This is a genomic window from Pandoraea terrigena, from assembly GCF_902459705.1.
GTDB lineage: Bacteria > Pseudomonadota > Gammaproteobacteria > Burkholderiales > Burkholderiaceae > Pandoraea > Pandoraea terrigena.
This window is the reverse complement of the sequence record NZ_CABPRU010000017.1, coordinates 1-57,311: the sequence shown is the minus strand read 5'-3', so window position 1 is coordinate 57,311 and position 57,311 is coordinate 1. Positions and strand designations below refer to the sequence as shown.

Genomic DNA, 57,311 nt, shown 5'->3' with positions numbered 1-57,311 from the left:
ATTACCCGCTAATTCGTGCCGATTCGGTTGCTACACTCGACGCACTTTTTTCGAGCGGGAGAGTTCATGGAAATCGGACAACTGGTGTTCAGCAACTACGGCACGCTTGTCTGTGCCACGGTGGTGTTGTTGCTGGGGCGCAAGCTGGTCGAATGGATTGCGCCGCTACGCACGTACAGCATTCCTGAACCCGTGGCGGCTGGATTGCTGGTGGCGCTGGGCGCGTTGGCGCTGCGTCAGTTTGGGCAGGTTGAGCTGAAGTTCGACACGTCGCTGCAAACGCCGCTCATGCTCGCTTTTTTCGCGACGATCGGGCTGTCGGCCAACCTGGCCAGCCTGAAGGCGGGCGGGCGCCGTCTCGTCTTGTTCGTTGGTGTGGTGGCTGGCATGCTGATCATGCAGAACGCGATCGGCGTGGGGCTTGCCTCGGTGATGGGGTTGGCGCCGGGCATCGGCCTGCTGGGCGGGTCGATTACCCTGGCGGGCGGACATGGCACGGGCGCAGCGTGGGGTGACATGCTGACCTCGCGCTACGGCGTGCAGTCGGCGCTGGAAATCGCGATGGCTTGCGCCACCTTCGGGCTGGTGATTGGCGGTCTGCTCGGCGGGCCGGTCGCGCGTTACCTGGTGGGGCGTCTGGGCGGCAACGTGCCGGGCGCAGAGGCATCGAAGCAGGCCACGCCGGAGGGCTTTGAGCAGCCGCATACGGTGCGATTGATCACCGCGCAGGCGCTCATCGAAACGGTGGCGATGATCGCGATCTGCTTGCTGGGCGGCGAGGTCGTCGCGCGTTGGCTGGCAGGCACGGCGTTCGAATTGCCGACGTTCGTGTGTGTGCTGTTTACGGGTGTCGTCGTTCGTAACTTGCTGTCGCTCGTGGGCTACGAGGTGTTCGAGCGCTCGCTGTCGGTGCTTGGCAACGTGAGTCTGTCGCTCTTTCTGGCGATGGCGCTCATGACCCTGCGCCTGTGGGATCTCTCGACACTGGCGTTGCCGATGATCGTGATTCTCGTCGTGCAGGCGGTGTCGATGGCCGCCTATGCAATCTTCGTCACGTTCCGCGTCATGGGGCGCAACTACGATGCGGCCGTGCTCGCGGCGGGCCACTGCGGTTTCGGGTTGGGGGCGACGCCGACGGCCATCGCCAACATGCAGGCGGTCACCGAGCGTTTCGGTCCGTCGCACATCGCGTTCCTGATCGTGCCGATGGTGGGGGCGTTCTTCATCGACATCCTCAACGCGCTCATCATCAAGGGGTTCCTGTCGCTGCCGCTGTTTTGATGCGCGGCGATCGACCCCGCGCATGATCCTGCGCGGGATCCGTCTCGCACCCATGAAAAATGCCATCCGGACGGGTGGCATTTTCGTTGGCGCTGGCGACGCCGAATCACCTGGCCAATGATCCGGCCAGGCGGCCTTACTTGGCGAGCTTTGCGCGGGCGGCCGCGATGGCGCGTTGCACCTGGGCGGGCGCGGTGCCGCCGATGTGGTTGCGGCTGGCGACCGAGCCCTCGAGTGTGAGGTAATCGAAGACGTCCTCACCGACCAGCGCCGAGAACTTCTGCAACTCGGCGAGCGAGAGGTCGGCCAGATCGATGTCGCGATCCGAGCAGATCTTCACGGCATGCGCCACGATCTCGTGGGCGTCGCGGAACGGCAGGCCCTTCTTGACGAGGTAGTCGGCCAGATCGGTGGCCGTCGAGAAGCCTTGCAGCGCGGCGTTGCGCATGTTGGCTTCTCGCACCTTGATGCCCGGCACCATGTCCGCGAAGATGCGCAGCGTGTCGATCACGGTGTCGACCGTGTCGAACAGCGGTTCCTTGTCTTCCTGGTTGTCTTTGTTGTACGCCAGCGGCTGGCCCTTCATCAGCGTGAGCAGCGCGATCAGGTGGCCGTTGACGCGACCGGTCTTGCCGCGCGCGAGTTCGGGCACGTCCGGGTTCTTCTTCTGCGGCATGATCGAGCTGCCGGTACAGAAGCGGTCGGCCAGGTCGATGAAGCCCACGCGCGGGCTCATCCACAGCACCAGTTCTTCCGAGAAGCGCGAGACGTGCGTCATCACGAGCGCTGCGGCGGCCGTGAATTCGATGGCGAAGTCGCGATCCGAGACGGCGTCGAGCGAATTCGCGCAGACGTCTTCGAAGCCAAGCGTCGCCGCGACACGTTCACGGTCGATCGGATAGCTCGTGCCGGCAAGCGCTGCGGCGCCCAGCGGCAGACGGTTCACGCGGCGGCGCAGGTCGTGCATGCGCTCGGCGTCGCGGCTGAACATCTCGAAGTAAGCCAGCAGGTGGTGACCGAACGTGACCGGCTGCGCGACTTGCAAGTGAGTGAAGCCCGGCAGGATCGTGGCGCTATGCTGATCGGCCAGGTCCAGCAGCGCACGGCGCAGGTCGCCGAGGTGATCGCCGATGCGATCGATTTCGCTGCGCAGCCACAGCCGGATGTCGGTCGCGACCTGATCGTTACGCGAGCGGCCGGTATGCAGACGCTTGCCCGCATCGCCGATGAGGGCGGTCAGACGCGCTTCGATGTTCAGGTGAACGTCTTCGAGGTCCAATTGCCACTCGAACTCGCCACGCTCGATCTCGCCGCGAATCTGCGTCATGCCACGCTGGATGTCGGCCAGATCCTGGGCACCGATGATGCCTTGCGCTGCCAGCATGTCGGCATGGGCGAGCGACCCTTCAATGTCGAACAGGGCGAGGCGCTTGTCGAAGAAGACCGACGCCGTGTAGCGCTTGACGAGTTCGGAAACGGGTTCGGAAAAGCGGGCCGACCAGGCTTCGCCTTTCTTGTGGAGTTGGGAGGTCATTGTCGTAGCTTGGCTGATCGAAGCCCATCGGGGCTGATGGAAGCGGACCGTGGCGGAGCACGGAAAACCGCAATTATACAACCCCGGCGTCTGCCCATCGACTCGACCGGCGACCGCAGCGGGAGGCTTCGCTCAGCGCCGCACCGACAGCGTCCAGATGCGGGGCGGCGCCGACAGGCACAGGCCCGAGGTCGCCTCGTCGAACGCCGCACGTTGCAGCGCTTCAAGCTTCGCTGCCTTGGCGATACGCTCGCGGGCCTGATGGATGCGCGCCATGCGTAACGGACCGTCAGGCAACGCGCACAGGCGTCCGAGATCGTGCATGAGCGAGGCGCCGAGCCGGTCGAGCGCCGGGCGCAGACGCGTGGCCAGATCGACCGGCTCCCCCGGGGCGCCGCCTTCGCGCTTCCAGCGGGCCAGCAAGGCCGTCTGCACCAGCTTGCCTGCCTCGATCTGCAGACGGAAGAACGTGCGCGCCTGCGCGGGCGTCAGGCCGTACTGCGCGGCCCGGTCGCCCATGCTGTCAAGCAACGCCTGCTCGCGCGGCGTGTCCTGCACGGGCTTGCCTGACGAGTATTTGGTCCGCGCGACCGCTTCGCTGATCGCCAGCCGCTCCAGAATGCCGCGCATCAGCGGGTCGAGCACCGGATCGACGACCGCCGGCGGCTTGGGTGGGTGCGGGGCGTCGGCGGCGTTGCGGGGCGTCGTCGCCAGCGTTTGCGAGACGAGGCGCACGGCCAGACCGCGCACGCCGTGCGGTGCGGCGGGGGCGAGCGTGTGGGTCGCTGACGAGGGTGCTGATGAGGAAAGGCCGGCGTTGGCGTCGTATCCCGACGTTTGGGCGGCGGGGCTCGCCTGCGCGCCTGCGCAAATCAGGCCAAGCGCGGTGGCCGTGAGGCCCGTGGCGACCCGTCGTAAGCGGGTACCGCGCGCGAATAATGCGTTGGAATCGGATTGCATGACGGATGGGCCCCCCGGCAGCCATCGGATCGAATTCCCGAAATATACCGCGCTATCGGTCGACTGTCGTTGGGGAGATTCTCAAGCCGTGCGTCGTTGGGCCGACGCGCCGTTGCCGGCCCGTCGGCCTCGTGCGCCGGCCCCGCGTGCTGCGGAGCCGGCGTGGGGTCAGCCCGTGTTGCGCAGACCGGCGGCAATGCCGTTGATGGACAGGTGGATGCCACGTCGTGCGCGCTCGTCCGACTCACCTGCACGATGCCGGCGCAACAACTCGACCTGCAAGTGATTGAGCGGATCGAGGTAGGGGAAGCGGTTCTTGATCGACCGGGCGAGCAACGGGTTGTCCGCCAGCCGCTCGTCGTGACCGGTGATGAGTGCGAGCGCCTGCGATGTGCTTTGCCACTCGGCGACGATGCGATTGAAAACGCGTTTGCGCAGTTTTTCGTCCGGTACCAGTTCGGCATAACGCGACGCCACGGCCAGGTCGGTCTTGGCGAGCACCATGTCCATGTTCGAGAGCAACGTTGCGAAGAACGGCCAGCGCTTGACCATCTGGCGCAACGTATCGAGGCGTTTCTCGCGACCGTCGGTGTCGGCTTTCCGCGTCTTCCCGCCTTCGTCGTGTCCCGCATCGAGAAACGCTTGCACTGCGCTCCCGAAGCCGTACCAGCCCGTGATGAGCAGACGGCATTGCCCCCACGAGAAGCCCCACGGAATCGCCCGCAGATCTTCGATGCGACGGTGCTTCGGATCCGAGAATTTGCGCGATGCCGGGCGCGACCCAATGTTCAGCTCGGCGATTTCCGCGATCGGGGTGGCCGCGAAGAAGTAGTCGGTGAAGCCCGGCGTCTCGTAGACGAGATCGCGATACGCGGCGAAGGCCGAGTCGGAGAGCGTCTGCATGACCTGCTCGTACGAGGCCAGACGCGGCGGCTGGTTGCGGCTCGGCAGCAGTGTGGCTTCGAGCGTGGCCGCCACGATGGTTTCCAGGTTGCGCCGCCCGATCTCCGGGTTGGCGAACTTGCTCGCGATGATCTCGCCCTGTTCGGTCAGGCGAATCTGCCCGTTGACCGTGCCCGGCGGCTGCGACAGGATGGCCCGGTAAGTCGGGCCACCGCCGCGGCCCACGGTGCCGCCGCGGCCGTGGAACAGGCGCAGGCGAACGCCTTTCTCCTCGAACAGGCGCACCAGCGCGAGTTCGGCCTTGTACAGCTCCCAGTTCGACGTGAGGAAGCCGCCGTCCTTGTTGCTGTCGGAGTAGCCAAGCATGACTTCCTGCTCGCCGCCTTGCGCCGTCACCACCTCGGACACGCCGGGGATGTCGAAGAACTCGCGCATGATGACCGGGGCGTTGCGCAAGTCGGCAATCGTCTCGAACAGCGGGATGACCATCGCGCCGACTTTGGGCTCGATGGCCTTCGTGCCGGGGCCGTCCAGTGCGCCCTGGAAGAGTCCCGTCTCCTTTTGCAAGAGCATGACTTCCACCAGGTCGCTCACGGTTTCCGTATGCGAGATGATGTAGTTGCGCACCGCGCGCGGCCCGAAACGGGCGCGGATGTCACGCGCCGCGGAGAACACCGCCAGCTCGTCGCGCGTGCGCTGCGAGTAATCGAGATAGGGTGAGAACAGCGGGCGCGGCTCGCGCAGTTCGCGCAGCAGCAGGGCGAGCTTCTGGGCTTCGTCGAGCTTCGCGTAATTCGCTTCGATACCTGCCTTGGCGAACAATTCGGCGATGACGGCTTCGTGAATGTCCGAACTCTGGCGCAGGTCGATGCTGGCCAGATGGAAGCCGAACACTTCCGCGGCGCGCACGAGTGGCCCGAGGCGCTGTGCGACCAGGGCGCCGCCGTGATGTGCCATGAGTGACGCGACCACCGTATTCAGGTCTGAGATGAATTCGCTCGCGTCGAGATACGGACTGGCTCGGCCGACCGCGCCGCGATGCGGCACATGGCCGACCCATTCGCGCGCCGTGGCGGACAGACGTGCGTACACGCCGATGAGGGCGCGTCGATAGGGTTCGTCGGTGCGGTGCGGCGAATCGTCGGGGGAGCGGCGCGCGAGGGTGAGCAGCGCGTCGCTGGAGCCGGCGAGCAGTTGCGAGACGGACAATTCCGCACCCAGCAAGTGCACCTGCTCGAGGTAGTGCGCGAAGATCTCGGTCGCCTGGCTCGTGATGGCAAGTTGCAGCGTTTGCGCCGTGACGTTCGGGTTGCCGTCGCGATCGCCACCGATCCAGCTACCCATTTGCAGGAAGCGGCCGAGGCCTTCGGACCGCACGGTGGGCACGGCGTCGTGCAGCTCGGCGCTCACGTCGTCGTACAGGGCGGGAATCTCGGAGAGGAACGTGCTGCGGTAATACGACAGCGCGTTCTCGATTTCGTCGGCCACCGTCAGGCGCGAACTGCGCAGCATGCGCGTCTGCCACAGCGTGGTGACGTAGGCACGCATCGATTCGGTGTTGCGCGACGATTCGCGCTCGGTGAGGGCGTCGTCGCGATGCGCGAGCAGACGGGCGATTTCGCGCTCGGCGTCGAGAATGCTCTTGCGCTGGACTTCGGTCGGGTGGGCGGTGAGCACCGGCACGATGAGCGCGCTCGCGAAGAACGCCTGGAGCGTGGCGGGATCAGCGCGGCCGGCGTCTTTCAGGCTTTGCAGCGCGGCGCGCAGGCTGCCCGGCTGGGCGCGGCTGCCCGCGAGCGCGTGCACGCGACGGCGGCGGTTGTGGTGGCGGTCCTCGGCGATATTGGCCAGGTGCGAGAAGTAGCTGAACGCGCGCACGACCTCGATGGCTTGCTCGTTGGTCAGGCCGTTGAGCAGTGTACCCAGCGCGCGGGCGGCGCTGCGGTCACCTTCGCGGTGGAAACGCACCGCATTCTGGCGAATGGTCTCGACCAGATCGAAGGCGTCGCTGCCTTGCTGCTCGCGCAGCACGTCGCCCAGGAGGCGGCCCAGGAAGCGGATGTCCTCGCGCAGCGGGGCGTCCTTGTCTTCACGCGAGCGGCGGGCCTTGGCCTTGACCGGTGCATCCAATGCGGGGCCGGAAGTGGATGGAACCGCGGCTGCTGCCTTTGCGGGGGAAGTCTTGCCGACCGACTTGGCGAGGCCCTCTTGCGGGGCTCTTACCTTTGCGCTGCTCTTCATGTCGCTCCTCTCACGACCCGCCGTTCGGGCCGGTCAAGCGTGTTACCATTTTTTCTTTTGGTCTTCACGCGGTTGCTGAATGAACTTCGCTGCTCCTGAAACCCTGGTGATCGCGTCGCGCGAGAGCCGGCTCGCCATGTGGCAAGCCGAACACGTGCGTGACGCGCTGCACAAATTATATCCGCAGTGCCGCGTGAGTATCCTCGGAATGACCACTCGCGGTGACCAAATTCTCGATCGCTCACTCGCGAAGGTCGGCGGCAAGGGGCTTTTCGTCAAGGAACTTGAACTTGCCCTGGCCGACGGACGCGCCGATCTCGCCGTCCATTCGCTCAAGGACGTGCCGATGCAACTGCCGGACGGTTTCACGCTGGCCGCTGTGCTCGAGCGCGAGGATCCGTGCGACGCCTTCGTGAGCAACGACTACGACAGTCTCGACGCGCTGCCCGCCGGGGCGGTGGTCGGCACGTCGAGCCTGCGCCGTGAAGTGAGCTTGCGCACCCGGTATCCGCATCTGACAGTCGCGCCGCTGCGGGGCAATCTCGATACCCGTCTGGGCAAGCTCGACCGGGGCGATTTCGCGGCGATCATTCTCGCGGCGGCGGGGCTCAAGCGCCTGGGACTGGGTGCTCGCATTCGCGCCACGCTCGCGCCAGAGGTCAGCCTGCCTGCCGCCGGGCAGGGCGCGCTGGGCATCGAAGTGCGCGCTGGACGTCCCGAAATCCTGCAATGGCTCCGTGGGCTGCACGACGCCCGCACCACGCTGGCCGTCAGCGCCGAGCGTGCCGTGTCGCGCGCACTGGGAGGCTCGTGCCAGGTGCCGCTGGGTGCGTTTGCGGAATTCACGCCGCAGGGCGAACTGACGCTGCGCGCATTCATCGCATCGACGGACGGCGCGACCGTGCTCCGCGCGCAGGGCGCGGTGAGTGTCGCCCAAGGCGATGTCGCCGGCGCCGAGGCGCTGGGGCAGCGGGTGGCGCAGGACCTGATCGATGCCGGAGGCTTGGCGCTGGTGCCGCCGCCCGAGCTCAAGGACCCACCCGCTTGAGCCCGCGCGCGCCGGACTTGTCGCCCGTCGCTGGCGTCGCGCTGGAGCACGCTGGCGCGGCGTCGCTCTGCGCGATCCTGACGCGCCCCGACGGGCAAGCGCATGCGCTCGTCCGCGCATTGCACGCCGAAGGCATCGACACGTTCGCGTTCCCGCTGTTGCACATTGCCGCGCAGACCGACCCGGATGCATTGGCGTCGCTCGACCGCGCATTGCGCTCGCTGGCATCGTACGCGCTGGCGGTGTTCGTCTCGCCCAACGCCGTGACGCATGGACTGGCGCGGCTGGTGCATCTGCAATCTCTCGATCCTCGAACGACTTCCGGCCTCGCCGCCGCGGATAACGCGGGTGATGTGGGTGACGGCGCCGGTGATTTCTGGCCCGCCGCGTTGCCGGTGGCCGTGGTCGGCCCGGGCAGCGTGCAGGCACTGGCCGATGCGGGCATTGCCGTGCCGCGGCATCGGGTGATCGTGCCGCCGGGCGGTCCGGCGGCGCGGTTCGACTCGGAAGCGCTGCTCGCGCAACTCGACCTCGCCTCGCTGGCGGGGCGTCGCGTGCTGCTCGTGCGCGGCGACGGCGGCCGCGAACTGCTGGCCGACACCCTGCGCGCCAGTGGCGCACAGGTGGACCTCGTCAGCGCCTACACGCGTCGTGCCCCGGCCCCGGATGCCGCCGCATGGGCTGCGCTGGAGGCCCGGCTGGCCTCGCCCGGGCGCTGCGCCTGGGTGCTCACCAGCTCCGAGGCCGTGCGTCACCTGGCCACGCTGCTCGCCGCGCGCTATGGCACGCGCGATGGCCGACACACGCCTGGCACCCCGCAGGTGCTGGCCCAAATCCTTGCCGCGCCGTGCTTTACGTCGCATACGCGCATCGCAGATGCCGCGCGGGCGGCGGGGTTTGATAGGATTACGCAATGCGCGCCCGGCGACGAGAACTTGTTGGCGGCACTCAAAACATGGGCGGATCCCATTCAAGTCAAGCATGACGACAGATAATCGCGTTCCCGAGTCTTCCCAGAACCCGTCGGCGTCGACCGGCCCGGCGGCGTCGAATTCCACCATGGCCGGCGGTGCCGCCTACGGTACGACGGGCAGCCCGCCCGCATGGCAACCGCCCGAACCGCCCCAGCGGCGTCGAGGCTCGGGGGCTGTGTTGCCGTGGCTGCTCTTCGTGCTGGTGTCGGCCGGGGCCGGCATCGGCGGCTGGTCGCTGAACCAGAAGCTCGACCGCGTGCAGCAGGAACTGGCCCGCCGTCAGCAGGCAGGCGATGCGCAGCTCATGCAGGCGCAGGTGCGAACCGCGCAGGCACTCGACAACCAGCGTGATCTGCAAAACCGGCTCACTGCGCTTGAAGGACGTGTGTCCGATTCGCGCGGCCAGCAGGCCGTGCTCGAACAGCTCTATCAGGAACTCGCACACAACCGCGACGAATGGGTGCTCGCCGAGACGGAGCAGATCGTCACGAGTGCGAATCAACAGTTGCAGCTCACCGGCAACGTACGTGGCGCGCTGGTTGCGCTGGAGGGCGCGGATGCGCGACTGGCGCGCTCCGGCGCCCCACAGCTCGCCGGCGTGCGGGATGCGCTGAAGAAGGATATCGACCGGCTCAAGGCGGTGCCGGCGGCCGATCTGCCACAACTGACCGGCAAGCTCGACCAGGCGATCGCCATGGTCGACACGTTGCCGCTGCAGGCCGAGGAGCGACGCGTCGAGTCGGCGGCGGGCGGCGGCGCGGGCAATGCAGGCGGCGCGAGCGAAGCGGGCTGGATCGCGACGTGGCACCGTCTGTCCTCCGAGATGCTCGGCAGCCTCAAGCAACTGGTGCAGGTCCGCCGGCTGGACGATCCGGACGTCATGCTCGTGGCACCGGAGCAGGACGCGTTCCTGCGGGCGAATCTCAAGCTGCGCCTGCTCAATGCGCGTCTGGCGCTGCTTGCGCGCAACGCGTCTGCGGTGCATAGCGACGTGGTGGTGGCGGAGGCCGCGCTCAACAAATATTTCGACGCCAAGTCGCGCCGCATTGCCGCGGTGAAGACATTGCTCGATCAGGTCGACGCGGGTTCGCGCACGATCGAACTGCCGACCCTTGACGCCAGCCTGACCGCCATCGGTCAGGTCAAGGACGTCAAGGACAAGCCGTAAGGAGCCGGGCATGCGAGGACTGATCTGGTTGACGCTCCTGTTCGCGGTGGCGGCCGGCTTTGCCGTGCTGGCCACGTTCAATCACGGGCAAGTGGTGATGCTGGTGCCGCCATACCGTGTGGACGTATCGCTGAACCTGTTTGTGCTGGCGTTGCTGGCCTTGTTCGTTGCGCTATACGTCATCATTCGTATCCTGCGCAACATCTACAAGATGCCGGAGCGCGTAGCCGCCTACCGCAATCGCCAACGCAGCCGTCGCGCGAACATCGCGTTGCGCGACGCCGTGGCGAATCTCTTTGCGGGCCGCTACACGCGGGCCGAGAAGGCGGCGCGCGAAGCCGCCGAGCAGGACGACAATCGCGGCGTGGCGGCGATCATTGGCGCCCGCGCGGCGCATCGCATGCGCGAGTTCGCGCGTCGCGACACCTGGCTGGCCGAGGCGCAAGGCGCGAACCTGGAAGAGGCGCGTCTGTTGCAGACGGCGGAGTTGCGCGTTGACGCCCGCGATGCGGAGGGCGCGCTCGAAGCCCTCACCGAGATGCGGGCGCAGGGCGCGCGCCGGATGCAGGCGCAGTTGGTTGCCCTGCGGGCACATCAACACCTGAAGCACTGGCCCGAGGTACTGGCGCTGCTCAAGGTGCTGGAAAAGCGTGAAGCGCTGCATCCGGCACTGGCGGCCAAGCTCAAGCAGACGGCCAGCGAGGGCATTCTGCGCGATCACCGCCACGATGCCGACGCGCTGCTCAAGTGCTGGAACGAATTGCCGGCTGATGTGCGCACGTCGGCGCGAATTGCCGATGTCGCGGCCGAGTTGCTGATCTCGCTCGACCGTCTGCGCGAGGCGCGCGATATCGTCGAGGCCGCGCTCGCCGAGCACTGGGATCCGCGATTGCTGCGCCGCTATGCGGAGTGTGCCGGCGGCGACGCCCTGCCGCTCATCCAGAAGGCCGAGGCGTGGCAGCAGCGTCATCCGAACGACCCCGATCTGCTCTTCGCGTTGGGCAAGCTGTGCCAGCACCAGCGATTGTGGGGCAAGGCGCAGACGTTCCTCGAAGGTGCGCTGCGTCATACTGACGACCGGCATCTGCAACAGCGCGTGCATCTGGCGCTGGCGCAACTCTTCGAGGGGCTCGAGCAGATGGAGCTGGCCAACCGTCACTATCGGGCCTGCGCGAGCGCATAAGCGGCTTGCGGCGAACACGGCACCCGTGCCACGCGGGTGCCGTTTGTCATGATGGGCGCGTCATGTGGCGGGCAGGCGAGCCGCCATGCCCGCATCGTCATTCGATGGCCGTTGCCTCGTTCCCCGAACTCTGGCGCAACGGCAATTCCGGCAAGCGACCGAGCGCGACGATGGCGAGCGCGGCGATGACGGCGCTGCCGCCAAAAAACGCGCCGAAGGCAAGTCGCAGATGATCTTCCATCCCGGCCGGCGCGCGGCCCGGGCGCAGGAAGTCGGTCAGTTCATGCGACGCGCCCCCGTCGCTTCCCGAGACCAGCAACCCGACGATGAGCGCGCCGAACATTGCGACGCCGATCATCCCGCCGAGCGCCCGGAAGAACGCGTGCGCGGCGGTCGCGATGCCGATGTCGCGCGGCGCCACGGCATTTTGCGTCGCCACGGTCATCACCGGCATGGCCGAGCCGAAGCCAATCCCTACGAGTCCGAGACACAGCCCGATAGCCACGAGCGGCAGCGATTGCACGCCGAGCGCAATCGTCGCCAATCCCAGCAACGCCACCGGCAAGCCGATCTGTGGCGGACGCTTGTAATGCCCCGTCTTGCGCATGTAGTGCCCCGAACCGAGCGCGCCCACCACGATGCCCAGCAGCGGCAGGATCAGCATCAGCCCCGAACGGCTTGCCGACTCGCCACGCTGCAATTGGAGGTACAGCGGCACGTAGATGCCGATGCTGATGTTGACCATCATCACGAGCACGGCCATCGTCGACGTCATCCGGAACACCGGATTGGCAAGCAACGCAAGCGGCAGCAACGGCTCGCGCACGGCACGCTGATGGCGCAGGAAGATCGCTCCCACGATCACGCTGGCGGCGAGCAGGCCGACAATGGGCAATGACGACCACGCGTAGCGATGTCCGCCCCACGTGAGCGCCAGCAACAGGCAGATGGTCGCGGCGATGAGCAGCGCCGACCCGAGAAAGTCGATGCTGGGCGTGCCTTCGCGACGGGGCAGGCGACGCAGTGCGCGGTCACTCAGGTAGATGGCGAGCAGACCGAGCGGGAGATTGATCCAGAAGATGAGCGTCCAGTTCAGGTACTGGGCGAACACCCCACCGGTGACGGGACCGGCCACGCCGGAGACCGCGAACATGCCGGAGATATACCCCTGATAGCGGCCGCGCTCGCGCGGCGAGACGATATCCGCGATCACCGTGTTGGACAGCGCGATGAGGCCGCCGCCGCCCAGCCCCTGCACGCCGCGCGCCACGATCAGCGCGAGCATGCTTGGCGCCAGCGCACACAGCACCGAGCCGACGAGGAAGACGGCAACGCTCACGGCGATGACGACGCGCCGTCCGAACAGATCGGAGAGTTTGCCGACGATGGGCGTGATGGCCGTGGACGAGAGCAGGTAGGCGGTGACGACCCACGAGACGGCGTCGAAGCTGCCGAGGTCTCGGGCGATGGTCGGCAGGGCGGGCGCGACGATGGTCTGGTCGAGCGAGCCGAGAAACATGATGAGCAGCAGGCCGGAGAGGATCGACTTGACCTCGGCGGGGGTGAGCGAGACGCCGGCCGGCGTCGTCTGGGGGTCATTGGCTGGCATGCGGATCTTTGAGGGCAAAAAACAGGCCGTCCCGGCAAGGACGGCCTCATTCGTGCCAAATATGCTACTCCCAACGCATACGCATGGTGGCGAGCCGGCCGGCGGTCCCGTGGCGCGACGGTCTCGGCCGCCGAGGCGCGGTTTCGTCAGCCGATCCGCGACAGTCGCACTTGGTCACTGATTGACGAGCCGCGCAGGCACGGCCAACGTGAGCAACCCGCCCAGGATCATGAAGGCCGTGAGCAGGAACATGCCGGTGTTGGTGCTGTGCGTGGTGTCCTTGAGAAAGCCGATCAGGTAGGGCCCCACGAAGCCGGCGAGATTGCCCAGTGAGTTGATCATCGCGATACCGGCGGCCGCGGCGGTGCCGCCCAGAAATGCCGTGGGCAGGCTCCAGAACAACGGCAGCACGACCATGATGCCCATCGTGGCGAGTGTCAGGGCGACCATGGCGAGCTGGGTGTTGTGGCTCCAGGTGGTTGACAGGAACAGGCCGATGGCGCCGGCGAAGGCGGGAATGGCAATGTGCCAGCGACGCTCGCCGCGCAAATCGGAGCGACGCCCGACCACGACCATCGCGATCACCGAGAAGAAATACGGGATCGCCGTGAGCAGGCCGATCTGCAGCGGATCGGTCACGCCGGTGCTCTTGATGATCGTCGGCAGCCAGAAGCCCACGCCGTACAGGCCGATCACGAACGAGAAGTAGATCAGGCTCATCATCCACACCCGCGGGCTGGAGAACACCTGGCGCAGCGGCAGGTCTTCCTTGCTGCGCACATCGCTGGCGATGTTGCGCTCGAGCATCGACTTCTCGGCATCGTTGAGCCATTTGGCGTCGCGAATGCGGTCGTCGAGCACGAACAGCACGACAAGGCCGATCACGATCGACGGAATCGCTTCGATCAGGAACATCCATTGCCAGCCGGCCAGGCCGTTCACACCGCTCATGTCCTTGAGAATCCAGCCGGAGAGCGGCCCGCCGATGAGGCCGGACAATGCCACCGCGGTCATGAACCAGGCGGTCATGCGTCCGCGCCGCGAGGCCGGGTACCAGTACGTGATGTACAGGATGATGCCGGGGAAGAAGCCCGCCTCGGCCACGCCGAGCAGGAATCGCATGATGTAGTACATCGCGGGCGAGGTGACGTACATCGTCGCGCCCGAGATGATGCCCCACGAGATCATGATGCGCGCGATCCACACGCGTGCGCCCACGCGGTGAAGGATCACGTTGCTCGGCACCTCGAAGAGGAAATAGCCCAGGAAGAAGATACCCGCGCCGAGACCGAACACGGTCTCGGAGAAGTGCAGGTCGCCGACCATCTGCAACTTGGCGAAGCCGACGTTGACGCGGTCGAGATACGCGACCACGTAGCACAGCAGCAGGAACGGAATCAGCCGCCAGCCGACCTTGCGGTAGGTGGCCGCTTCAAAGTCGGCCGACGGCACGTCGGCCATGGGCGAGGGGGGCGTGGGAACGCTGTTCATACGGAAGCTCCTCCGGATTGACGGGGTGTTGTCTGTCGTTATGGGGTGAGTGCGACAACTACGGGGACTACCGACTGCAAAAACGGTGGGTCGATCAGATGCAACGTCCGCCGTCGACCTCCAGGCACACGCCGGTGATGAACGCGGCGTCGTCGCTGGCCAGATAGAGGCAGGCGTTGGCAATGTCCTGCGGCGTGGAGAAGCGGCCGAGCGGAATCCCGGCGAGGAATTTGGCGCGGTTCTCGGGGGTGTTGGGCACGCCCATGAATTCGGCCGTCAGTCCCGTATCGCCGATGACGGGGTTGACGCAGTTCACGCGGATGTTCTTCGGGCCGAACTCGGCGGCCATGGCCTTGCTCGCGGTAATCACGGCGCCTTTGCTGCCGTTGTACCAGACAAGCCCCGGGCGCGGGCGCACCCCAGCCGTCGACGCGATGTTGATCATCACGCCGGCGCCGCGTTGCAGGAAGTGGGGGATGACCGCACGCGCACTCCAGAAAATGCTTTTGACGTTCACGGCGTAGACGCGATCGAACTCGGCTTCGGTGACTTCGAGCAGCGGCTTGTTGCGATGCGTGGTCCCCGCGTTGTTGACCACGATGTCGAGATCGCCGAAGCGCGTGACGGCCTCGTCGAGCAGGGTGACGTGATCGTCCTCGCGCGACACGTCGCCGTACACGAACGCGGCCCGTCCGCCGGCCTTGGCGATGTCCCCGGCCACGCGCTCGCCGGCCTCGCGATTCAGATCGTTGACGATGACGGCGGCGCCTTCGCGGGCAAAGGTCTTGGCGATGCCCTCGCCGAAGCCGGAACCGGCGCCTGTGACGATGGCCACTTTCTCTTGCAAACGCATGCCTTGTCTCCTGAGTTGCCTGGGGATGGCGAAGCGCCGGACGCAGGGTGTGCGCTCGCCACTTCGCCGTGATTGACTTCAGGGTGCGTGCTGCGGGTCCTGCCGGTCAACCGTGCTGGATGGCGACGGTCTTGAGGGTCGTGAAGCCATAGAGGGCTTCGAAGCCTTTTTCGCGCCCGTGCCCGGAGTGCTTCCGCCCGCCGAAGGGTAGCTCCACGCCGCCGCCCGCACCGTAGTTGTTGATGAAGACTTGTCCCGCGCGAATGTCGCGTGCCAGGCGCATCTGACGTGCGCCGTCGCGCGTCCATACGCCGGCGGCCAAACCGTAGGGCGTGCCGTTGGCCAGGCGCACGGCGTCGGCCTCGTCGGCAAACGGCATGGCGGCGAGCACCGGGCCGAACACTTCCTCGTGGGCGAGACGATGGGTGGCGGGGACGTCGCGCAGCAACGTGGGTGCCTGATAGAACCCCGTTTCCGGTGCACTGCCGACGACCTCGCCCTGCGACATCACCGCAATGCCATCGTGCTGCGCTTCGGACAGGAAGTCCCACACGCGGTGCTGCTGACGCGCGTTGATCAGCGGGCCCAGATCGAGATCGTCTTGCGAGCGTCCCACGCGCAGGTGCGCGAACGCCTCGGCCAGGCGCGCGAGCAGCGTCTCGTAGGCGTCGCGCTCGACGAGCAGCCGGCTGCCGGCGGAACAGGTTTGTCCGGCGTTCTGCACGATGGCGTTCACCACGACGGGAAGCACGGCGTCCATGTCGGCGTCGGCGAAAACGATCTGCGGCGATTTTCCGCCGAGTTCGAGCGTGACCGGCGTGTGGTTTTCCGCGGCCATCTGCGAGATTAGCGTGCCGGTCGCAGGCGAGCCGGTAAACGAGATGTGATCGATGCCCGGATGCCGCGCGAGTGACGCACCGGCCTCGGCGCCGTAACCGGTCACGATGTTGAGCGCTCCCGGCGGCAGCCCCGCCTCGATCGACAGCTCGGCGACGCGCAGCAGCGACAGGCAGGCGTCTTCGGCCGGCTTGACGACGCAGGCGTTGCCGGTCGCCAGGGCCGCGGCCACGCTGCGCCCGAAGATCTGCAGTGGGTAGTTCCACGGAATGATGTGACCGGTCACGCCGTGCGGTTCGCGCAAGGTGAAGACGGTAAAGCCTGGCTGGTAGGGAATCGTCTCGCCGTGCAGCTTGTCGGCGGCCCCGGCGTAGAACTCGAAATAGCGAACGATGGCGGCGGCGTCGGCGCGTGCCTGCTTGAGCGGCTTGCCGGTGTCGCGCGCTTCGAGCTGTGCCAGTGCCTCGTGATGTCTGGCGAGCACGTTCGCCATCGCGTAGAGCACGCGGCCGCGCTCGGCGGCGCTGGTGCGTCCCCAGTCGCCGTCGAAGGCCGCACGCGCCGCCTTCACGGCACGGTCGATGTCCTCGGCGTCGCCGCGGGCGATCTGGGTGAAGACTTGTCCGTCAGACGGATCAACGACGGGAATCGTAGGGCTCTTCGCGGGAGCGACCCATTGGTTGCCGATGAAGTGTGTAGCTTCGGGCATGACGACGTCACCTCGTGTGGGGGTGGCCCTCATTATCACTTAACTCGCGAGGGCGTTGACCGTCACATGCGTTACATCCGCATAAACACCTAAAACGAGTGCAATGCAATTAAAGAGATTTTATTGCAATTTTTTATCGCCTATCCTTGATCGCAATGAATCGCCAGACGGGCGTCTGACGGGGTCCTGCCGCACGCCGCACGTCGTGACCCGCACCGTGGCGACATCGTCGAAATGAAGTATTCAGGAGTCCGCAGGCAATGAACGACGCAGTCACGCGCGAAACACTGATTCCCCGGTTGCAAGACGCGCTCGGCGCCCACGCCGTGCTTGGCGACGCGCCCGATATCGTCGGTTACACGGAGGACTGGCGCGGACGATACCGGGGCGAGGCGCTGTGTGTCGTGCTGCCGTCGACCACCATACAGGTGAGCGATGTCGTCAGGCTGTGCGCCGCCGCGGGGGTGCCAATCCTGCCGCAGGGCGGCAACACGAGCCTGTGCGGCGGGGCGGTACCGCCTGCCGACGGCCCGGCGCCCGTCATTCTGAATCTGGCGCGCATGCGTCAGGTCCGGCAGGTCGATGCCGCCAACGGGTCGATGATCGTCGAGGCCGGGTGCATCCTGAAAACCGTGCAGGAGACGGCGGCCGGCGTCGGACGCTTGTATCCGGTGAGCCTCGGCGCCGAGGGGTCGTGTCAGATCGGGGGCACGCTCTCGACGAATGCCGGCGGTACGAGCGTGCTGCGCTATGGCAACACGCGCGAGAACGTGCTGGGGCTGGAAGTCGTGCTGGCCGACGGCACGATCTGGGACGGCCTGCGCGTGCTTCGCAAGGACAACACGGGCATCGATCTCAAGCATCTGTTCATCGGGGCGGAGGGCACGCTGGGCATCATCACGGCCGCCGCGCTCAAGCTGCATCCGTTGCCCACGCAGCATTCGCTCGCGTGGTTTGCGCCGCGCGATCCGGCCGCCGCGCAGCAGATACTCGGCAGGTTCCAGAACGCGTGCGGCTCGCGCCTGTCGGGCTTCGAGATCATGAATCGCCACCAGCTCGATCGGGTGCTGGCCAATGTGCCGAATCGCCGCAATCCGCTCGCAGACGCGCATGCGTGGCATGTGCTTGTCGAGTTGAGCGACACGCGCGACGCCGACGGGCTTGAGGCCGTGCTGACGCAGACGTTGGGCGAGGCCATCGAACAAGGGCTGATTGAAGACGCCGTCATCGCGGCGAACGACACACAGCGTGCCGATCTCTGGGAAGTGCGCCATAGCGTGAGTGAAGCCAACAAGAAGGCGGCTGTCGGGCTCACGACCGATTGCGCGGTGCCGGTGTCGAGCGTGCCCGAGTTCATCGACGCCGCCACACGCGCCGTGCACGCCGTCGTGCCGGGACTCGACATCGCGATCGTCGGCCACATGGGCGATGGCAACGTGCACTTCATCCCGATGTTCTCGTTTGCGGCGTGGGCGGCGCTCCCGGACAGCGGGTCGATGGGCGACATCCTGCGCGCCTGCGTGAACGACGTTGCCGCACGGCTGTCCGGCACGTTCAGCGCCGAGCATGGCGTTGGCCAGACGGGCTTGCCGCTCATGCAGCGTTACAAGTCGCGCGCGGAACTCGCGCTCATGCGCACCGTGAAGGCGGCCCTCGACCCCAACCAGTTGTTCAATCCGGGGCGTCTCGTTCCCTGAGTCATTTCACGTATTGCTGTTTGTTTTGCCATAACCGCGTGCGCGGCGGCCGTGCCGAAGTTGCGCGCCGTCGCCGCGCCCACCCTCCCCGTCAAGACCGGAGACCATGATGAAACGCAAGCCCTTCGCAAGCCCGCTTGATACCGCTGACACCCACGCCGGCGATGACGCCGTGTCGCTCGCACAGCCTGGCCGTCGCACCGCCATGAAGACGGCGCTCGCTGGCGCTGCCGCCGTGGCGTTCCCGTTCGTGTGGACGCCCGCGCGCGCCGCCACCAAACGCATCGTCGTGCGCGACGATGGCGGCATTTACACCAAGGCGTATGACGCTGTGTTCTACAAACCGTTCGCCAAGGCGAGTGGCATCGAGGTCGTGGGCGTGCAGGCCAACGCGGAGCCGACCGCGCAGATCAAGAGCATGGTCGAGGCGGGCAGCTACACGTGGGACATGGCCAAGATCAGCCAGCCTGCGATCCTGCTGCTCACGGGGGGAGGCAAGGAGTACCTGGAGCGGCACGGTCTCGAGTCGGACCCCATCATCGCGAAGATTCCGTCGCAATACATGTCGCCGTTCGGCGTGGGAACCAACATTTACTCGACGGTGCTCGCCTATCGCACCGATGCGTTCAAGGGCCGCAAGGCGCCGGCGTCGTGGGCCGATCTGTGGAACGTGAAGGATTTCCCGGGCCGTCGCGCCATCCGAAAGTACCCGTTCGACACCATCGAAGAAGCGCTGCTGGCCGATGGCGTGGCGCCCGGCTCGGTGTATCCGTGCGACTTCGATCGCGCCTTCAAGAGCCTGGACAGGATTGCCAAGCATGTGGACGTGTGGTGGACCACCGGCGCACAAGTCGAGCAGATGCTTGGGTCCGGCGAGGTCGACATGGTCGCCACGTGGGCCTCGCGCGCGCAGTCGGCGCAGGCCAACGGCGCGCCCGTGGAGATCGTGTGGAATCAGAACATCTGGGGTTGCGACAACTGGTCGATCCTCAAGGGCACGCCGAACGCCGGCGCTTGCCGCGAGTTCATCAAGTTCGCGAGCGATCCGAAGCGTCAGGCCGAGCTGACCAAGTTCTTCCCGGCCGGCATGACGCAACCCGAAGCGTTCAACTACGTCAAGCCTGATGTAGCAAAGCGCTGCCCGACGTTCCCCGAGAACATGAAGAGCGGCGTGCAAATCAACGCGAAGTTCTGGCAGCAGAACCAGAGCATCGCGCTCGAGCGTTTCAACCGTTGGATCCTTACCTGATCCTCACCTGCCGTTTCGTTTCAGGTTTTTTTGGGTGCTGATCTCATGACCGTTGCCAATCTCCAAGTCTCGGGCCTGTCCAAGCGCTACGGCGATTTCGTCGCGCTTGCCCCGACCGACCTCGATGTCGCCCAGGGCGAATTCCTGACCTTGCTCGGCCCAAGCGGCTCGGGCAAGACCACCTTGCTCTCGCTCATCGCGGGTCTGTCGCAGCCCGATGCGGGCGCCATTCGCATCAACGGGACCGATGTCACGTACGGCGCGCCGTACGAGCGCGATATCGGTATGGTGTTCCAGAACTACGCGCTGTTCCCGCACATGACCGTGGCGGAGAACATCGCATTCCCGTTGCAAATGCGTCGCACCGACGCACAGGCCGCTCGCAAGATGGTCATGAGCGCGCTGGAGATGGTGCATCTGCCGCACGTGGCGGAGCGCTATCCGCGCGAGCTCTCGGGGGGGCAACAGCAGCGCATCGCCCTCGCGCGCTGTATGGTCTACCGGCCGTCGATCATCCTGATGGACGAGCCGCTGGGCGCGCTCGACAAGAAGTTGCGCGATCACATGCAGCTCGAGATCAAACGCATTCACCGCGAACTCGGCACCACCATCGTGTACGTGACGCACGATCAGGAAGAAGCGATGACGATGTCCGATCGCATTTGCCTGATGAACGCCGGGGAAATCGCGCAACTGGGCACGCCGGACGATCTGTATTTCCGTCCGACGAGCGTTTTCGTGGCCGATTTCCTCGGTGAGTCCAACCTGCTCGATGCCACCGTGCTCGAGCGCGCGGGCGATCAGGTGCGCGTGGCGATGGCGGGCGTGGAAGGCGCGAGCGGCGCCGAGGCGATGGTCTACGACCCGCAGGTCGAGCGCGGCCGAGCGGTCAAGTTGTTGCTGCGCCCGCAGAACCTGCATATCCATGATGGCGGCGGCGTTGGCGACGGCGTGGCGACGATCTCGGCGAGGCTCACCGACATCATGGTCACGGGCGGTATGACGAAGCTGTACCTGCAATCGTCGGTGATGGGCGGCCAGGCGGGCGAGGTGGGCAAGTCGCTCGTGGCGTCGTTCCCGACACATCGTCGTGGCAACCGTTTCGAGATCGGGCAGACGCTCGGTCTCGCATGGCGTGCCGACGACGCTGTCGCGATCGCGGGGTAAGCGATGAGTGCATCCGCCGTGGTTCGTCCTTCGTCGTCCCGTCACGCGCAGCTGGCACCGCGCCGTGCCCGCTGGCGTGCGCGCCTGCGCCCGCTGCTCATGGCCGCGCCCATCGTCATTCTGCTGGCGGTGATGCTGATCTATCCGGTCGGTCAGTTGCTGCTGCTGAGCATTCGCGGCGAGAGCGGCTTCACGCTCGCCGAATATCAGCGCTTGTTCGCCTCGTCGGTGTACGTCGACGTGTTGCTCATCACGCTCAAGGTCTCGCTCTATACGACCTTCTTTGCCGTCCTCACGGGCTATCCGATTGCCTACCGGCTCTCGACGCTGAGCGGCGCGCGCAAGCAGCGGCTGCTGTTCTGGCTCCTGCTTTCGTTCTGGACGAGCTTCCTCGTGCGCACGTTCGCCTGGGTGGTGCTGCTTGGACGTAACGGCGTGATCAATCGAACGTTGCTCGATCTGGGCCTGATCGATGCACCGCTCTCGCTGCTCTATAGCTTCCCGGCGGTGTTGCTCGGCATGGTGCATGCGCTCATGCCGCTGGCGGTGCTCACGATGCTCTCCGTCATGGAGAACATCGACCGCCGTCTGCCGAGCGCGGCATCGACGCTGGGGGCACGCCCCGGCACGGTGTTCTGGCGGGTGTATTTCCCGTTGTCGCTGCCGGGTGTGGCCGCCGGAGCGCTGATGGTGTTCGTCACGTCGATCGGCTTTTTCATTACGCCGACGCTGTTGGGTGGGCGTCACGAAACGATGATCACGCAGCTCATCATCGACCAGGTCATGCAGGCGTTGAACTGGGGCTTCGCGGGTGCGATCTCCGTGCTGTTGCTCGCCGTGGTGCTGGTGGTGTTCTTCGTCTACGACCGCATGGTCGGGCTGTCGACGATGGCCGGCGGCACCGGCGACGCCAAGACGGGCAAGCGTCGCGGCGGGTGGAGCCGAGCGCTTGGCGAGACCGTCCTCACGGTGCTGGGCAACGTCACTGATCTGCTGTTGCGTGCGATGCCGCGTCACAAGGGCGAACCGGGCGACGGTCTCGTGCTGCGCGCGATCGTGATCCTGCTGGTGGTATTTCTCGCCGCACCGGCGCTGCTGATGATTCCGATGTCGTTCGACTCGGCCTCGGGCCTGGCCTGGCCGCCGAAGGGCTTCTCGCTGCAGTGGTATCAGCAGATCTGGGAGTCGCCGTTGTGGATGCAGGCGGTCACGCGTTCGATGCTCGTCGGCATCGGTGCGGGTCTGCTGTCGATGCTGATCGGCACGCCTGCCGCGTTCTTGCTGGTGCGCGGCGGCATGCGCGGCAAGTCGGCGATGCTTGCCTTCGTGCTTGCCCCCATCGTGGTGCCGCGCATGATCCTGGCCGTCGGCGTGTTCTATTTCTTCGCCAGGATCGGCCTGGTGGGCTCCAGCGTGGGGCTGACCCTCGCGCATACGGTCGTGGCCGTGCCGTACGTCGTCATCACGATGATGGCGGTGCTGCGCAACTACGACACGCGACTCGACCTGGCGGCCTACAGCCTGGGAGCGCGTCCGTGGGCGACGCTGCGCCGCGTGACGTTCCCGATTCTCGGTGCGGGCCTGCTGTCGTCGTTCCTGTTCGCGTTCGCCACCTCGTTCGACGAACTCACGATTGCGCTGTTCACGTCGGGCGGCCTGTCGACCACCCTGCCCAAGCAGTTCTGGGACGAGATCACGATGCAGATCTCGCCGGTGATCGCCGCCGTCTCAACGTGTCTTTTCCTTTTCATCGCCGCACTCATCTGGGTAGCCGAGCGCTTGCGTCGACGCAGCCTGACGACCTGATGCGGTATCCGATTTCACTGAACTCACGATTCACGGACGTTTAACTCATGCTTCGCTCTGCACAACTGACGGGCATTCTGCCGGCGATTCCCACGCCGGTGAATGCCGACGACACGATTCACACCGACGCGGCGCGCGCGCTGATGCGGTACCTGCTGGAGCAGGGCATCGACGGCGTTGTGCCGCTGGGCGGCACTGGCGAGTACGGGGCGCTCTCGCGCGCCGAGCGCGTGCGCATGGCCGAACTCACGGCACAGGAAGTGAAGGCCCACGGCCGCGACGTGCCGGTGATCGCCGGCGTGCTCGACCCGGGATACCACGACGCCATCGAAGCCGGCCGCGACTTCGCGGCCGCCGGTGCCGACGGCCTGCTCGTGCTCACGCCGTACTACACCAACCCCACGCAAACCGGTATCCGCGACTACTTTCTGCGCTATGCCGATGAGTCGCCGGTGCCCATCCTGATCTACGAGATTCCGTATCGCACGCGCATCGCGATTGCGCCCGAAGTGCTGCACGAACTGTCGCGCCACGAGAACATCGTGGGCATGAAGGCGTGCAACACCGACATGTGGCATTTCCTGCGCACGATCGCGGGCGTCGACGCGTCGTTCGCGGTGCTGAGCGGTGAGGACACCCTGTTCCCGTTGCATGTGGCGGCCGGGGCACGCGGCGGCATCGTGGTCACGGCATCGCTGTTGCCGAGCGCGTGGCAACGCATCTTCAAGCTCGCGTCGGAAGGCAGGACGGCCGACGCGCTCGACGTGCACCGCTCGCTCATTCCGCTGATGAGCCTGGCGTTTGCCGAGACGAACCCGGGGCCGATGAAGTCGGTGATGGACCTGATCGGCGTGCAGGCCCCGGCGATGCTCGCCCCGCTGGTGCCGCCCGCGCCGGCACTGTCGGCTGCACTGCGCGAGGAACTGACACGGCAACTGGCGATTTTCGAAGGGCGCTGAGGCCGAGGGCGGTTCGGACCTGCCGCCGCTCGAGGGGCTTAGCGGCGGAAGGTCGAGATGCGCGACTTCGAGATCGAGGTGGCGGCGACTTGAACGTGCGGTGCGAGTTCGGCCTCGACGCGCTCGCGCGTCCAGCGCGAGGTCGGCACCGAGATATTGATGGCGGCGACGGCGTGTCCGTCGTGATCGGTGATGGGGGCGGCGACCGAAATGTCTCCCATCACGGTTTCGCTCTCGACGATGGCATAGCCGCGTCGCGCGGCCGTCTGGATGCGTTCGAGGAGCTTTTTCTCGTCTGTCGTGGTGTATGGCGTCATCGGTTCGAGCGACGTGCTCGCGAGGATTTCCCGCACGCGCGCCTCGGGCAGGCGCGACAGCATCGCGATGCCGGAAGCGGTGAACATGGCCGGCAGGCGCGCCCCGACGACGATGCCGATATTCACGAGATGCTGACCGGGAAAGCGCGCGACGTACACGATCTCGTGGCCGTCCAGCTCCTGCAGGTTGGTCGTCTCGCCGACGCGACGGAAGATGTCGAGCAGATACGGTGCGGCTTTCTCGACAAGATCGTTCGCACGGATGTAGTTGTACGAGAACTGAAGCACCTTGGTGGTCAGGCCGTAGGTGCGGGTCTCGGGCACGCGAAACAGATAGCCGAGTACTTCGAGCGTGTGCACGAGCCGCTGTGTCGCGCTGCGATCGAGCCCGGCTGCCTTGGCGATGTCGCCGAGCGTCATGTAGCGCGCCGGGCCGTCGAAGGCGTGCAGGACTTGAAACGTCTTTTCGGTGGATCCGACGAAGAGTGACGAGCGTGGCGTCGAGGGGGCGGCGTCGGTCACACCGGAGGCGTTGGCTGGCGTGGTGGCCGGCGCGTCTTCGGTACGGCCGGACGACCGGGCGGGCAAGCGCGGCATGGAATGTACCAATATGTTCGGATTGTAACGATTGTGATTGTAATGCAATTGTTTATGCGCAAGTGGTGAATTGCCGTGAAGTTCGGTCGTGGGACAGGGCTTGAGACCGCGTGGCGCGCGCCACGGGGCGATCAGGGGATAGGGGGAGCAATGCACGCGTTTTCCTGCGTGGAGGATTACCGCCGGGCCGCCCGGCGGCGTCTGGCGAAGCTGGCGTTCGATTACCTGGAGGGTGGGGCGGAAGACGGCGACGCGTTGCGCCGCAACCGCGATGCGTTCGCGCAGTGGGGCTTCGCGCCGCGCGTGATGACCGATACGTCGCGATGTTCGAGCGCGACGACCTTCTGGGGGCGTGACGCCGCCGCGCCGATGGCGGTGGGGCCGACCGGACTCAACGGGCTGTTCTGGCCGCGCGCGGATGAGCGGCTCGCTCGCGCGGCGGCCGATGCCGGGCTGCCGTTCGTGCTGTCGACGGCGTCGACGTCGTTGCTCGAAGACGTTCGCGCGGCGGTGCCCGACGGCGAGATGTGGCTCCAGCTTTACGTGCAGCAGGACCGGCGCATCGCCGAGAGCATGATGCGCCGTGCGCGTGAGGCGGGTTTCCGCACGCTGCTGTTGACCGTCGACACGCCGGTGCACGGCAAGCGCGATCACGACACGCGCAACGGCTTCAAGCTGCCGTTGCGCATCACGCCGCGCCTCATTGCCGACTGCGTGCGGCATCCGCACTGGAGTTGGCAGATGCTGGCCCATGGCGCGCCGCAACTGCGCAACATCGCCAGGAGTGTGGGCGAGCGTGCCGATCTGGCGCGTCATGCGGCGGTGCTGAGCCGTCAGATGGATCTGTCGCTCGGTTGGGACGATCTGGCCTGGGTGCGCCGCCACTGGCCGGGCGAAGTGCTCGTCAAGGGCATCCAGACCGTGGACGACGCCCGGCTGGCGCAAGCGCACGGCGCGGACGGCATCGTCGTGTCCAATCACGGCGGGCGGCAACTGGGCAGCACGCTCGCGCCGCTCGAGGCGCTGCCGCCGATCGCCGAGGCGGTGAGCGCTCGTGGGCCCGCCATGGCGGTGTTTCTCGACGGTGGCGTGCGGCGCGGCGCCGATGTGGCCAAGGCCGTGGCGCTGGGAGCCAAGGGGGTGTTGCTCGGCCGTGCGCCGCTGTATGGCGTGGCGGCACGCGGTGGCGATGGCGTGGCGGGGGTGCTCGCGCTGCTGCTTGGGGAGTTGCACACGACGATGCAGTTGCTGGGCTGCGCGAGCGTGGGTGAACTGACGCCACAGCGGCTGGCTCGGCTGCGGGCAATACAGGGGAACCAGGCAAACCCGCTATAATGTTTGGCGCCCGATTGCCGTCGGGCGGCGTGGCATCCGGCAGGTTGGCGGGCGTGCATGCCGTGCGGCGGCGTGCCCCTTTTCATACACAGGAATGCCATCATGAGCTTCAACCACGTGCCTGCCGGCAAGGACATCCCCAACGATTTCAACGTCATCATCGAGATCCCGGCGCAAAGCGACCCGGTGAAGTACGAAGCCGACAAGGAACTGGGCCTGCTGGTGGTCGACCGTTTCATCGGCACGGGCATGCGCTACCCGGCCAACTACGGTTTCATTCCGCAAACGCTGTCGGGTGATGGCGACCCGGTCGACGCGCTGGTCGTTACCCCGTTCCCGCTGCTGGCTGGCTCGATCGTGCGCTGCCGCGCCCTGGGTCTGCTCAACATGACCGACGAGTCGGGCGTGGACGCCAAGCTGGTGGTCGTGCCGGTCGACAAGATCTGCCCGATGACGGCGCACATGAAGTCGATCGACGACGTGCCGGGTTACCTGAAGGATCAGATCAAGCACTTCTTCGAGAACTACAAGGCGCTCGAGAAGGGCAAGTGGGTCAAGATCGAAGGCTGGGAAGGCATCGAAGCCGCCCACAAGGAAATCGTCGACGGCGTGGCCAACGCCAAGAAGTAAGCGGATTTCGCCTACGGCGTCGCCGGTCGACGCCAGACAAGCCCGGCCCGCGTGCCGGGCTTTTTTGTTGCCCGCTGAACGCCTCGCCAAGTTCGGCGACAATGGCAGCCAGTTCGAGGGTTCAATGCCGGCGGCCGCGCAGTCGGCTCGCAGGTTCACAGACGAGGTGAGGGGTGAGCAGCGACGTAGTCATACGTGTAGTGCATATGATCGAAGACGTGCCGGCCGACGCGTGGAATGCGCTCGCGCGCGGCAACCCGTTCGTGCAGCACGCGTTCCTGCATGCCATGCATACGAGCGGATGCGCGTCGAAGCGCACCGGCTGGCAGCCGGCCTATCTGCTCATGCATGCCGGCGACAGCCTCGTGGGCGCCATGCCGCTCTATGTCAAATCGCATTCGCGTGGCGAGTATGTGTTCGATCACGCGTGGGCCGAGGCGTTTGCGCGTCATGGTCTGAACTACTACCCGAAGCTGCTGTGCGCCGTGCCGTTCTCGCCGGTGACGGGGCCGCGTCTGCTGGCGCGCACCCACGCCGAGCGGGTCGCGCTCGCTCGCGGCGCGATCGCCTTCGCAAAGCAGCTCGAGTTGTCGTCGATTCACGTGCTCTTCGCGCACGACGACGATCTGGCGGCACTCACCGAGGCGGGCTATGCGCTGCGCGAGGGCGTGCAGTTCCATTGGGAGAACCCGGGCGTCGCCTCGTTCGACGCGTTTCTTGCACAGATGAATCAGGAAAAGCGCAAGAAGCTCAAACAGGATCGCCGGCGCGTGCGTGACGCCGGGGTGACATACCGTTGGCTGCGCGGTGCCGATATTGACGAGGCCGCGCTCGACTTCTTCTATCAGTGCTACGACAACACGTATCGCGAGCATTGGAACGCGCCGTACCTGACGCGCGCCTTTTTTGGCCAGTGGCATGCGGCGATGCCCGACACGCTGCTGCTCGTCGTGGCCGAGCGCGAAGGCGAGCCGCTGGCATGCGCGCTCAATGTGGTGAGTGGCGACACGATGTACGGACGGTACTGGGGCACGACCGCATTCGTCTCCGGCATGCACTTCGAGACGTGCTACGCGCAGGGCATCGAGTATTGCATCGTGCATGGGCTGCGCAGCTTCGAGGGCGGGGCGCAAGGGGTGCACAAGATGTCGCGCGGTCTGCTGCCCACGCCCACTTGGTCAGCCCACTGGATTGCCGATGCGCGCTTCGCCGACGCCATTGCCGAATTTCTCGATGCGGAAACCTCGGCGATGGACGAGCATATCGGCGAACTGGAAGCCCATACGCCGTTCAAGCGCCCGGCGTCCTGACGGCTGCCGTGCCATGCGCTGGCGCCCGGCACGGCGGCGCCTCGCGTAATATACTGGCGATTCTCACGTCCGCCGCTTGCGCCGGGCGGGCGCCGGCCCACGGCGGCTCCGCCTGCCGGCGTAACGGCACACGGACGAAGCATGGTAGCCGCCCACGACATGACCCACCGATTTCTCAATCTCTACAATCACGATTTCGCGCGTGTGGCCGTCGGCGTGCCGCAATGCCGTGTTGCCGATCCCGCCTACAACGCGGCGCAGACGATTGCGCTCGCGAAGCAGGCCGACGCCGGTGGCGCCGTGCTCGTCGCCTTCCCCGAACTGGGCATTCCCGCCTATAGCTGCGAAGACCTGTTCCAGCAGCGCGCATTGCTCGACGCGTGCGACGCGGCGCTCGCCGACATCGTCGCTGCGAGCCGCGAACTGGGCACGGCGCTGATCGTCGGCATGCCGGTGCGCGTGCAGCAACGCCTCTTCAATTGCGCGGTGGTTGTTGCGCGCGGGCGCGTTCATGGCGTGGTCCCCAAAACGTACCTGCCGAACTACAGCGAGTTCTATGAAGCGCGTCAGTTCAACGCGGCCGATGACGCTGGCGTCGATACCGTGACGCTGCTCGGCGACGAGGTGCCATTCGGCGCGCTCGTCTTCGAGGCGGTCGACCAGCCGTTGCTGCGCTTTCACTGCGAGATTTGCGAGGACGTCTGGGTGCCCGTGCCGCCGTCGTCGTTCGCGGCGCTGGCCGGGGCGACCGTGCTCGTCAACCTGTCGGCCTCGAACGTGGTCGTCGGCAAGTCGGCCTACCGCCACCAACTGGTTGGGCAACAGTCGGCGCGATGCCTCGCCGCCTATCTGTACACGTCGGCTGGGCAGGGCGAATCGACGACCGATCTCGCCTGGGACGGCCAGGCGCTCATCTATGAAAACGGTGACCTGCTGGCCGAGTCGGCGCGCTTCGCCAGCGATTCCCATCTCATTTATGCGGACGTCGATCTGGAGCGGCTTGCGCGCGAGCGCATGCATCAGACGACGTTCGGCGTGTCGGTGCGCCGCCATGCCGACGAGGTGGCGCGCTTTCGCACGATCAAGGTCGATGTCACGATGCCGCGCGGCGTCGAGCTGCCGCTTGCGCGCGGCATCGAACGCTTTCCGTACGTGCCGTCCGACCCGCGCCGTCGTGACGAGCGTTGCCACGAGGTCTACAACATCCAGGTGCAGGCGCTGATGCAGCGCCTGGCCTCGTCGAAGATTCAGAAGGTCGTGATCGGCGTGTCCGGCGGCCTGGACTCGACACACGCGCTGCTCGTCTGCGCGAAGGTCATGGACCGGCTCGGACTGCCTCGCACGAACATCCTCGCGTACACCATGCCCGGCTTCGCCACGAGCGAGCGAACGCTGCGCCAGGCGCGCGAGCTGATGGCGGCGGTGGGCTGCACGGCGCATGAAATCGACATCCGCCCGAGCTGCACGCAGATGCTGGCAGACCTCGACCATCCGTTCTCGCGAGGGGAAGCAGTCTACGACGTCACGTTCGAGAACGTGCAGGCCGGCGAGCGCACCAATCATCTGTTCCGGCTGGCGAATCACCTGGGCGCGATCGTGATCGGCACCGGCGACCTGAGCGAGCTGGCGTTGGGCTGGTGCACGTACGGCGTGGGCGACCATATGTCGCACTACAACGTAAACGCCAGCGTACCCAAGACGCTCATCATGCACCTCGTGCGATGGGTCGCCGAGACGGGGCAGTTGGGCGGTGCGGCGTCGGCCAGGCCTGGCAAGCCCGGCAAGGATGCCGAACCGCGGCGCAATGTTCTCATCGACATTCTCGAGACGGAAATCAGCCCGGAACTCGTGCCGGGCAAGGCCAACGGTGCACCGGAGCAGCGCACCGAGCATTTCATCGGGCCGTACGAATTGCAGGACTTCAACCTCTACTACACGCTGCGCTTCGGCTACGCCCCGCGCAAGGTGGCGTTTCTCGCGTGGAGCGCCTGGCACGATGCGACGGCGGGGCGTTGGCCTGACGAAGGCCACATCGCGCGTCACGCGTACGATCTGGTCGCGATCAAGCGTAACCTGCGCATTTTCCTCGACCGGTTTTTCCGAACCAGTCAGTTCAAGCGGTCGTGCATTCCGAATGCGCCGAAGGTGGGCACGGGGGGCTCGCTTTCGCCACGCGGGGACTGGCGGGCGCCGAGCGACTCGGAGTCGGTGGTGTGGCTCGCCGACCTGGACACCGTGCCCGACGACCCGCGGGCCTGAGCCCGTTGTGGCGGGTGCGGCGCGCAGTCATCGGCGCACGGTGCCCGGACCGGTACAATAGCCCAGCGAATTTTCAGAACAATCCAACCAAGATATCGAGGCGACAATGAAACGCGTAACTGCCATCATCAAACCCTTCAAGCTCGACGAAGTCCGCGAAGCGCTGGCCGAAGTCGGCGTGACCGGCCTGACCGTGACGGAAGTGAAGGGTTTTGGCCGTCAAAAGGGTCACACGGAGCTGTATCGCGGCGCCGAGTACGTGGTCGACTTCCTGCCGAAGATCAAGATCGAGGTCGTCGTCGGCTCGGCACAGGCCGATCAGGTCATCGACGCAGTACTGGGCGCGGCGCGCACCGGCAAGATCGGTGACGGCAAGATTTTCGTGACCGATGTCGAGCGCGTGATCCGCATTCGTACGGGCGAAGAGGGCGAGCAAGCGGTCTGACGCCGGGGCGGGCGTGGCCTACCCGCGCGGCGTTCGCGTCTGCGCAGCCTGGAGCAGGACTATCAGCGCCCCGCTGCCGCCATCGCGTCCCTGCGCTTGCGCCCAGGCCAGCACCTGGTCCTTCTGCGCCAGCCAGCCCCGCACCTTGTCCTTGAGCACGGGTTCGCGGTTCACCGAACCGAGGCCCTTGCCGTGGATCACGCGCACGCAACGCAGGCCGCGCTTCACGGCGTCGTGCAGGAAGGCGGACAGTGCCTCGCGCGCTTCGTCGCGCCGCATGCCGTGCAGGTCGATCTGCGCTTGCACTACCCAGTCGCCGCGTTGCAGCTTGAGCAGGGCGTCGTGACTGATGCCGGGGCGGCGATAGGACAGGCGATCGTCGGTATCGAGCAGGGCTTCGGGATCGAACTCATCCGACAGCGATTCGTGCAGGACGGCCGCTTCATCCTGCTGCGTCAGGCGCGCCACCGGCTCGGGCGGCCGGCGCGGATGTTCGACGCGATCGGTCGCGCTCTTGCGAGCGATCGGGGCGATGTCGCCCACGCTGTCGCGGAACACGTTGGCGTCGCGCTTGGCTTGCGCGGCCCGTTTGGCGGCGGCCAGGCGCTCGGCTTCGCGCGCAGCCGACGCCTTGGCGATCGTGTCGCGCAGGCCGGCGAGGTCACCGAGACCGAGTTTGGGAGGCTTCTTGCTCATGGTCGTGCGAACAAGGACGGTGGAAGATCAAACGACAACGGCGCCCGGCGCATGTGAAATTTCACGCGGCGAGGGCGCCGTCGCAGGGCATGCGGCGATTACTGGTCGAGGTTCTCGAGGTAACGCTGGGCGTCGAGCGCGGCCATGCAGCCCGTGCCGGCGCTGGTCACGGCCTGACGATAGACGTGGTCTTGCACGTCGCCCGCCGCGAACACGCCCGGCACGCTGGTGGCCGTGGCGTTGCCGTTCAGGCCGCCGTGCGTGATGATGTAGCCATTCTTCATCTCGAGTTGACCTTCGAAGATATCGGTATTCGGTTTGTGGCCGATGGCGATGAACACGCCGTGCATCGCGATGGCTTCGCTGGCGCCGGTCTTCACGTTCTTGATGCGGATGCCGGTGACGCCCGAGTCGTCGCCGGTGACTTCGTCAAGCACGCTGTCGTACTTGAGTTCGACCGCGCCTTGCTTGGCCTTCTCCAGCAGGCGGTCGATCAGGATCGGCTCGGCGCGGAACTTGTCGCGGCGATGGATGACGGTGACCTTGCTGGCGATGTTGGACAGGTACAGCGCTTCCTCGACGGCCGTATTGCCGCCGCCGACCACGCAGACTTCCTTGCCCTTGTAGAAGAAACCGTCGCAGGTGGCGCAGGCCGACACGCCGCGGCCCGAGAAGGCGTCTTCGGAGGGCAGGCCGAGGTATTGCGCCGAGGCGCCGGTGGCGATGATCAGGGCGTCGGCGGTGTATTCGCCGGAATCGCCGATCAGGCGCAGCGGGCGCTCGTTCAGGTGCACCGTATGGATGTGATCGAAGATCATCTCGGTGTTGAAGTGCTCGGCGTGGGCCTGCATGCGGGCCATCAGCTCAGGACCTTGCACCCCGGTCGGGTCGCCGGGCCAATTCTCGACGTCCGTGGTGGTCATCAACTGACCGCCCTGGGCGATACCCGTGATCAGCACGGGCTTGAGGTTGGCGCGCGCGGCATAGACGGCGGCGCTGTAACCGGCAGGGCCGGAACCGAGAATCAGGACTTTGGCGTGCTTGGCAACGGACATGAACGAAGACTCACCGGAAAGGGATAGGGGCTGGCGCCCGATCCGATCCTGCACCGCGAGGGCGCGGCGCGGGGATTGGCGCAAACCGTCATTATAAGGGGCCGACGTCGTTTCGTTGATCGAGCCTTGCAATCGGCGCGATAGCCATCGGGACACCAACGCGCGCCGGACGCCCGCCAGGCCGTGGCCGTCCGACGGATGGCGCGGGGAGGCCCGGCGTTACTGCTTGTCACGTTTTCCTGCATTAAGCTGGGGAATAGTTGTTTACAATGGAGTCTTGCCGCGCGGCAGGCCGCCTGTCTGCCCGCCCAACCGCATCGCTTGATGACGACGAAATCTTCCTACTCTGCTGGTGCCGGATCGTCGTTACCCAACCGGGTGACGCACCTCTTCCATGAAATTCGCTGGATGGCGCAGGTTGCGCTGATGGTGTTCCTGTTGATGGCGTTGTTCTCCTACAGCCGTCTGGACCCCAGCTGGACGCATGCGGCACACGTGGAGCGCATCGCCAATTGGGCGGGCCGCGTGGGGGCCTGGGTGGCCGATATGCTGCTGCTCATGCTGGGGCTGTCCGCTTATTGGCTGGTGGTCTTCATCGGGCGGCGCGTGATTTCCGGGTACCGCCGGATCTCGGCCAAGCGCGAAGCACCCCCGCTGCGCGAGCGCCTCGCCAGCGGCGGATGGGTCGAGATCGTCTCGTTCCTGATGTTGCTGCTCTCCAGCGCCGGCATCGAATCGCTGCGTCTGTATCGTCTCAAAGTCCAATTGCCGCGTGCTTCGGGCGGCGTGATTGGCGAAACCGTCGGGGGCTTCTTCCAGCACGCGCTCGGGTTTACCGGCGGCACGCTGGCATTGCTGCTCATCTTTGCCTTCGGGCTGTCGTTGCTGTTCCATTTCTCGTGGCTGTCCCTGGCCGAACAGTTCGGCGCCCTGATTCTCGATGCCGGCACGGTGATCCGGCGTCGCCGCGAGGCGCGTCAGGACCGCCGGCTGGGCGAGGAGGCGGCGATCGCGCGCGAAGGGGCCATCGTGCAGAACCGCGTGCGTGCCGAAGTGCATGAGCCGGTGCAGATCGTGCCCCCGGTCAAGGTCGTCGCGAAGAGCGAGCGTGTCGAGAAGGAAAAGCAGGCGCCGCTCTTTGCCGATCTGCCCGATTCCATTCTCCCGCCGCTCGCGTTGCTCGACGCGGCCCCGGCCGCGCAAGAGACGGTCTCGGCGCAGACGCTGGAATTCACGTCGCGCCTCATCGAGAAGAAGCTCAAGGATTTCGGTGTCGATGTGAGCGTCGTGGCCGCCTATCCGGGGCCGGTCATCACACGCTACGAGATCGAACCGGCCACGGGGGTGAAGGGCAGCCAGATCGTCAACCTGGCGAAGGATCTGGCGCGTTCGCTCTCACTCGTATCGATCCGCGTGGTCGAGACCATCCCCGGCAAGAACTTCATGGGGCTGGAACTGCCGAATCCGCGTCGTCAGACGGTGCGCTTGACGGAGATTCTCGGCTCCGAGATCTACAACGATTCCGCGTCGCTGCTGACGCTCGCCCTGGGCAAGGACATCAGCGGCAAGCCGGTCGTGGCCGACCTGGCGAAGATGCCTCACCTGCTGGTGGCCGGTACGACCGGATCGGGCAAGTCGGTGGGGATCAACGCGATGATCCTGTCGTTGCTCTACAAGGCAACGGCGGAGCAGGTGCGGCTCATCCTGATCGATCCGAAGATGCTCGAAATGAGCATGTACGAAGGCATCCAGCATCTGCTGTGCCCGGTGGTGACCGACATGCGTCAGGCAGGCCATGCGCTGAACTGGGTCGTGGCCGAGATGGAGCGCCGCTACAAGCTCATGAGCAAGCTCGGCGTGCGCAACCTTGCCGGGTACAACAACAAGATAGACGACGCCGCGAAGCGCGAAGCGCACATCCCGAATCCGTTCTCGCTCACGCCCGACGCGCCGGAGCCGTTGCAGCGCCTGCCGTACATCGTCGTGGTGATCGACGAGTTGGCCGACCTGATGATGGTCGTCGGCAAGAAGGTCGAAGAGCTGATCGCGCGGATTGCGCAGAAGGCGCGTGCGGCGGGTATTCACCTGATTCTGGCGACGCAGCGTCCGTCGGTCGATGTCATTACGGGGCTGATCAAGGCGAACGTGCCGACGCGTGTGGCGTTCCAGGTGTCGTCGAAGATTGATTCGCGCACCATTCTCGATCAGCAGGGGGCCGAGACATTGCTGGGCATGGGCGACATGCTCTACATGCCGCCGGGCACCGGATTGCCTTTGCGCGTGCATGGGGCGTTCGTGGCCGACGACGAAGTGCATCGCGTGGTCGAGCGGCTCAGGGAGCAGGGCGAGGCGAATTACGTCGAGGGTATCCTGGACGGTGTGGTCGAAGGGGAAGACGGCGGCATCGACGGGGCAGCCGGTGGAACTGGAGAGGGTGGGGGCGAGTCCGACCCCCTGTACGACCAGGCCGTGGCCGTGGTGCTCAAGCAGCGTCGTGCGTCGATCTCGTTGGTACAGCGGCATTTGCGCATCGGCTATAACCGCGCGGCGCGACTGCTCGAACAGATGGAACAGTCCGGCGTCGTGTCGGCGATGGCGAGCAACGGCAACCGGGACATCCTGGTGCCGAATCGGGAAGGAGAGTAAGGAACATGTTGGGATTCAAGCGCGGCTTGCCGCTAATCGCGGGGGCTGTCGGCGTGACGCTGGCGGCGCTGGTCGCTCCGGCCTATGCCAGTGGTACGGCGCAGCTCAAGGCGTTCGCCGCGCAAGTGAAATCGGCGCGTGGCGAGTTCGAGCAAAAGCAGGTCAAGGGGCAGCAGGACGGTGCCGTGAAGGTGACGAACGCGGCCTCGGGAACTTTTGAGTTCTCGCGCCCGGGCCGTTTCATCTGGCGCTATGTCAAGCCTTACGATCAACTGCTGCAGGCCGATGGCGAAACGCTCTACATCTATGACAAGGACCTGAACCAGGTGACCGAGCGCAAGCTGGGCACCTCGTTGGGCGCGAGCCCGGCGGCGATCCTGTTCGGCAGCAACGACGTCGAAAAGAATTTCTCGCTCAAGGATGCTGGGGTAAAGAACGGCATCGACTGGGTGGAACTGAGGCCGAAGGCGAAGGGCACGCAGTTCCAGCGCGTGGGCATCGGGTTTCGCGACGGCAACCTGGCGGCAATGGAACTCTACGACGCGTTCGGCAACGTCACGTTGCTGACGTTCGACAAGATCCAGAAGAATCCGCCCATGCCGGCGGACAACTTCAAGTTCACGATGCCCAAGGGGGCGGACCTGATCAAGGGGTGAGCGCACTTCGCCCCTCGTCGTCGGTGATGCCCTCGTCGCTGCCGGTGCTCCTTGCCGGCGGGGCGGTGGCCGGGCTGGCATAATGGGGACATCTGACGATCCGAAAGCGGCCGGGGACTCCCCGGCCGCGCTGCTTGAGAACATGTCAAACGACGCCCCCCTGTCGGCTTCGGTGCCTTTGGCCGAGCGCCTGCGCCCCCATACCATCGACGACGTGATTGGCCAGCGCCACTTGCTGGGCAAGGGGAAGCCTTTGCGCGTGGCGTTCGAAGCGGGGCGTCCGCACTCGATGATCCTGTGGGGGCCGCCGGGCGTGGGCAAGACCACGCTGGCGCGCCTGATGGCTGACGCGTTCAAGGCGTATTTCATTGCGCTGTCGGCGGTGCTCTCGGGCGTCAAGGATATTCGCGACGCCGTCGAGGCCGCGCAGATCCAGCGTGCGCAGGGCAAGCAAACGGTGGTGTTTGTCGACGAGGTGCATCGCTTCAACAAGGCGCAGCAGGACGCATTCCTGCCGCACGTCGAATCGGGGCTTTTCATTTTCGTGGGCGCGACGACGGAGAACCCGTCGTTCGAGGTGAACGGCGCATTGCTCTCGCGCGCGGCCGTGTATGTGCTCAAGAGCCTGAGCGACGAGGAACTCGGCGAGATGGTCGTGCGAGCGGGGCATGAACTGGGCGATATCGGGTTCACGGACGAAGCGCGCCAGGGCCTGATCGACTCGGCGGACGGTGACGGCCGAAAGTTGCTCAACAACGTGGAAATCGTCGCGCAGGCGGCGATGATGCAGAACCTCACGACGATCGACGACGCGTTGCTCGCCAGCGTGCTTGCCGAGAATCTGCGGCGCTTCGACAAGGGCGGCGACGCGTTCTACGACCAGATCAGTGCGCTGCACAAGTCGGTGCGCGGCAGCTCGCCGGACGGCGCGCTGTACTGGTTCTGCCGCATGCTCGATGGTGGCGCCGACCCGCGTTATCTCGCGCGCCGCATTGTGCGCATGGCGTGGGAGGACATCGGCCTGGCGGATCCACGTGCAGCACGCATTGCGCTCGATGCGGCGGAGACTTACGAGCGTCTCGGCACGCCTGAGGGCGAACTTGCCCTTGCGCAGGCCATTTTGTATCTTGCCGCGGCGCCGAAGTCGAACGCGGGCTACAACGCATACAATCAGGCGCGGGCATTCGTCGGCAAGGACAAGTCGCGGGCGGTGCCGATTCATCTGCGCAACGCGCCGACGAAGTTGATGAAGGAGCTCGGCTACGGCCACGACTATCGCTATGCGCATGACGAGCCTGATGCCTACGCAGCGGGTGAGACATACTTCCCCGATGATCTGCGCGCCCAGACTTGGTATCGTCCGGTGCCGCGGGGCCTGGAAGGCAAGATCGGGGAGAAGCTCAATTGGCTGAAGTCGCTCGACACCGAGTGGCGGCGTGCGAACAGCAAGGGGCGTACAGCCGATGCCCCGGCGAAGCCGTCGGGCGCGGGGGCGTTGCCGTCTGGCAAGCCTGCGCCGGCCGAGCCTTCCGGGGATGAATCGACCTGACGCGGACGCGGCGGACAACGCAAACACGCCAAATGGCGAAATCGCGGTGTGCGTTTGGTAAAATCCCTGGTTTGATGCTGCCGCTGGTGCCTTGATGGGCGCGCGGGCAGCTGGAACGAATTTCCTGGCCCACCACGTTGGGCCACTAACGACAGACACCCCACCATGCTCGACATTCAACTTCTTCGCAAGGATCTCGACGGCGTTGCGGCGCGACTCAAGGCGCGCGGCTATACGCTGGACGTAGCGACGTTTGCCGCGCTCGAGGCGGAGCGCAAGCAGATCCAGACGCAAACCGAGGAGCTGCAAGCCCGCCGCAATGCGCTCTCGAAGCAGGTCGGCATGAAGAAGGGCAAGGGCGAAGACGCCTCGGCCGAGATCGCGGAAGTCGGCGGCATTGCCGACACGCTCAAGGCGTCGTCGGTGCGTCTTGAGGAGATTCAGGCGCGTTTGTCGGACCTGCTGCTGGGGGTGCCGAACCTGCCGCACGAGACGGTGCCTCTCGGTTCTGACGAGACACAGAACGTGGAAGTGCGCCGCTGGGGCACGCCGCGGGTGTTCGACTTCACGCCGCGCGACCACGTCGATCTGGGCGCGGCGCTGGGTCTGGACTTCGACGCGGCGGCGAAGCTTGCCGGTGCGCGCTTTTCGGTGATGAAGGGCGGCATTGCCCGTCTGCATCGTGCGTTGGCGCAGTTCATGCTCGATACGCACACGAGCGAGCATGGCTATACGGAAACGTATGTGCCGTACATCGTGAATGCGGCGTCGATGCGTGGCACGGGGCAGCTTCCGAAGTTTGAGGATGACCTGTTCAAGGTGCCGCGCAAGGTGGGTGGCGAGGATGGCGAGCGCATCGAGAACTTCTATCTGATTCCGACGGCGGAAGTGTCGCTCACGAATCTGGTGCGCGACGAATTGCTGGCGGGCGATGCATTGCCGCTGCGCATGGTGGCGCACACGCCGTGTTTCCGTTCGGAGGCCGGCAGCTATGGCAAGGACACGCGCGGCATGATTCGTCAGCATCAGTTCGACAAGGTCGAGTTGGTGCATGTGGTGCGTCCGGAGGCGTCATACGACACGCTGGAGATGCTGGTCGGGCATGCGGAAGCGATTTTGAAGAAGCTCGAGCTGCCCTTCCGTACGATAGTGCTGTGCACGGGCGACATGGGTTTCGGCAGCGCGAAGACGTACGACATGGAGGTGTGGATTCCGGCGCAGAACACATACCGGGAGATCTCGTCGTGTTCGAACATGGAGAGCTTCCAGGCACGTCGGATGCAGGCGCGTTTCCGTAATGCGCAGGGCAAGCCGGAGTTGGTGCATACGCTCAACGGTTCGGGTTTGGCCGTGGGACGTGCACTGGTCGCGGTGCTGGAAAACTATCAGAACGCCGACGGTTCGGTGACGGTGCCGGATGTGCTGCGTCCGTACATGGGCGGCATCGAGCGTCTCGCGCCGGCTGCGTAAAAAATTTCGGAAAAGGGGTTGGCGGCTGAAAAAATTCGGCTATAATCTCTTTCTCGCTGCCTGAGGCCACTCAGGTAGCGAGCCAAAGCAGAAAGAACGCTTGGAGAGGTGGCAGAGTGGTCGAATGCGCCGGACTCGAAATCCGGTGTACGGTTATACCGTACCGTGGGTTCGAATCCCACCCTCTCCGCCAAGCATCTGGCTTTGCAACGAAGTGCCCGCTAACACAGCGGGCATTTTTGTTTGTGCGGTGGGGACTTCTTGTCTGATCTTGTTCACCGCGCTTGCCAGCGAGTCGACGGCCAGGTGCGCAGACCGTTGCGTGCTGCGTGCATCCCGGTGCCCGAGGATGCGGCCAACCGTGAACAGGTCGACTCCAGCATTTACCAACGCACTCGTCGCACTATGCCGCAGGTCATGGAAGTGCAGATGCGGCATCTCCATTTCTCGTCGCGCTCGCTCGAATGCCCGTTGAGTTGTGATCTTGGGCGTTGCTTGCTTGAGACTTCGTGCGCAGGCCGCAATGCGAGGATGTATTGGCCCTAGACGCGGCATCCCGTTCTCGGTGTCCGCCAGCCAGAAAGCCTCGCCCCGTATCTCATCCCGAAGCGTCTCTCCAAGCCGCATTCCTGAATAGAACGCGATGCGTATCGCTTTGCGCGCTTCCGAGTGAGTGCAGGCCCTCGCGGGTCACAGGATCTGCTCTCAAGTGACGTAGTGTTGCCGTTCGTTCCCGACGCGTGGCATCACCACACGTGCCGACGGGTCTTCGTCCCCCATGTCGTGATGACGCCAAACGTAACGACATGTACTTGTCAGGTATCGGAGGCGGTTGCGAATGGTCGCAGGGGCCAAGCGGACTCTTTCTTCTGCATACCGACGGCAAACGTCTGCAAGGGTATCGATCGGTTTGCCGTTGTAATACTCGAACAGTACGGCAAGCTCCTGCGCCGTACCGCTTCCGCTCTTAAGTTCCGGAACGCGCTCGCCAGTGTAGATAGCCTGAATCGCCCCGGAATTGGACTGCCCCCCAGAGTTGGACGTTGCAGCGTTATTTTATTCCCGCTCGCATTCGATATTCCATGGGATTCAGCCTACTAAAGGCTGGCCGTCCACAGTGCCGGATCCCGTCCTTTCAAGGTACGGAACACATGTGAGATGTGAATTGACCTCGCGGTGCCCAAAACTATTCAATGTGTATCAAGAAAAAAGGTGGGGTTACCGTCTGAAGGAGACATCATGAAAAGCACGTTTCACCTGTCGGCAATGTTGAGGACCAGCACTGCAGTTGTCATGCTGGCAACCGTCGGTCTGGCTTCAGCGCAGACCATCAAGTTGGGTATGTCCATTCCGCTATCCGGGGCGGGGGCGAACTGGGGTAAAGGCTCGGAATGGCTCTGCGGCAAGGCAGCCGAGGAGATAAAAGATGCGGGCGGCGTGAACGTTCAGGGCAAGGTCTATAACTTCGAGTGCATCGGCTACGACAACAAGTACAACGCCGCTGATGGCGCCAAAGTCGCGCAGGCCCTTGTCGCACGTGACGGTGTGAAGTATGTGGCCGGGAGTATCGGCGTCGCTCCGGTGCGCGCACTGCAGTCGCTTACCGAGCGCAAGGATGTCCTGCTCTTCACTGCAGCCTGGGGCAACACCATCAAGGGACCGAAGTTCCCCCTCACGTTCTCGCAGATGAGTTCGCCGAACGAGATATCCGAGCCGATGGTGTCGTACATCAAGAAGCTTCATCCCAACATCAAGACGGTCGCGCTGCTCAATCCCAACGATGCTACCGGGCAGGAGGCGGAGAAGGTGGCCAAGGCGGCTTGGGAAAAGAATGGCGTGAAGGTGCTAATCAGCGACTGGTACGAACGAGGCACCAGCGAATTTCAGCCGGTTGCCGCTAAGATCAACGCAGCGAAAGCCGATGCGGTGGATCTCGTTTCCACACCGCCGGCCGATGCCGGCCTCGTTTTCAAGGAGTTGAAGTCGCTCGGATGGAGTGGCGTGAAGGTGGTGGAAGTGGGTACGGGAGCGGATGGCCTGTTGGCGACAGGCAAGGATGCTGTACAGGACACGTATCTTGGGGCCGCGGTCAGTCCGGAGGGCATGGATGCCCATCAGAAGGTGCTGAACGAGGGCGTCAAGAAGGCCACCGGCGAGACCATCAACGCTGTTCAGATCGGTTTCTATGACGCCGTGTGGGCCATCAAGGCCGCGATGGAGAGCGCACAGAGCATCGAGCCCGCGCAGGTGGCCAAGGTTATGCCGACGGTGAAATTCAAGTCTTTCTACGGCGAGACGGGTTTCGGTGGCAAGGCGATCTACGGTAGCGACCAGCAAATGCAGTTGCCCGTGATCATCACGAAGATCTCCGGCACGACGCTGCAAGAAGTCGGGCGCGTACGCAAATAAATCCGAATAGCGGATCCGGTATCAGCCGGGTCCGCAACGAGCCATCACCATGCAGGACAATCTACAACTGCTTTTCACCGCGCTGCAGATCAGCTCGGTCTATATCCTGTTTTCGTTGGGCCTCACGATCATCTTCGGCGTATTGAAGGTCGTGAACTTCGCCCACGGTCAGTTCTTCACCTTTGCCGCATTGGTGTTGTCACTGGCGCTGAATTGGCTGTCCCCGCGAATCGGCAACCCCTACGGCGTCTATCTGTTGGCGTCGGTAGCCGGGCTGGCGGCTTGTTTGATGGCGGGACTGGTGATCTACCAGTTCGGCTTCAAACGGCTTGAGCGCGACATGATCGGCTCGTTCATTCTGTCGTCCGGGCTGGTGCTGTTCGTCGAGGGCGTCATGCTCGAAGGCTTCGGCGGCGCCGTGCGTCCGGTGCCGGCACTGATCGACGGCGATGTCGAGATGCTGGGCCTTACGGTGTCGAGCCAGCGCCTCGTGCTGTTCATGTTCGCCATGGTGCTGACCGCCGTGATCATCACGCTGTTGAATCGCACCAAATTCGGCAAGGCACTCCGCGCGGTGTCGATCGATCACGAAGCCGCGATGCTGCAGGGCATTGCCTATCGCAAGATCGCGCTCTACGGCTTCCTGATTGCCACCGGCGTTGCCGCCGTCGCCGGGATGCTGATCGCGCCGATGGCCGCTGTTACGCCCACGCTTGGAGACTCCTATCTCGTTAAAGGGTTCATTGCCGTGGTGGTGGGCGGGATGGGCAGTATCGTCGGCGCCATCTTTGGCAGTGTACTGATCGCGCTCATCGAGTCGTTTATCGGCTTTTACTTCGATTCATCGGTAGCCAGCCTGACGATTTTCGTCATTGTGATGGTGGTGTTGCTGATCAAGCCACAGGGTTTTTTCGGAAATGACTAAGCACATGGATCTGGCAGGAATTCTGCTTAGTGCCGCCGTGCTGCTTTGCTGTACGGCGTTCGGCAGCGGCTACATGGGGAATCTGGCGGTGTGGATGAGCATTGCCGCCGTGATGGCGACCAGCCTGAGGTTCGTGCTGCTGATCGGCGAGTTGAACTTCGCCACGGCCGCGTTCTTCGGGCTCGGGGCGTATTTCACGGGATATGTCGTCACGCACACGGAGCTGCCATTCGTGGTGACGCTGTTGCTCGGTAGTCTGCTCGCGCTCGTGATAAGTGTGATATTCGGTTGCATCACCCTTCGAGTGCGCGGCCCGTACTTTCTGTTGGTGGGCTTCGCGTTCACCGAGGCGCTGCGCATTCTCTACACCCGCTCCGACGCACTGGGAGGCAATTCGGGAATGGTCGGCATTTTCCCGCCGGCCTGGCTCGATCCGTACTTCCCGTACTTTGCAACGGTTCTGTGTTTCGCACTGATCGTGGCGCTCCTTTTCATCGAACGCTCCCATCTCGGCAAAATATTTGTTGCTATCCGCGACAACGAGAATGTGGTGCGTAGTGTGGGCATCCGCGTCTTCGCGGCGAAAGTGCTGTGCTTTGCCATCGGCTCGGCTGTCGCTGGACTTGCCGGGGCGCTACATGCTTATGCCAACAACGTGATCAGTCCATTGGATTTCGGCTTCATGCTTTCCATATTCGCGTTGGCATACCTGAAGGTCGGCGGCGAAGACAGTCCGCTTGGGCCCATTGTCGGTGCCGTATTGCTCGTCGGCATTGCCAGCTACGCGCAAAGTCTGGGTGGCACCGAACACATCCTTTATGGCTTAGCGATCATCGTGTCGGTGCTGTTCATGCCCAAGGGGCTGGTGGGGCAGACGGCAATGGTCAAGAGGCCCTAAGGAGAGAGAGTCATGGACAATGAATCAACGCTGCTCACCGGGCAGCGTCTATCAAAGCAATTCAAAGGTCTGCTCGCGGTCTCGGGCGTAGATATCGAGATCGCCGAGGGCGAGATCGTGGGGCTGATCGGACCGAATGGTGCAGGTAAAAGCACCACGTTCAATTTGCTCTCCGGGTTTCTCAAGCCAACCGCAGGGCGCCTGACTATCCGCGGCGTGGACATGTCGGGTGCAGTGCCGGAGCAGGTCAGCAAACAGGGGCTGGTGCGCACCTTCCAGCACGGCAGCTATCTCCCTTCGATGACGGTTCACGACAACGTTCTGATCGGTTGTCTCGGCGGTATCCGCAGTGGTCGCGTCAAGACGGCCGATCGGCGCCGGAATATCGATGATGCCATTGGGCTGTTTGGCCTGGCCGGGCACGAGACAGACATCGCCAGGAATCTGCCTCACGGTCTGCAGCGACTGCTCAGTATGGCAATTGCCTTTGCTGCACGGCCGGCATTGATCTGCTTCGACGAGCCACTCACAGGTCTGAACCAGACCGAGGTGGCGGGCACACTCGATGTCTACCGGCAACTCACGTCCACTCACCGCATGTCCATCTTGCTGGTGGAGCACAACATGCGCGCGGTCATGAGCATTTGCGACCGGATCTACGTATTGCATCACGGCGAGATCATCTTTACCGGCACGCCTGACACCGTGAAGACGAGCGATGTCGTGTTGAAGGCCTATCTGGGGGAAGCCCATGACATCTGACAATTCGCTCGTCGTGCGCAATCTGTCGGTGCTCTACGGCGCGGTGCCGGCGATCACAGACGTCAGCCTTCAGATCGAGGAGGGCAGCATCGTGAGTCTCATCGGGGCCAACGGTGCGGGGAAGTCCACGCTGATCAAGGCGATTACTGGACTGGTCAAGGCCCGGGCGGGCGACATCGTCTATCGCTCGAAGGTGCTGACCAATCAGCAGCCCAACGACATTTTGGAGCATGGCATTGCGCTGGTACCCGAAGGCAGGCGGCTGTTCGGCAGCATGACTGTGCGCGAGAACCTCGAGATGGGGGCCTATCGGATCGACGACGCGAAAAAGAAGCGCGAGCTATTCGATAGGTGCCTTCACTATTTCCCGGATCTCGAAGTCAAGCTGCCCAGTCCGGCCAATTCGCTGAGTGGCGGGCAGCAACAAATGGTAGCGGTGGCGCGGGCGTTGATGAGCGCGCCGAGTGTGCTGTTGCTCGACGAGCCGACTATCGGTCTCGCGCCGGCTTTCGTGAATGTGATCAGCAGCGTTGTTCGTGACATCAACCGGCAGGGAGTGACCGTCCTTCTGGTCGAGCAAAATGCCGAAGTTGCGCTGCGCGTAAGTCGCTATAGCTACGTGCTCGAGTCGGGGGCAGTCGTCAAACACGGTCGTTCGGACATCTTTCTGCACGATCCGGACATCAAGAAGGCTTATCTGGGTTTGTGATGCCGCTGAACGACACCATGACCGTCACCGACGTGGATTCCACGGTCGATGGGCTGCAAAGCCTTCTACGGGCCGGCGATGCCCTCTGGTGGGGGCAGGCCACTGCAGAGCCGCTCACGTTGACCCGCACGTTGATCCGCCACCGTCGCACGTTGGCAAAGGGCGGCCGGCTGAAGGTATTCGTCGGCATTGGCGGCTCCGATACGCTGGAGCCGGCTCACGCTGATGTCATCGACTTCTTCGGCTATGCCGCGAGCGGTCCACATCGGGCACTGGCCAGTGCCGGCGTGCTTGACATCGTGCCGAGCCACTACTCGCACTTGCCGGGGCTGATACACACGGGCGTGCTTCCTGCCGACGTCGTGTTGTTGCAGGTGTCCCCTCCCGACGAAGCGGGGCGCTACAGTTTGGGGCTGGTCCACGAGTATCTGTGCGCTGCGCTGGAGAGCGCGCGAGTGGTGATTGGCGAGATCAATCCGCGGGTGCCTTGGACTCATGGAAGCGTGTCTCTGCGGGCTAGCGACTTCGATATGCTGATTGAGTCCAGACATGCCCCCCTGGACATCGAACATGCTGTACCCGGCCCCGTCGAAAAGGCCATCGCCAGCAACATTGCCGTACTGGTGCAAGACGGAGCGACACTCCAGGTCGGCATCGGCAAGATTCCAGAAGCAGTGCTCTCTGCGCTGTACGACCGGCGTGATCTGGGGCTCCATAGCGGCGCTGCGAGCGACGGCATTGCGCGGTTGGCCGAGGCCGGCGTGCTGACCAACTTGTGCAAGGGCCGCGATGTGGGGGTGGGTATCGCCGGCATCTTGTTGGGCGGGGAGCACCTGCGCCGGTGGGCGCATTGCAACCCGGCTCTGGCGTTGCGCGGCACGGACTACACTCACAGCCCGGAAGTGCTCGCTAGCCTGAATCAGCTCGTCGCGATCAACTCGGCCGTCGAAGTGGATCTGACGGGGCAGATCAATGCCGAGGTGGCGGGAGGCGTCTATATGGGCGCAGTGGGCGGTGCCGTCGATTTTCTGCGAGGCGCCGCGCGCAGCAAGGGCGGCTTGCCCATTGTGGCGTTACCCGCCGTGGCCAAGGGGGCGACGCGGATCGTTGCGCAATTGTCAGGGCCCGTCAGCACGCCACGAAGTGACGCCGGGCTGATCGTGACCGAATACGGGGTGGCGGACTTACGCGGTCAGCCGCTATCGCACCGAGTGCGACGAATGCTGGACATTGCGGCACCGTCGCATCGCGCTGATCTCGAGCGACAGGCACATGAGATGCTGCGCCACTGCGGCGCGATGATGGTCTGAGGGTATGACGGTATCCATCGCTACCGGGAGCGGGAGGAAAGGGGATCGCACCATTACCATTCGATCTGGCACCCCTCCCAGCCCAGATCATTTGCCGTTATAGGCAGTAACTGGAGTTCGCTAGTTGCGCCTGAAGGCGTTCGGCAGTCTCCGTGAGCGCAGGCGCGATATGTTCCCGAACGGACTTCAGATCCAGATCGACATCCGCTTTGCCACAGCTCATCGCCATGAGTGTTCTATTTTGGCCGAGACATACGGGCAGTGAAACGCCGTAGGTGTTGCGCTGAAATCCCGCGAGAACAGCACACGTTCCAGTAGTTTCCAATTCGCGGAACGATGCATGAATGGCACTCTCCAGCGCTTCCGCCTGCGGACCGGCCAGACGCTTGTGCTCCTCGATTAGCGATAGCTGCTCAGGTTCGGGCAATCCCCAAAGATAAGCGCGCCCGATCGATGTCGTACTCATGGGCAGCACCGACCCCACGCCGAGACGCAGGGTTGCCACCTTGCGGCTGACTCGGTAATCGACGTAGAGCATTTCGACCCCGTCCTGTATCCCGAGGGCCACGGAAACATCGAGGCGGTCGGCCAATTCCTGTAGCAGCGGTCTTGCCTCATTCAACAGATCGTTGGTGGCGAGGTACGCGTGACCGATACCCAGCGCGCCCGTCGACAATTCGAATCCTCGCTTGCCGGGTACCAACCTGAGAAACCCCGCTTGTACCAGTGTCGACGTTAGCCGGGAGACCGTCGCCTTGGGAAGCCCGGTGCGCAATACTAGTTCGGCGTTCGTCAGTGGCGCTCGATTCGAACGGAAGGCGCGTAGCACCTTCAGGCCGCGCTCTACGGTCATCAGGGTGGAGATGTCGCGGTCGCAATCGTTGGACGAGATCATGACAGGGCTCTCGAGTGTTGAATGTCCTGTGCCATACGCACCAGCGCCGGTCCGAGTTCATGCAAGCTGCGCTCGCGGCCGATGAGCATGGACGGTGCCATACAGCTCACGGCAAGCGGCGCTTCGCCGGGCAGTTGGATCGGCGCCGCCACCATGGTCATCGGTTGCCCGGACTTGCCGAGCGCGACACAGAATCCGCCGTGGCGAACCTGCCCGATGGCCTCGTACGAGCGATGCCGAAGATGTCCCCACGTCTCGCTCCATTCGCCCTCTGGTTGCTGCTCCGCACTTTGCAGCAGATAGTCGCGCTCTTCGTCGGGGAGACTGGCCAGAAGCGCCCAGCCGGCAGCGGAAGATGCGAGTGCCAGCCGCGTACCAATGGCGGGCTGAAGCGATTCGGGGATCGTGCTAGTGCAGCAACTGTCGATGACGACCAGGTCCAGACGATTGCGCGCGCAGAGATGAACATGTACGTGGTGACAATCTGCAAACGACCGCATGCGTTGATGCGCTGAATTACCGATCTCGCGAAGCTCGATTTGCGCTGCGGCGCGGTAGCCCAACGCCAACGCGGAAGACCCCAGCCGGAACCTGCGCTTGCTCGCATCGCAGCGCAGATACCCCAGTGCGACCAGCGTGCGCGTGAGGCGCGTCACGGTCGACGCGGGCAGGTGCGCCCTCGCGGCGAGATCACCGTTGCAAAGCCAGCGATCATCGGGCGTGAAGGCATTCAGGATGTCCAGCGCGCGGGCGAACGGCGTGACCACCGGCCGATCGGCGGCCGCCTTCACGCGGGGCGGGGTACCATCAAAGGGAGAAAATGAACGATGCATACCGTCACCTTAACGAAACACTTTCACCAAACCGACGTTCATTAGAGTGCAAAACGTCTGTCAGAGTCGATTGTGGTTTACGCGTTTCCTGTCAGGCCGGAACCGTCGCCACACGAAGCCGCTTCGCCTTTGAATCGACCGCTACTCCGGCGCCTGCGTGGCCGTAGCGGTCTTGGCCCTGCCGCGAAACGGCGATACGCCAGACTGCGGTGCGGGCCTATTTCGCCTCGCGAATCATGTTCCGGGCGATGACCAACTGTTGAATCTGCGTCGTGCCCTCGTAGATCCGGAAAAGGCGTACATCACGGTAAAAGCGTTCGATGCTGTACTCGGCCATGTAACCCGCCCCGCCGAAGATCTGTACCGCCCGGTCGGCGACACGGCCGCACATCTCAGAGGCGAAAAGCTTGGCGCACGAGGCCTCGGTACTCACGGGGAGCTTGGCGTCGCGCCTGCGGGCAGCGTCCAGCACCATGCTGCGCGCCGCGTAGATCTCGGCTTTGCTGTCGGCGAGCATGGCCTGTACGAGCTGGAACTCCGCGATGGACTTGCCGAACTGCTTGCGCTCCATGGCGTAGGACAGCGCCATCGACAGCATGCGTTCTGCGACCGCCACGCAAACGGCCGCGATGTGTATACGACCCTTGTCCAACACCTTCATCGCGGTCTTGAAGCCCTGCCCCTCTTTGCCGCCAATGAGGTTGGCTGCGGGCACTCGTACATTTTCAAAGATCACGTCGCACGTATGCGCCCCTTTCTGTCCCATTTTCTGATCGCGCTTTCCGAAGCTGATGCCGGGGGTTTGAGCGTCGACGATGAAGGCCGAGATGCCGCTTGCGCTCTTGTCCTCCGGATCGGTGCGGGCCATGAGCGTGAAGACGCTCGCATGCGGCGCATTGGTGATGAAGCGCTTGGTACCGTTGACGACATAGTCGTCACCCTCGCGGATCGCGGTCGTGCGCAACGAGGACGCATCGGAGCCTGCTTCGGGCTCGGTCAAGGCAAACGACGCGGTGAGTTCCCCAGTGGCCAGACGTGGGAGATACTTTTCCTGCTGTTCGGGAGTGCCGTCGAACAGAATGCCCTGCGAGCCAATGCCGACCGTGGTGCCAACCATCGAGCGAAATACGGGCGAGGCGCGGCACAGCTCGAACACCACGAGAACCTCCTCCTCCATGGTCAATTCCAGCCCGCCAAACGCCTCGGGAATGGTGAGGCCGAACAGCCCCATGGCTTTCATGTCGGCCACGATGTCATCGGGAATTTCATCGGTTTCCGCGACCTGTTCCTCATTGGGGATGAGGCGCTCACCTACGAAGCGTGCAATGGTGTCGAGTAGGCCGTTGAGGATTTCTTGATCGCGAATCATGTCGGTGTGCCGGGAAGCAAATGAGGATGCAGTGATCCTGCGCTGCGTGCCAACGCGAAGCAAACGGTTTGCACGGATTGTTCCGAATGTTGGAAATGGGATATCCAGCCCGGGATTTGTGGCGGGCTGCCCAACGGCGTACAGGCCTTTGCCAACGTACGGAACGACGCCCGCATATCCGTTGACGCGAAACCCCGCCGGTTTCATCGTGAGGGCTCGATTCAACCGCCGTCATTCTGGCCATGGCCATCAACCCGACCCACTTGTTAGCCCGTCAGTTCCCCCGCCTCGATCATGCGTATTCTCAGCGCGACACGCAGCTTTATGCGCTCGGTCTGGGGCTGGGAGAAGACCCGCTCGATCCGGCGCAGTTGCGTTACGTCTACGAGGGCAGAGACGGTGAGTCGCTGCGTGCCATGCCGACGATGGCGAACGTGATGGCGTATCCGGGCTTCTGGGCGCGCGAACCCGATACCGGCATCACGTGGCAGAAGATCGTGCATGCCGAGCAGGAAATTCGCCTCAACGCACCGCTTCCGGTCAGCGGCACGGTCACTGGGGCAACTCGCATTACCGGCCTCTGGGACAGGGGGCATGACAAAGGCGCCTTTTTGCAGCAGACCCGGGAAATCACCGATGCCGGTACTGGCCGGCCATTGGCGACGGTCGTGCAACTGAGCTTGTTGCGTGGTGACGGCGGTTTCGGCGACGGCGGCAGCGATGGTGTGCCACCGGCGCCTCACGCCATGCCCGACGGCGAGCCCGATCATGTGTGCGAGCTCTCGACGCCGGCACAACTGGCGCTGATCTACCGACTAAGCGGTGATCTGAACCCGTTGCATGCCGATCCGGCGGTGGCTGCCGCGGCAGGATTCGCGCGTCCCATCCTGCATGGTATGGCTCTGATGGGCGTGGCGGCACATGCGGTGCTTCGCGCCGTGATCGATTACGACGACTCGCGCTTTGCTGGCATGCGTGTGCGATTCACCGGGCCAGTGTGGCCCGGCGATACGCTACGCACGCAGATGTGGGTGCGCGGCGCGGAAGTGTCGCTGCGGGTGACGGCGGTGGAGCGCAACGTCGTCGTACTGAATCACGCGCGGGTAGATCTGCGCTGACACCGAATTTTTTCAGGAGACACCGATGGATCTGGGTTTGACTGGCAAGGTCGCGATTGTGACCGGCTCGGCGCGCGGGCTTGGCGCAGCGACGGCGCGACGGCTCGCGCAGGAGGGCGCGAAGGTCGTGATCACCGATATCAATGCCGACATGGCGCAGGCCACCACTGCCGCGTTGCAGCGCGAAGGCCTGAGCGCACATTGCATCGCGGGGGATATTACCCGAGCGGCCGATGTGCAACGCCTCGTCGACGAGACCGTGGCGCACTTCGGCGGCGTACATATTCTGGTGAACAACGCCGGCGCGCCCCGCGATAAGTATCTGGTGAAAATGAGCGAGGACGACTGGGACTTTGTCATCACTGTCATGCTCAAGGGGGCGTTTCTGGCGGCAAAATCTGTTATGCCGCACTTCATCGATCAGGGGTGGGGCCGATTGATCAACATCAGCTCGCGCGCCTATCTGGGCAATCCCACCCAGGCTAACTATTCGGCGGCGAAGGCGGGGCTGATTGGCATGGCCCGCGCGTTGTCGATGGAGGAGGGGCGTTACGGTGTCACTGCGAATTGTGTTGCCCCCGGCTTCATGGAAACGGAAATGGTACAGGCGCTGCCGGCCTACGAAACTATCAAGGAACGTGCGGTCGCCGCGCAGCCTATCAAGCGCGCGGGCCGTCCGGACGATATCGCCGACGCTGTCGCATTCCTCGCCAGCGAACGTGCTGGCTTCATCAGTGGCGAAGTGCTGCATGTGACAGGGGGCCGCTACGGCTGACATAACTTCTACGTGACAAGATGGGAGTTGCCCGCGCCAGGGGGCTGGCGATGGCAGCAGATTTGCTATGAAGATCAAAAGGTCATGGAAATGAAACGAGCAGCCATCGTATCTGCGTTACGCACCCCTGTGGGGGCTTTCGGTGGAGCATTGAGGGGCGTTCCCGTCGAGGAACTTGGCGCGACCGTAGCGCGGGCCATCGTCGCGCGTACCGGACTGGACCCGGCGCTCATCGATGATGTGGTCTTCGCCCAGAGTTACGCGAGCGGGGAGACGCCTTGCACCGGGCGCTGGGTTGCGCTGCAGGCGGGGTTTCCGATCGAGGTCGCGGGCATGCAACTCGATCGTCGCTGCGGCAGTGGTGTGCAGGCCGTTGCGACCGCAGCGATGATGGTGCAGACCGGCGCCGCAGACGTGGTGATGGCCGGTGGCGTCGAGAGCATGAGCAATGTCGAGTACTACACGACCGATATGCGCTGGGGCAAGCGGGCCGGTTCAGTCACCTTCCACGACCGGCTCGACCGTGGCCGGGAGCGCTCACAGCCGGAGAGTCGCTTCGGCCGCATAAGCGGCATGATCGAGACTGCCGAAACGTTGGCCCGCGAGTACGATATTTCGCGTGATGCTTCCGATCGCTTTGCGGCACGCAGCCAGCAACGCGCGGCGTCGGCGCAGCGCGCCGGACACTTCGATGCCGAAATCGTGCCGGTAAGCGTTGCGCAGCGCAAGGGCGATGCGCTGATTGTCATGCAGGACGAAGGTGTGCGCGGTGAGACAACGCCGGAGAGCCTGGCCCGGTTGCGTGCGCTGACGAACGGTGGCGTGGTGACGGCGGGCAATGCGTGTCAGCAGAACGACGCGGCCGCCGGCTGCTTGGTCGTGGCGGAGGACAAGCTCGACGAGCTGGGGTTGGAGCCTATGGGCTGGCTGGTGGGATGGGCGGCCGCCGGCTGCGATCCGGCGCGCATGGGTATCGGTCCCGTGCCTGCGGTGCAGAAGCTGTTCGCGCGCACAGGCCTGACATTCGATCAGATGGATCTGATCGAGCTCAATGAAGCCTTCGCATGCCAGGCGCTTGCCTGTGTCAAGGGCTGGGGCAGTTCGATGGAAGCGCTGGAGGACCGGCTCAACGTGAATGGCTCGGGCATTTCGCTGGGGCACCCGGTGGGGGCAACCGGTGTGCGCATCATGAGCACATTGTTGCATGAGATGCAGCGTCGCCGTGTTCGTTACGGCCTCGAGACCATGTGTATTGGCGGCGGACAGGGTATCGCCATGATTCTGGAGCGCGCGTAAGGCGAAAGAAAGACTATGAGTCATCCTGAATTCAACACCGTGTGGCAGCCCGGCGCACGAGAATTGCAAAACTCCGGCGTCGAGAAATTGGTGCGTGCGCTGGATGTGCCCTCGTATGAGGCACTACTGTATGTGTCGATCACCGAGCCTGAACGTTACTGGAATGTCGTGATGCGCGAGTGCGCGTTCGTCTGGGACGAACCGCCCCGGGACTACGTGGATTTGACGCGCGGCCCACAGTTTCCGAGCTGGTTTCCCGGCGGCCGGCTGAACTGGGTCAACACCATTTATGCGTGGGGAAAGCATCCGGCTACGGCGCAACAGAAGGCTGTGGTGGGCGAGAGCGAGGACGGGAGTGTCGACACGCTCACATATACCGAGTTGGCGCAACGTGTGCATGCCTTCGCGGCTGGCCTGGCGCAGCACGGACTCAGGCAGGGCGACCGTATCGGTCTGTTGATGGAGAACGGTGTCGGCGCCACAATTTCGCTGCTGGCGATCGTCCATCTGGGGGCTGTGGTCGTACCGTTGTTCAGCGGCTTCGGCGTCGATGCTATCGTCGCGCGCTTGTCGGCGGCACAGGCACGAATGGTCATTGCCTCCACGGGGTTTTTGCGCCGCGCCAAGCGCGTGAACGTGCAGGGCGCAGTGCGAGATGCGTGGGTGCAATTGCCGCTGTTGGAACACGTCATCTGGAAGCGCAGCGAAGCGGACACTTCTCAGGATGCCAGAGACCTTGACTGGCAGGCCGTTGCCACGTCGGGTGAGGGACGAGTCATTGCGCCCGTCTCGGTCACACCCGACACCCCGTTCATGGTGATTTACACCTCGGGAACCACGGGAACGCCCAAGGGTGTTGTCCACACGCATGGCAGTTTTCCCATCAAGATTGCGCACGATTCATTGATCCATTTCGACGTGCAACCCGGCGACGTCTATTGCTGGCCGGCCGATATGGGCTGGATCGCAGGCACACTGGTGTTGGGGTGCGCATTGTTGCGCGGCGCAACACTGGTGTGCTACGACGGAGCCCCGGATTATCCCGACTGGTCGCGCATGTCGCGCGTGGTCGAACGTCACAGGATCACGCACTTCGGCTCGGCGCCCACGCTCATTCGAGGTATGGCGGGCCATGAAGACCTTGCGCTGGCCGGCAACCGATCGACCGTTCGCCTGCTCATCACCGCAGGTGAGGGTATCGCACCCGAACACTTCAACTGGTTCCACCATCGCTTCGGTGGTGGCACTGCGCCCGTCATCAATTACACGGGCGGCACCGAGGTATCGGGCGCGTTGCTGTCGAGCGTGCCTATCCGGCCGATACCGCCCAGCGGCTTCAATACGGTATCGCCCGGTGTGGCCGTCGACGTGGTTGATCCGTCGGGCAACAGCGTGACCGGCGAGGTGGGCGAACTGGCGATACGCGCCCCCTTCGTTGGGATGACGCACTCATTTTGGCGTGACGACGAGCGTTATCTCGAAACGTACTGGCAGACCATTCCCGGCATCTGGGTGCATGGCGATCTGGCGTTGCGCACGATCGACGGCAATTACTTCATGATGGGACGCTCCGACGATACCCTCAAGGTCGCCGGCAAGCGGCTGGGGCCGGCGGAGGTCGAAGAGGTCGTGCTGGAACTCGCCGAGGTGGCCGAAGCGGCAGCTATCGGTGTGGCAGATGCCGACAAAGGTCAAAAGCTTGTGGTGTTCGTCGTGCGCACGTCGAACCCTGTTCTGACCATTCCCGAACTGGAAGCGGCCGTGTTGGCGCACGTGGACAAACGTCTCGGCCGTCCGTTCCGGCCGGGTCGTGTTCATGTCGTCGGCCAACTGCCGAAGACGCGCAGTTCCAAGATCATGCGGCGGGTGATCCGCAACGTGTATTGCGGTCAACCGCCGGGGGACCTGTCGGCACTGGACAATCCCGCCGCGCTCGACGAAGTTCGCGCCGCTGCACCGATTGCCTGAGCCCACTCGGCCATGACGACCTCTCGCGCCGACATCAACGCCCCCGTCGAGAGGCCGCATGCGTTGCTCAAACGGGGGTTGGCGGTTGTCTCACCGGTCGAGCGCGCGCTCGTACTGCTTTCCGCTTTCTCGCCGCAAGAGCGCTGGTTTGGCAATGGCCAACTAGCACTGCGCACCGGGCTGCCGCCGTCGACCGTGGCGCGCATCGCTCAGTCGCTCGTCCACCTGGGCTACCTGATTCGCGACAGCGTGGAGCGCAAGTACCGGCTCTCGCCGGCGGTACTCGGTCTGGGCTACGCCGCCATCGCCCATTCGGCGCTCCAGTCGTTGGCGGGGGAGCGAATGGCCGCCTTCGCGCACCAGCAAAGGGTGCATGTGGGACTGGCCATGCGTGATCGTCTGGATCTCGTGGTGCTGGAATGCCGGCGGGGCCTTGAGTCGCGGGTGGCGTTGCCGTTGCACGTTGGGATGCGGGTGGGCATTGTGCAGTCACCTATGGGGTGGTCGCTGCTGGCAGCCTTACCAGAGCTGGAGCGTAGTTATCTGCTGGAGAACGTGCAGCGGCATATGACGCGAGATTGGGCGCCCCTACGCCGCCGGCTATTGGAGGGGATCGCCCAGATTGGCGAGAAGGGATATTGCACGGCCATTGGCGAATGGGAGCCGGAACTCGGCGTAATCGCCGCCCCCGTGCGACTTGAGGGCAACGCGCCCTTCGTGTTGACCTGCATTGGCGGTAGTCAGGCGATGAGCCGGGCGCGCGTGGAGCGCGAGCTGGGGCCCAGTCTGCTGGTCATGGCGCAAGAACTGCAATCGGAATTCAACACAATCGGTACCTGACGCGATGTCGGATCGATGCAAAAGTGAAAGAGAAAATGAGAGTACTCGAAGGCATCAAGGTGCTTGATTTCGGACGTTTCATCGCCGGGCCTTTCTGTTCGGCGTTGCTGGCCGATTACGGTGCAGACGTCATTCGCATCGACCGCACTGGCGGTGGCGAAGACCGCCACATCATGCCGGTGACGGCGCAGGGCGAGGGGGCGCTGTTCTTGCAGGTCAATCGCAACAAGCGCTCGATGACGCTGGATCTGGACTCACCCGAGGGCCGTGACATCGTACGCAAGCTCGTGGCCGGAGCCGACGTTGTGATCGCCAATGTGCCCCCGCGTACGTTGAGGAATCTCGGACTGGACTACGACAGCCTGTGCAGCATCAAACCGGACATCATCCTTGTGGCGTCCAGCGCGTTCGGCAGCAGCGAGTCGGTGCGGGATCGCGTGGGGTTCGACGGTGTCGGGCAGGCGTTGAGCGGTGCTGTCCATATCGCGGGAACGCCGGATCATCCACAAAAGGCGATGGTGCCTGTGGTTGATTTTGGCACGGCCCTCTCCTGTGCCCTGGGGGTCATGCTTGCCCTTTACGAACGCCAGCGCAGCGGTATGGGGCAGGAGGTCAGTGCTTCGCTGCTGTGCACCGGATTGAACATGGCCAGCGGCGCGCTCATCGAGGAGGCGCTGCTCGGACTTGATCGGGAGGCGATGCGCAACCGTGCGCCGACGTACGCGCCCTCAGACATCTTCAAGGCGCGCAATGGGTGGTTCATCACGCAGGTGATCGGCCGCCCGATGTTCAAGCGCTGGACCGACCTGGTGGGCCGCCCCGAACTGCTGGACGATCCCCGTTTTGCCGACGATACCTTGAGAGGAGAGAATGGCGCCTTTCTGAGTGAGGTCATGAGCCAATGGTGCGCGGACAAGACGCTGGCCGAAGCGCAGGATTTCCTGGAGAAGGCGCGCATCCCTGCAGGTCCAGTCAATTCGCCTCGTCAGGCGCTGCAGGATGAAATCATCAAGACGGCCGACGTGATTCATTGGATCGATTACCCGGGGGCGCCGACGAAGGTGCCGCTCATTGCCGCGCCCGTGTCGCTATCGCGCACGCCGCCGGAGATTCACACCAGGCCGCCGCTCACCGGAGAGCATACCGACGAAATTCTGGCGGGCATCGGCCTCGACGCGAAGGCCATTACCGATCTGAGGGCCCGGAAAATCATCTAGTTGAATCCGAGTGCGTCGAACCTCGCACCCTTTCCGGACGCCGCCGATTACGCCGACATCGAACCCACTGACTGGACTGAGTTTATGAGCACTTCAATTTTTTCTGCTCCCGACCAATATCAGGAAATCCGCGACGCCGTTCGCGCCCTGTGCCACACCTTTCCTGCCGAGTACCATCGAAAGATCGATGAAACCCGCGGCTACCCTGAAGAATTCGTCAACGCGTTGACCAAGGCTGGTTGGCTGGCTGCGCTGATTCCACAGGAATATGGCGGGCCGGGCCTCTCGATGGCGGAAGCCTCCGTCATCATGGAGGAGATCAATCGCTCCGGGGGAAACTCGGGCGCCTGCCATGGCCAGATGTACGTGATGAACACCATTGTGTTCAGTGGTACCGAGGCGCAGAAGCAACGCTATCTTCCCCGCATTGCGGCAGGCGAATTGCGCGTGCAGTCGATGGGGGTGACCGAGCCGACGACAGGCAGCGATACGACGAAGCTCAAGACCACGGCGGTGAAGAAGGGCGGGCGATGGGTCGTCAACGGCCAGAAAGTCTGGATTTCGCGCGTGCAGCACAGCGACCTGCTGATCCTGCTGGCGCGTACCACGCCGATAGATCAGGTGCAGAAGAAGAGTGACGGTCTTTCGTGCTTCATCGTCGAATTGGACAAGGCCATCGGTCGTGGCCTGACGGTACGTCCCATTCTCAACATGGTCAATCATGAGACGAACGAGCTGTTCTTCGACAACGTCGAACTGCCGGAGGACGCGCTGTTGGGCGCCGAAGGAAAGGGGCTGAAGGTGATCTTCGACGGCCTGATCGCCGAGCGAACGCTGATTGCGGCCGAGTGCATCGGGGATGGCTACTGGTTCCTCGAGAAAGCGCGCGACTATGCCAACGAGCGCAAAGTCTTCGGTCGCCCGATCGGTCAGAACCAGGGGATTCAGTTTCCGCTCGCCGAGTGCTTCATCGAACTGGAAGCCGCGAATCTCATGCGCTGGCGCGCCTGCGAGAGGATCGATGCGCGACAGAACGCCGGAGTGGAAGCCAACATGGCCAAGTACCTTGCCGCCAAAGCCAGTTGGCAAGCCGCCAATACCTGTCTGCAAACGCATGGTGGGTTTGGCTTTGCCTGCGAATACGACATCGAGCGCAAGTTCCGCGAGACGCGTCTGTATCAAGTCGCGCCTATTTCGACCAACATGGTTCTGGGACATGTCGCTGAGCACGTGCTGCAGTTGCCCCGATCCTATTGATTCCTGAAGGATGTCCTGACATGAAGATCCTGGTACCGGTCAAACGGGTAGTGGATTACAACGTAAAGGTTCGCGTGAAGAGCGACGGCAGTGGCG

General features: G+C 64.3%; 46 protein-coding genes, 1 tRNA gene and 1 pseudogene. 34 read left to right on the top strand and 14 right to left on the bottom strand.

All coding sequences use genetic code 11. The features are described from left to right. Window positions 1–66 precede the first annotated feature (66 nt). The gene (gene gltS, locus PTE31013_RS23485) at window positions 67–1,281 is read left to right on the top strand and encodes a sodium/glutamate symporter (RefSeq protein WP_150615055.1); all 1,215 of its coding nucleotides are present in this window, start codon (window positions 67–69) and stop codon (window positions 1,279–1,281) included. A 136-nt stretch (window positions 1,282–1,417) separates the two neighbouring features. On the opposite strand, the gene argH is transcribed toward gltS, so the two are convergent. The 3 genes from argH to ppc form a co-directional block, all read right to left on the bottom strand. Then, window positions 1,418–2,815, bottom strand: a complete 1,398-nt coding sequence (argH, locus tag PTE31013_RS23480) for an argininosuccinate lyase (protein ID WP_150615054.1) — start codon at window positions 2,813–2,815, stop codon at window positions 1,418–1,420. 132 nt (window positions 2,816–2,947) lie between these two features. Continuing rightward, window positions 2,948–3,775: a gamma subclass chorismate mutase AroQ gene (gene aroQ / locus PTE31013_RS23475; RefSeq protein ID WP_150615053.1), complete on the bottom strand. Its 828-nt coding sequence runs from the start codon at window positions 3,773–3,775 to the stop codon at window positions 2,948–2,950. Between the two features lie 168 nt (window positions 3,776–3,943). Beyond that, window positions 3,944–6,919, bottom strand: a complete 2,976-nt coding sequence (gene ppc / locus PTE31013_RS23470) for a phosphoenolpyruvate carboxylase (RefSeq protein ID WP_174978701.1) — start codon at window positions 6,917–6,919, stop codon at window positions 3,944–3,946. 79 nt (window positions 6,920–6,998) lie between these two features. Between ppc and hemC the strand changes: the two genes are divergently transcribed. From hemC to PTE31013_RS23450, 4 genes are read left to right on the top strand one after another with little or no spacing between them, the layout of a single operon-like run. Next, a complete protein-coding gene (hemC, locus tag PTE31013_RS23465) occupies window positions 6,999–7,967 on the top strand; it encodes a hydroxymethylbilane synthase (protein WP_150615052.1) in 969 nt (322 codons plus the stop codon). Then, on the top strand, window positions 7,964–8,962 hold the full coding sequence (locus tag PTE31013_RS23460) for a uroporphyrinogen-III synthase (protein ID WP_174978700.1): 999 nt from the start codon (window positions 7,964–7,966) through the stop codon (window positions 8,960–8,962). The genes hemC and PTE31013_RS23460 overlap by 4 nt, the downstream gene beginning before the upstream one ends. Further along, complete coding sequence (locus PTE31013_RS23455) at window positions 8,949–10,109, top strand: uroporphyrinogen-III C-methyltransferase (RefSeq protein WP_174978699.1); 1,161 nt, start codon at window positions 8,949–8,951, stop codon at window positions 10,107–10,109. The genes PTE31013_RS23460 and PTE31013_RS23455 overlap by 14 nt, the downstream gene beginning before the upstream one ends. Before the next feature lie 10 nt (window positions 10,110–10,119). After that, window positions 10,120–11,292, top strand: a complete 1,173-nt coding sequence (locus PTE31013_RS23450) for a heme biosynthesis protein HemY (RefSeq protein ID WP_150615049.1) — start codon at window positions 10,120–10,122, stop codon at window positions 11,290–11,292. A gap of 97 nt (window positions 11,293–11,389) precedes the next feature. Here the strand turns inward: PTE31013_RS23450 and PTE31013_RS23445 are convergent, their stop codons facing one another. From PTE31013_RS23445 to PTE31013_RS23430, 4 genes are all read right to left on the bottom strand, one after another. Next, complete coding sequence (locus PTE31013_RS23445; RefSeq protein WP_150615048.1) at window positions 11,390–13,051, bottom strand: MDR family MFS transporter; 1,662 nt, start codon at window positions 13,049–13,051, stop codon at window positions 11,390–11,392. A gap of 24 nt (window positions 13,052–13,075) precedes the next feature. Continuing rightward, window positions 13,076–14,392 (bottom strand): MFS transporter, encoded by a 1,317-nt coding sequence (locus PTE31013_RS23440; RefSeq protein WP_246174883.1) that lies wholly within the window; start codon window positions 14,390–14,392, stop codon window positions 13,076–13,078. 94 nt (window positions 14,393–14,486) lie between these two features. Then, window positions 14,487–15,245: an SDR family oxidoreductase gene (locus PTE31013_RS23435; protein WP_150615047.1), complete on the bottom strand. Its 759-nt coding sequence runs from the start codon at window positions 15,243–15,245 to the stop codon at window positions 14,487–14,489. A gap of 106 nt (window positions 15,246–15,351) precedes the next feature. Continuing rightward, a complete protein-coding gene (locus tag PTE31013_RS23430) occupies window positions 15,352–16,791 on the bottom strand; it encodes an aldehyde dehydrogenase family protein (RefSeq protein ID WP_150615046.1) in 1,440 nt (479 codons plus the stop codon). Between the two features lie 260 nt (window positions 16,792–17,051). Between PTE31013_RS23430 and PTE31013_RS23425 the strand changes: the two genes are divergently transcribed. The 5 genes from PTE31013_RS23425 (at window position 17,052) to PTE31013_RS23405 (ending at window position 23,669) form a co-directional block, all read left to right on the top strand. After that, a complete protein-coding gene (locus PTE31013_RS23425) occupies window positions 17,052–18,488 on the top strand; it encodes an FAD-binding oxidoreductase (RefSeq protein WP_150615045.1) in 1,437 nt (478 codons plus the stop codon). A gap of 205 nt (window positions 18,489–18,693) precedes the next feature. Continuing rightward, the gene (locus tag PTE31013_RS23420) at window positions 18,694–19,737 is read left to right on the top strand and encodes an ABC transporter substrate-binding protein (RefSeq protein ID WP_150615087.1); all 1,044 of its coding nucleotides are present in this window, start codon (window positions 18,694–18,696) and stop codon (window positions 19,735–19,737) included. A gap of 45 nt (window positions 19,738–19,782) precedes the next feature. After that, the gene (locus PTE31013_RS23415) at window positions 19,783–20,904 is read left to right on the top strand and encodes an ABC transporter ATP-binding protein (RefSeq protein WP_150615044.1); all 1,122 of its coding nucleotides are present in this window, start codon (window positions 19,783–19,785) and stop codon (window positions 20,902–20,904) included. 99 nt (window positions 20,905–21,003) lie between these two features. Beyond that, on the top strand, window positions 21,004–22,710 hold the full coding sequence (locus tag PTE31013_RS23410; RefSeq protein WP_150615086.1) for an ABC transporter permease subunit: 1,707 nt from the start codon (window positions 21,004–21,006) through the stop codon (window positions 22,708–22,710). Window positions 22,711–22,757: 47 nt separating this feature from the next. Continuing rightward, entirely contained in the window at window positions 22,758–23,669 is a 912-nt protein-coding gene (locus PTE31013_RS23405) for a dihydrodipicolinate synthase family protein (RefSeq protein ID WP_150615043.1), read from the top strand. Between the two features lie 38 nt (window positions 23,670–23,707). Here PTE31013_RS23405 and PTE31013_RS23400 read toward each other — a convergent pair whose 3' ends face one another. Continuing rightward, window positions 23,708–24,583 (bottom strand): IclR family transcriptional regulator, encoded by an 876-nt coding sequence (locus PTE31013_RS23400; RefSeq protein ID WP_150615042.1) that lies wholly within the window; start codon window positions 24,581–24,583, stop codon window positions 23,708–23,710. A 150-nt stretch (window positions 24,584–24,733) separates the two neighbouring features. Between PTE31013_RS23400 and PTE31013_RS23395 the strand changes: the two genes are divergently transcribed. From PTE31013_RS23395 to PTE31013_RS23375, 5 genes are all read left to right on the top strand, one after another. After that, complete coding sequence (locus PTE31013_RS23395) at window positions 24,734–25,918, top strand: alpha-hydroxy acid oxidase (RefSeq protein WP_150615041.1); 1,185 nt, start codon at window positions 24,734–24,736, stop codon at window positions 25,916–25,918. A 102-nt stretch (window positions 25,919–26,020) separates the two neighbouring features. Then, the gene (gene ppa / locus PTE31013_RS23390) at window positions 26,021–26,548 is read left to right on the top strand and encodes an inorganic diphosphatase (protein ID WP_017235373.1); all 528 of its coding nucleotides are present in this window, start codon (window positions 26,021–26,023) and stop codon (window positions 26,546–26,548) included. 173 nt (window positions 26,549–26,721) lie between these two features. Then, window positions 26,722–27,858, top strand: coding sequence for a GNAT family N-acetyltransferase (locus PTE31013_RS23385; protein WP_425495592.1), 1,137 nt, complete (start codon window positions 26,722–26,724; stop codon window positions 27,856–27,858). A gap of 159 nt (window positions 27,859–28,017) precedes the next feature. Further along, window positions 28,018–30,117: an NAD(+) synthase gene (locus PTE31013_RS23380; RefSeq protein WP_150615085.1), complete on the top strand. Its 2,100-nt coding sequence runs from the start codon at window positions 28,018–28,020 to the stop codon at window positions 30,115–30,117. Between the two features lie 106 nt (window positions 30,118–30,223). Next, window positions 30,224–30,562, top strand: a complete 339-nt coding sequence (locus PTE31013_RS23375; RefSeq protein ID WP_017235376.1) for a P-II family nitrogen regulator — start codon at window positions 30,224–30,226, stop codon at window positions 30,560–30,562. A gap of 18 nt (window positions 30,563–30,580) precedes the next feature. Here PTE31013_RS23375 and PTE31013_RS23370 read toward each other — a convergent pair whose 3' ends face one another. Continuing rightward, window positions 30,581–31,258: a Smr/MutS family protein gene (locus PTE31013_RS23370; protein WP_150615039.1), complete on the bottom strand. Its 678-nt coding sequence runs from the start codon at window positions 31,256–31,258 to the stop codon at window positions 30,581–30,583. 98 nt (window positions 31,259–31,356) lie between these two features. After that, the gene (trxB, locus tag PTE31013_RS23365; RefSeq protein WP_150615038.1) at window positions 31,357–32,313 is read right to left on the bottom strand and encodes a thioredoxin-disulfide reductase; all 957 of its coding nucleotides are present in this window, start codon (window positions 32,311–32,313) and stop codon (window positions 31,357–31,359) included. A 324-nt stretch (window positions 32,314–32,637) separates the two neighbouring features. On the opposite strand from trxB, the gene PTE31013_RS23360 reads away from it, so the two are divergent. The 5 genes from PTE31013_RS23360 (at window position 32,638) to PTE31013_RS23340 (ending at window position 38,827) form a co-directional block, all read left to right on the top strand. Continuing rightward, window positions 32,638–34,959 (top strand): DNA translocase FtsK, encoded by a 2,322-nt coding sequence (locus tag PTE31013_RS23360; protein WP_150615037.1) that lies wholly within the window; start codon window positions 32,638–32,640, stop codon window positions 34,957–34,959. 5 nt (window positions 34,960–34,964) lie between these two features. Next, on the top strand, window positions 34,965–35,615 hold the full coding sequence (gene lolA, locus PTE31013_RS23355) for an outer membrane lipoprotein chaperone LolA (RefSeq protein ID WP_150615036.1): 651 nt from the start codon (window positions 34,965–34,967) through the stop codon (window positions 35,613–35,615). Window positions 35,616–35,757: 142 nt separating this feature from the next. After that, on the top strand, window positions 35,758–37,164 hold the full coding sequence (locus PTE31013_RS23350) for a replication-associated recombination protein A (RefSeq protein ID WP_150615035.1): 1,407 nt from the start codon (window positions 35,758–35,760) through the stop codon (window positions 37,162–37,164). A 165-nt stretch (window positions 37,165–37,329) separates the two neighbouring features. Then, window positions 37,330–38,634 (top strand): serine--tRNA ligase, encoded by a 1,305-nt coding sequence (serS, locus tag PTE31013_RS23345; RefSeq protein ID WP_150615034.1) that lies wholly within the window; start codon window positions 37,330–37,332, stop codon window positions 38,632–38,634. A gap of 102 nt (window positions 38,635–38,736) precedes the next feature. After that, window positions 38,737–38,827: transfer RNA gene (locus PTE31013_RS23340), tRNA-Ser, on the top strand. Here PTE31013_RS23340 and PTE31013_RS23335 read toward each other — a convergent pair. Further along, window positions 38,788–39,189, bottom strand: a complete 402-nt coding sequence (locus PTE31013_RS23335; RefSeq protein WP_174978697.1) for a tyrosine-type recombinase/integrase — start codon at window positions 39,187–39,189, stop codon at window positions 38,788–38,790. The genes PTE31013_RS23340 and PTE31013_RS23335 overlap by 40 nt on opposite strands. 684 nt (window positions 39,190–39,873) lie before the next feature. Here PTE31013_RS23335 and PTE31013_RS23330 point away from each other — a divergent pair. The 6 genes from PTE31013_RS23330 to PTE31013_RS23305 are packed head-to-tail and all read left to right on the top strand — an operon-like array spanning window position 39,874 to window position 45,647. Next, on the top strand, window positions 39,874–41,043 hold the full coding sequence (locus tag PTE31013_RS23330; RefSeq protein WP_150615032.1) for an ABC transporter substrate-binding protein: 1,170 nt from the start codon (window positions 39,874–39,876) through the stop codon (window positions 41,041–41,043). A 49-nt stretch (window positions 41,044–41,092) separates the two neighbouring features. Continuing rightward, on the top strand, window positions 41,093–41,968 hold the full coding sequence (locus PTE31013_RS23325) for a branched-chain amino acid ABC transporter permease (protein ID WP_150615031.1): 876 nt from the start codon (window positions 41,093–41,095) through the stop codon (window positions 41,966–41,968). Window positions 41,969–41,972: 4 nt separating this feature from the next. Next, the gene (locus PTE31013_RS23320) at window positions 41,973–42,866 is read left to right on the top strand and encodes a branched-chain amino acid ABC transporter permease (RefSeq protein WP_246174876.1); all 894 of its coding nucleotides are present in this window, start codon (window positions 41,973–41,975) and stop codon (window positions 42,864–42,866) included. A 12-nt stretch (window positions 42,867–42,878) separates the two neighbouring features. Further along, window positions 42,879–43,628 (top strand): ABC transporter ATP-binding protein, encoded by a 750-nt coding sequence (locus PTE31013_RS23315; protein WP_150615029.1) that lies wholly within the window; start codon window positions 42,879–42,881, stop codon window positions 43,626–43,628. Beyond that, window positions 43,618–44,337: an ABC transporter ATP-binding protein gene (locus tag PTE31013_RS23310; RefSeq protein WP_150615028.1), complete on the top strand. Its 720-nt coding sequence runs from the start codon at window positions 43,618–43,620 to the stop codon at window positions 44,335–44,337. The genes PTE31013_RS23315 and PTE31013_RS23310 overlap by 11 nt, the downstream gene beginning before the upstream one ends. 17 nt (window positions 44,338–44,354) lie before the next feature. After that, a complete protein-coding gene (locus PTE31013_RS23305; RefSeq protein ID WP_150615027.1) occupies window positions 44,355–45,647 on the top strand; it encodes an acetyl-CoA hydrolase/transferase family protein in 1,293 nt (430 codons plus the stop codon). A 97-nt stretch (window positions 45,648–45,744) separates the two neighbouring features. On the opposite strand, the gene PTE31013_RS23300 is transcribed toward PTE31013_RS23305, so the two are convergent. The 3 genes from PTE31013_RS23300 to PTE31013_RS23290 all read right to left on the bottom strand — a co-directional run bounded on the left by PTE31013_RS23300 (window position 45,745) and on the right by PTE31013_RS23290 (window position 48,744). Further along, window positions 45,745–46,542: an IclR family transcriptional regulator gene (locus PTE31013_RS23300; protein ID WP_150615026.1), complete on the bottom strand. Its 798-nt coding sequence runs from the start codon at window positions 46,540–46,542 to the stop codon at window positions 45,745–45,747. Next, window positions 46,539–47,375, bottom strand: coding sequence for an IclR family transcriptional regulator (locus tag PTE31013_RS23295; protein WP_150615025.1), 837 nt, complete (start codon window positions 47,373–47,375; stop codon window positions 46,539–46,541). The genes PTE31013_RS23300 and PTE31013_RS23295 overlap by 4 nt, the downstream gene beginning before the upstream one ends. 217 nt (window positions 47,376–47,592) lie before the next feature. After that, complete coding sequence (locus PTE31013_RS23290) at window positions 47,593–48,744, bottom strand: acyl-CoA dehydrogenase family protein (RefSeq protein WP_150615084.1); 1,152 nt, start codon at window positions 48,742–48,744, stop codon at window positions 47,593–47,595. Window positions 48,745–48,986: 242 nt separating this feature from the next. On the opposite strand from PTE31013_RS23290, the gene PTE31013_RS23285 reads away from it, so the two are divergent. The 8 genes and pseudogenes from PTE31013_RS23285 to PTE31013_RS23250 all read left to right on the top strand — a co-directional run. Then, window positions 48,987–49,862 carry a MaoC family dehydratase gene (locus PTE31013_RS23285; protein WP_150615024.1) on the top strand — a complete coding sequence of 292 codons (876 nt, stop codon included), beginning with the start codon at window positions 48,987–48,989 and terminating at the stop codon, window positions 49,860–49,862. A 25-nt stretch (window positions 49,863–49,887) separates the two neighbouring features. Further along, complete coding sequence (locus tag PTE31013_RS23280) at window positions 49,888–50,637, top strand: SDR family NAD(P)-dependent oxidoreductase (RefSeq protein ID WP_150615023.1); 750 nt, start codon at window positions 49,888–49,890, stop codon at window positions 50,635–50,637. A gap of 90 nt (window positions 50,638–50,727) precedes the next feature. Then, a complete protein-coding gene (locus tag PTE31013_RS23275) occupies window positions 50,728–51,933 on the top strand; it encodes an acetyl-CoA C-acetyltransferase (protein WP_150615083.1) in 1,206 nt (401 codons plus the stop codon). A 15-nt stretch (window positions 51,934–51,948) separates the two neighbouring features. Further along, entirely contained in the window at window positions 51,949–53,901 is a 1,953-nt protein-coding gene (locus PTE31013_RS23270; RefSeq protein ID WP_150615022.1) for an AMP-binding protein, read from the top strand. A gap of 12 nt (window positions 53,902–53,913) precedes the next feature. Beyond that, complete coding sequence (locus PTE31013_RS23265) at window positions 53,914–54,741, top strand: IclR family transcriptional regulator (RefSeq protein ID WP_150615021.1); 828 nt, start codon at window positions 53,914–53,916, stop codon at window positions 54,739–54,741. 35 nt (window positions 54,742–54,776) lie between these two features. Next, the gene (locus PTE31013_RS23260; RefSeq protein ID WP_150615020.1) at window positions 54,777–55,958 is read left to right on the top strand and encodes a CaiB/BaiF CoA transferase family protein; all 1,182 of its coding nucleotides are present in this window, start codon (window positions 54,777–54,779) and stop codon (window positions 55,956–55,958) included. A gap of 84 nt (window positions 55,959–56,042) precedes the next feature. Continuing rightward, on the top strand, window positions 56,043–57,215 hold the full coding sequence (locus tag PTE31013_RS23255) for an acyl-CoA dehydrogenase family protein (RefSeq protein ID WP_150615019.1): 1,173 nt from the start codon (window positions 56,043–56,045) through the stop codon (window positions 57,213–57,215). Window positions 57,216–57,235: 20 nt separating this feature from the next. Further along, window positions 57,236–57,311: pseudogene (locus PTE31013_RS23250) on the top strand (electron transfer flavoprotein subunit beta/FixA family protein); the annotation flags it as partial.

What these genes read in the sequence shown, in the direction of transcription:
- gltS (WP_150615055.1), top strand. Translation starts at nt 67, where the DNA reads ATGGAAATCGGACAACTGGTGTTCAGCAACTACGGCACGCTTGTCTGT.
- argH (WP_150615054.1), bottom strand. Translation starts at nt 2,815, where the DNA reads ATGACCTCCCAACTCCACAAGAAAGGCGAAGCCTGGTCGGCCCGCTTT.
- aroQ (WP_150615053.1), bottom strand. Translation starts at nt 3,775, where the DNA reads ATGCAATCCGATTCCAACGCATTATTCGCGCGCGGTACCCGCTTACGA.
- ppc (WP_174978701.1), bottom strand. Translation starts at nt 6,919, where the DNA reads ATGAAGAGCAGCGCAAAGGTAAGAGCCCCGCAAGAGGGCCTCGCCAAG.
- hemC (WP_150615052.1), top strand. Translation starts at nt 6,999, where the DNA reads ATGAACTTCGCTGCTCCTGAAACCCTGGTGATCGCGTCGCGCGAGAGC.
- PTE31013_RS23455 (WP_174978699.1), top strand. Translation starts at nt 8,949, where the DNA reads ATGACGACAGATAATCGCGTTCCCGAGTCTTCCCAGAACCCGTCGGCG.
- PTE31013_RS23450 (WP_150615049.1), top strand. Translation starts at nt 10,120, where the DNA reads ATGCGAGGACTGATCTGGTTGACGCTCCTGTTCGCGGTGGCGGCCGGC.
- PTE31013_RS23440 (WP_246174883.1), bottom strand. Translation starts at nt 14,392, where the DNA reads ATGAACAGCGTTCCCACGCCCCCCTCGCCCATGGCCGACGTGCCGTCG.
- PTE31013_RS23435 (WP_150615047.1), bottom strand. Translation starts at nt 15,245, where the DNA reads ATGCGTTTGCAAGAGAAAGTGGCCATCGTCACAGGCGCCGGTTCCGGC.
- PTE31013_RS23430 (WP_150615046.1), bottom strand. Translation starts at nt 16,791, where the DNA reads ATGCCCGAAGCTACACACTTCATCGGCAACCAATGGGTCGCTCCCGCG.
- PTE31013_RS23425 (WP_150615045.1), top strand. Translation starts at nt 17,052, where the DNA reads ATGAACGACGCAGTCACGCGCGAAACACTGATTCCCCGGTTGCAAGAC.
- PTE31013_RS23420 (WP_150615087.1), top strand. Translation starts at nt 18,694, where the DNA reads ATGAAGACGGCGCTCGCTGGCGCTGCCGCCGTGGCGTTCCCGTTCGTG.
- PTE31013_RS23415 (WP_150615044.1), top strand. Translation starts at nt 19,783, where the DNA reads ATGACCGTTGCCAATCTCCAAGTCTCGGGCCTGTCCAAGCGCTACGGC.
- PTE31013_RS23410 (WP_150615086.1), top strand. Translation starts at nt 21,004, where the DNA reads ATGGCCGCGCCCATCGTCATTCTGCTGGCGGTGATGCTGATCTATCCG.
- PTE31013_RS23405 (WP_150615043.1), top strand. Translation starts at nt 22,758, where the DNA reads ATGCTTCGCTCTGCACAACTGACGGGCATTCTGCCGGCGATTCCCACG.
- PTE31013_RS23400 (WP_150615042.1), bottom strand. Translation starts at nt 24,583, where the DNA reads ATGCCGCGCTTGCCCGCCCGGTCGTCCGGCCGTACCGAAGACGCGCCG.
- PTE31013_RS23395 (WP_150615041.1), top strand. Translation starts at nt 24,734, where the DNA reads ATGCACGCGTTTTCCTGCGTGGAGGATTACCGCCGGGCCGCCCGGCGG.
- ppa (WP_017235373.1), top strand. Translation starts at nt 26,021, where the DNA reads ATGAGCTTCAACCACGTGCCTGCCGGCAAGGACATCCCCAACGATTTC.
- PTE31013_RS23380 (WP_150615085.1), top strand. Translation starts at nt 28,018, where the DNA reads ATGACCCACCGATTTCTCAATCTCTACAATCACGATTTCGCGCGTGTG.
- PTE31013_RS23375 (WP_017235376.1), top strand. Translation starts at nt 30,224, where the DNA reads ATGAAACGCGTAACTGCCATCATCAAACCCTTCAAGCTCGACGAAGTC.
- PTE31013_RS23370 (WP_150615039.1), bottom strand. Translation starts at nt 31,258, where the DNA reads ATGAGCAAGAAGCCTCCCAAACTCGGTCTCGGTGACCTCGCCGGCCTG.
- trxB (WP_150615038.1), bottom strand. Translation starts at nt 32,313, where the DNA reads ATGTCCGTTGCCAAGCACGCCAAAGTCCTGATTCTCGGTTCCGGCCCT.
- PTE31013_RS23360 (WP_150615037.1), top strand. Translation starts at nt 32,638, where the DNA reads ATGACGACGAAATCTTCCTACTCTGCTGGTGCCGGATCGTCGTTACCC.
- lolA (WP_150615036.1), top strand. Translation starts at nt 34,965, where the DNA reads ATGTTGGGATTCAAGCGCGGCTTGCCGCTAATCGCGGGGGCTGTCGGC.
- PTE31013_RS23350 (WP_150615035.1), top strand. Translation starts at nt 35,758, where the DNA reads ATGTCAAACGACGCCCCCCTGTCGGCTTCGGTGCCTTTGGCCGAGCGC.
- serS (WP_150615034.1), top strand. Translation starts at nt 37,330, where the DNA reads ATGCTCGACATTCAACTTCTTCGCAAGGATCTCGACGGCGTTGCGGCG.
- PTE31013_RS23335 (WP_174978697.1), bottom strand. Translation starts at nt 39,189, where the DNA reads ATGCCGCGTCTAGGGCCAATACATCCTCGCATTGCGGCCTGCGCACGA.
- PTE31013_RS23330 (WP_150615032.1), top strand. Translation starts at nt 39,874, where the DNA reads ATGAAAAGCACGTTTCACCTGTCGGCAATGTTGAGGACCAGCACTGCA.
- PTE31013_RS23325 (WP_150615031.1), top strand. Translation starts at nt 41,093, where the DNA reads ATGCAGGACAATCTACAACTGCTTTTCACCGCGCTGCAGATCAGCTCG.
- PTE31013_RS23320 (WP_246174876.1), top strand. Translation starts at nt 41,973, where the DNA reads ATGGATCTGGCAGGAATTCTGCTTAGTGCCGCCGTGCTGCTTTGCTGT.
- PTE31013_RS23315 (WP_150615029.1), top strand. Translation starts at nt 42,879, where the DNA reads ATGGACAATGAATCAACGCTGCTCACCGGGCAGCGTCTATCAAAGCAA.
- PTE31013_RS23310 (WP_150615028.1), top strand. Translation starts at nt 43,618, where the DNA reads ATGACATCTGACAATTCGCTCGTCGTGCGCAATCTGTCGGTGCTCTAC.
- PTE31013_RS23305 (WP_150615027.1), top strand. Translation starts at nt 44,355, where the DNA reads ATGACCGTCACCGACGTGGATTCCACGGTCGATGGGCTGCAAAGCCTT.
- PTE31013_RS23300 (WP_150615026.1), bottom strand. Translation starts at nt 46,542, where the DNA reads ATGATCTCGTCCAACGATTGCGACCGCGACATCTCCACCCTGATGACC.
- PTE31013_RS23295 (WP_150615025.1), bottom strand. Translation starts at nt 47,375, where the DNA reads ATGCATCGTTCATTTTCTCCCTTTGATGGTACCCCGCCCCGCGTGAAG.
- PTE31013_RS23290 (WP_150615084.1), bottom strand. Translation starts at nt 48,744, where the DNA reads ATGATTCGCGATCAAGAAATCCTCAACGGCCTACTCGACACCATTGCA.
- PTE31013_RS23285 (WP_150615024.1), top strand. Translation starts at nt 48,987, where the DNA reads ATGGCCATCAACCCGACCCACTTGTTAGCCCGTCAGTTCCCCCGCCTC.
- PTE31013_RS23280 (WP_150615023.1), top strand. Translation starts at nt 49,888, where the DNA reads ATGGATCTGGGTTTGACTGGCAAGGTCGCGATTGTGACCGGCTCGGCG.
- PTE31013_RS23275 (WP_150615083.1), top strand. Translation starts at nt 50,728, where the DNA reads ATGAAACGAGCAGCCATCGTATCTGCGTTACGCACCCCTGTGGGGGCT.
- PTE31013_RS23270 (WP_150615022.1), top strand. Translation starts at nt 51,949, where the DNA reads ATGAGTCATCCTGAATTCAACACCGTGTGGCAGCCCGGCGCACGAGAA.
- PTE31013_RS23265 (WP_150615021.1), top strand. Translation starts at nt 53,914, where the DNA reads ATGACGACCTCTCGCGCCGACATCAACGCCCCCGTCGAGAGGCCGCAT.
- PTE31013_RS23260 (WP_150615020.1), top strand. Translation starts at nt 54,777, where the DNA reads ATGAGAGTACTCGAAGGCATCAAGGTGCTTGATTTCGGACGTTTCATC.
- PTE31013_RS23255 (WP_150615019.1), top strand. Translation starts at nt 56,043, where the DNA reads ATGAGCACTTCAATTTTTTCTGCTCCCGACCAATATCAGGAAATCCGC.